General features: G+C 59.7%; 46 protein-coding genes and 1 tRNA gene (1 of these 47 cut by a window edge). 20 read left to right on the top strand and 27 right to left on the bottom strand.

Annotation, left to right across the window (positions count from 1 at the left end; translation table 11 throughout):
* On the bottom strand, nt 1-9 hold the start of the coding sequence (locus HMPREF2681_RS05635; RefSeq protein ID WP_016421982.1) for a hypothetical protein. 1395 nt of this gene lie to the left of the window's left edge; the window shows 9 of its 1404 coding nt (coding positions 1-9); it begins with the start codon at nt 7-9; the stop codon falls past the left edge of the window.
* Between the two features lies 1 nt (nt 10).
* On the bottom strand, nt 11-949 hold the full coding sequence (locus HMPREF2681_RS05630; RefSeq protein ID WP_161798518.1) for a Ppx/GppA family phosphatase: 939 nt from the start codon (nt 947-949) through the stop codon (nt 11-13).
* A gap of 34 nt (nt 950-983) precedes the next feature.
* Between HMPREF2681_RS05630 and HMPREF2681_RS05625 the strand changes: the two genes are divergently transcribed.
* Nucleotides 984-1916, top strand: coding sequence for a DUF3109 family protein (locus HMPREF2681_RS05625; protein ID WP_016421980.1), 933 nt, complete (start codon nt 984-986; stop codon nt 1914-1916).
* A 51-nt stretch (nt 1917-1967) separates the two neighbouring features.
* On the opposite strand, the gene HMPREF2681_RS05620 is transcribed toward HMPREF2681_RS05625, so the two are convergent.
* The 5 genes from HMPREF2681_RS05620 to mshA all read right to left on the bottom strand — a co-directional run bounded on the left by HMPREF2681_RS05620 (nt 1968) and on the right by mshA (nt 6729).
* Nucleotides 1968-2663, bottom strand: coding sequence for a response regulator transcription factor (locus HMPREF2681_RS05620; RefSeq protein WP_016421979.1), 696 nt, complete (start codon nt 2661-2663; stop codon nt 1968-1970).
* Between the two features lie 3 nt (nt 2664-2666).
* Nucleotides 2667-3974, bottom strand: coding sequence for a sensor histidine kinase (locus HMPREF2681_RS05615; protein ID WP_016421978.1), 1308 nt, complete (start codon nt 3972-3974; stop codon nt 2667-2669).
* A gap of 130 nt (nt 3975-4104) precedes the next feature.
* Nucleotides 4105-4851 carry a phosphoglyceromutase gene (locus tag HMPREF2681_RS05610; RefSeq protein ID WP_016421977.1) on the bottom strand — a complete coding sequence of 249 codons (747 nt, stop codon included), beginning with the start codon at nt 4849-4851 and terminating at the stop codon, nt 4105-4107.
* Nucleotides 4852-4921: 70 nt separating this feature from the next.
* The gene (locus tag HMPREF2681_RS05605; protein ID WP_049172367.1) at nt 4922-5407 is read right to left on the bottom strand and encodes a type III secretion system chaperone family protein; all 486 of its coding nucleotides are present in this window, start codon (nt 5405-5407) and stop codon (nt 4922-4924) included.
* A gap of 59 nt (nt 5408-5466) precedes the next feature.
* Complete coding sequence (mshA, locus tag HMPREF2681_RS05600; RefSeq protein WP_172620248.1) at nt 5467-6729, bottom strand: D-inositol-3-phosphate glycosyltransferase; 1263 nt, start codon at nt 6727-6729, stop codon at nt 5467-5469.
* A 259-nt stretch (nt 6730-6988) separates the two neighbouring features.
* On the opposite strand from mshA, the gene HMPREF2681_RS05595 reads away from it, so the two are divergent.
* Nucleotides 6989-8824, top strand: a complete 1836-nt coding sequence (locus HMPREF2681_RS05595; RefSeq protein ID WP_080969550.1) for a long-chain-fatty-acid--CoA ligase — start codon at nt 6989-6991, stop codon at nt 8822-8824.
* A gap of 321 nt (nt 8825-9145) precedes the next feature.
* Here HMPREF2681_RS05595 and HMPREF2681_RS05590 read toward each other — a convergent pair whose 3' ends face one another.
* A complete protein-coding gene (locus HMPREF2681_RS05590; RefSeq protein WP_070546389.1) occupies nt 9146-10321 on the bottom strand; it encodes a UDP-N-acetylmuramate dehydrogenase in 1176 nt (391 codons plus the stop codon).
* A gap of 85 nt (nt 10322-10406) precedes the next feature.
* On the opposite strand from HMPREF2681_RS05590, the gene HMPREF2681_RS05585 reads away from it, so the two are divergent.
* The 3 genes from HMPREF2681_RS05585 (at nt 10407) to purU (ending at nt 12700) form a co-directional block, all read left to right on the top strand.
* Nucleotides 10407-10904: a DUF2505 domain-containing protein gene (locus HMPREF2681_RS05585; protein WP_016421972.1), complete on the top strand. Its 498-nt coding sequence runs from the start codon at nt 10407-10409 to the stop codon at nt 10902-10904.
* A gap of 102 nt (nt 10905-11006) precedes the next feature.
* Nucleotides 11007-11777 carry an LmeA family phospholipid-binding protein gene (locus HMPREF2681_RS05580; protein WP_016421971.1) on the top strand — a complete coding sequence of 257 codons (771 nt, stop codon included), beginning with the start codon at nt 11007-11009 and terminating at the stop codon, nt 11775-11777.
* 17 nt (nt 11778-11794) lie between these two features.
* On the top strand, nt 11795-12700 hold the full coding sequence (gene purU, locus HMPREF2681_RS05575) for a formyltetrahydrofolate deformylase (RefSeq protein ID WP_016421970.1): 906 nt from the start codon (nt 11795-11797) through the stop codon (nt 12698-12700).
* A 182-nt stretch (nt 12701-12882) separates the two neighbouring features.
* Here the strand turns inward: purU and HMPREF2681_RS05570 are convergent, their stop codons facing one another.
* From HMPREF2681_RS05570 to HMPREF2681_RS05530, 9 genes are all read right to left on the bottom strand, one after another.
* Nucleotides 12883-13239: a DUF2516 family protein gene (locus HMPREF2681_RS05570; protein WP_016421969.1), complete on the bottom strand. Its 357-nt coding sequence runs from the start codon at nt 13237-13239 to the stop codon at nt 12883-12885.
* A 79-nt stretch (nt 13240-13318) separates the two neighbouring features.
* Nucleotides 13319-14668: a DUF445 domain-containing protein gene (locus HMPREF2681_RS05565; protein ID WP_070546358.1), complete on the bottom strand. Its 1350-nt coding sequence runs from the start codon at nt 14666-14668 to the stop codon at nt 13319-13321.
* Nucleotides 14669-14858: 190 nt separating this feature from the next.
* The gene (locus HMPREF2681_RS05560; RefSeq protein WP_016421967.1) at nt 14859-15257 is read right to left on the bottom strand and encodes a hypothetical protein; all 399 of its coding nucleotides are present in this window, start codon (nt 15255-15257) and stop codon (nt 14859-14861) included.
* Nucleotides 15258-15297: 40 nt separating this feature from the next.
* Nucleotides 15298-16047, bottom strand: a complete 750-nt coding sequence (locus HMPREF2681_RS05555; RefSeq protein ID WP_016421966.1) for a succinate dehydrogenase/fumarate reductase iron-sulfur subunit — start codon at nt 16045-16047, stop codon at nt 15298-15300.
* Nucleotides 16047-18065: a fumarate reductase/succinate dehydrogenase flavoprotein subunit gene (locus HMPREF2681_RS05550; RefSeq protein ID WP_016421965.1), complete on the bottom strand. Its 2019-nt coding sequence runs from the start codon at nt 18063-18065 to the stop codon at nt 16047-16049. Before HMPREF2681_RS05550 ends, HMPREF2681_RS05555 begins: the two co-directional genes overlap by 1 nt.
* 19 nt (nt 18066-18084) lie before the next feature.
* A complete protein-coding gene (locus HMPREF2681_RS05545) occupies nt 18085-18825 on the bottom strand; it encodes a succinate dehydrogenase cytochrome b subunit (RefSeq protein ID WP_016421964.1) in 741 nt (246 codons plus the stop codon).
* A gap of 411 nt (nt 18826-19236) precedes the next feature.
* Complete coding sequence (locus tag HMPREF2681_RS05540) at nt 19237-21852, bottom strand: glycoside hydrolase family 65 protein (RefSeq protein ID WP_070546356.1); 2616 nt, start codon at nt 21850-21852, stop codon at nt 19237-19239.
* Nucleotides 21853-21867: 15 nt separating this feature from the next.
* On the bottom strand, nt 21868-22641 hold the full coding sequence (locus tag HMPREF2681_RS05535) for an HAD family hydrolase (RefSeq protein ID WP_038627507.1): 774 nt from the start codon (nt 22639-22641) through the stop codon (nt 21868-21870).
* 302 nt (nt 22642-22943) lie between these two features.
* On the bottom strand, nt 22944-25154 hold the full coding sequence (locus HMPREF2681_RS05530; protein WP_070546355.1) for a malate synthase G: 2211 nt from the start codon (nt 25152-25154) through the stop codon (nt 22944-22946).
* A 1016-nt stretch (nt 25155-26170) separates the two neighbouring features.
* Between HMPREF2681_RS05530 and aceA the strand changes: the two genes are divergently transcribed.
* Nucleotides 26171-27463 (top strand): isocitrate lyase, encoded by a 1293-nt coding sequence (aceA, locus tag HMPREF2681_RS05525; RefSeq protein WP_016421960.1) that lies wholly within the window; start codon nt 26171-26173, stop codon nt 27461-27463.
* A gap of 214 nt (nt 27464-27677) precedes the next feature.
* A complete protein-coding gene (gene ramB / locus HMPREF2681_RS05520) occupies nt 27678-29102 on the top strand; it encodes an acetate metabolism transcriptional regulator RamB (RefSeq protein WP_038629316.1) in 1425 nt (474 codons plus the stop codon).
* Nucleotides 29103-29337: 235 nt separating this feature from the next.
* Here the strand turns inward: ramB and lpdA are convergent, their stop codons facing one another.
* Nucleotides 29338-30753, bottom strand: a complete 1416-nt coding sequence (lpdA, locus tag HMPREF2681_RS05515; protein ID WP_070546388.1) for a dihydrolipoyl dehydrogenase — start codon at nt 30751-30753, stop codon at nt 29338-29340.
* A gap of 82 nt (nt 30754-30835) precedes the next feature.
* Here lpdA and HMPREF2681_RS05510 point away from each other — a divergent pair, with 82 nt between their 5' ends.
* The 7 genes from HMPREF2681_RS05510 (at nt 30836) to HMPREF2681_RS05480 (ending at nt 38961) form a co-directional block, all read left to right on the top strand.
* Nucleotides 30836-33010, top strand: a complete 2175-nt coding sequence (locus HMPREF2681_RS05510; RefSeq protein WP_083301597.1) for a prolyl oligopeptidase family serine peptidase — start codon at nt 30836-30838, stop codon at nt 33008-33010.
* A gap of 10 nt (nt 33011-33020) precedes the next feature.
* Nucleotides 33021-34481, top strand: a complete 1461-nt coding sequence (locus HMPREF2681_RS05505) for a M1 family metallopeptidase (protein ID WP_070546353.1) — start codon at nt 33021-33023, stop codon at nt 34479-34481.
* A gap of 18 nt (nt 34482-34499) precedes the next feature.
* On the top strand, nt 34500-35885 hold the full coding sequence (locus HMPREF2681_RS05500; RefSeq protein WP_070546351.1) for a polysaccharide biosynthesis protein: 1386 nt from the start codon (nt 34500-34502) through the stop codon (nt 35883-35885).
* A gap of 74 nt (nt 35886-35959) precedes the next feature.
* Nucleotides 35960-36781, top strand: a complete 822-nt coding sequence (locus tag HMPREF2681_RS05495; RefSeq protein ID WP_016421954.1) for a glycosyltransferase — start codon at nt 35960-35962, stop codon at nt 36779-36781.
* A gap of 23 nt (nt 36782-36804) precedes the next feature.
* Nucleotides 36805-37497, top strand: coding sequence for a glycosyltransferase family 2 protein (locus HMPREF2681_RS05490; RefSeq protein ID WP_016421953.1), 693 nt, complete (start codon nt 36805-36807; stop codon nt 37495-37497).
* Complete coding sequence (locus tag HMPREF2681_RS05485) at nt 37494-37916, top strand: DUF2304 domain-containing protein (RefSeq protein WP_016421952.1); 423 nt, start codon at nt 37494-37496, stop codon at nt 37914-37916. The genes HMPREF2681_RS05490 and HMPREF2681_RS05485 overlap by 4 nt, the downstream gene beginning before the upstream one ends.
* A 49-nt stretch (nt 37917-37965) precedes the next feature.
* Nucleotides 37966-38961 carry a DsbA family protein gene (locus HMPREF2681_RS05480; protein WP_016421951.1) on the top strand — a complete coding sequence of 332 codons (996 nt, stop codon included), beginning with the start codon at nt 37966-37968 and terminating at the stop codon, nt 38959-38961.
* Between the two features lie 61 nt (nt 38962-39022).
* On the opposite strand, the gene HMPREF2681_RS05475 is transcribed toward HMPREF2681_RS05480, so the two are convergent.
* Nucleotides 39023-39988, bottom strand: a complete 966-nt coding sequence (locus HMPREF2681_RS05475; protein WP_038629306.1) for a GDP-mannose 4,6-dehydratase — start codon at nt 39986-39988, stop codon at nt 39023-39025.
* A gap of 129 nt (nt 39989-40117) precedes the next feature.
* Nucleotides 40118-41407 carry an MFS transporter gene (locus tag HMPREF2681_RS05470; protein ID WP_016421949.1) on the bottom strand — a complete coding sequence of 430 codons (1290 nt, stop codon included), beginning with the start codon at nt 41405-41407 and terminating at the stop codon, nt 40118-40120.
* A 751-nt stretch (nt 41408-42158) separates the two neighbouring features.
* Between HMPREF2681_RS05470 and HMPREF2681_RS05465 the strand changes: the two genes are divergently transcribed.
* Together HMPREF2681_RS05465 and HMPREF2681_RS05460 are read left to right on the top strand one after the other, a co-directional pair.
* Nucleotides 42159-43502, top strand: coding sequence for an MFS transporter (locus HMPREF2681_RS05465; protein ID WP_016421948.1), 1344 nt, complete (start codon nt 42159-42161; stop codon nt 43500-43502).
* 215 nt (nt 43503-43717) lie between these two features.
* The gene (locus HMPREF2681_RS05460; protein ID WP_016421947.1) at nt 43718-45769 is read left to right on the top strand and encodes an acyl-CoA dehydrogenase family protein; all 2052 of its coding nucleotides are present in this window, start codon (nt 43718-43720) and stop codon (nt 45767-45769) included.
* A gap of 69 nt (nt 45770-45838) precedes the next feature.
* Here HMPREF2681_RS05460 and HMPREF2681_RS05455 read toward each other — a convergent pair whose 3' ends face one another.
* Both HMPREF2681_RS05455 and HMPREF2681_RS05450 read right to left on the bottom strand, forming a co-directional pair.
* Entirely contained in the window at nt 45839-46810 is a 972-nt protein-coding gene (locus HMPREF2681_RS05455) for an N-acetylmuramoyl-L-alanine amidase (protein ID WP_016421946.1), read from the bottom strand.
* Between the two features lie 161 nt (nt 46811-46971).
* A complete protein-coding gene (locus HMPREF2681_RS05450) occupies nt 46972-47571 on the bottom strand; it encodes a TetR/AcrR family transcriptional regulator (RefSeq protein ID WP_048732292.1) in 600 nt (199 codons plus the stop codon).
* Nucleotides 47572-47646: 75 nt separating this feature from the next.
* On the opposite strand from HMPREF2681_RS05450, the gene HMPREF2681_RS05445 reads away from it, so the two are divergent.
* On the top strand, nt 47647-48615 hold the full coding sequence (locus HMPREF2681_RS05445; RefSeq protein ID WP_016421944.1) for an ABC transporter permease: 969 nt from the start codon (nt 47647-47649) through the stop codon (nt 48613-48615).
* A gap of 38 nt (nt 48616-48653) precedes the next feature.
* Here HMPREF2681_RS05445 and HMPREF2681_RS05440 read toward each other — a convergent pair.
* Nucleotides 48654-48726, bottom strand: a tRNA-Thr gene (locus HMPREF2681_RS05440).
* A 134-nt stretch (nt 48727-48860) separates the two neighbouring features.
* The gene (locus HMPREF2681_RS05435; RefSeq protein ID WP_070546349.1) at nt 48861-50234 is read right to left on the bottom strand and encodes a DNA polymerase III subunit delta'; all 1374 of its coding nucleotides are present in this window, start codon (nt 50232-50234) and stop codon (nt 48861-48863) included.
* An 82-nt stretch (nt 50235-50316) separates the two neighbouring features.
* On the opposite strand from HMPREF2681_RS05435, the gene HMPREF2681_RS05430 reads away from it, so the two are divergent.
* Nucleotides 50317-51843: an adenylate/guanylate cyclase domain-containing protein gene (locus HMPREF2681_RS05430; RefSeq protein ID WP_070546347.1), complete on the top strand. Its 1527-nt coding sequence runs from the start codon at nt 50317-50319 to the stop codon at nt 51841-51843.
* A 49-nt stretch (nt 51844-51892) separates the two neighbouring features.
* On the opposite strand, the gene HMPREF2681_RS05425 is transcribed toward HMPREF2681_RS05430, so the two are convergent.
* Nucleotides 51893-52096, bottom strand: coding sequence for a helix-turn-helix domain-containing protein (locus tag HMPREF2681_RS05425; RefSeq protein ID WP_005511351.1), 204 nt, complete (start codon nt 52094-52096; stop codon nt 51893-51895).
* Nucleotides 52097-52687, bottom strand: a complete 591-nt coding sequence (locus HMPREF2681_RS05420; RefSeq protein WP_016421941.1) for a hypothetical protein — start codon at nt 52685-52687, stop codon at nt 52097-52099.
* A gap of 208 nt (nt 52688-52895) precedes the next feature.
* Between HMPREF2681_RS05420 and HMPREF2681_RS05415 the strand changes: the two genes are divergently transcribed.
* Nucleotides 52896-54209: a DUF418 domain-containing protein gene (locus HMPREF2681_RS05415; protein WP_371259422.1), complete on the top strand. Its 1314-nt coding sequence runs from the start codon at nt 52896-52898 to the stop codon at nt 54207-54209.
* Nucleotides 54210-54255: 46 nt separating this feature from the next.
* On the opposite strand, the gene topA is transcribed toward HMPREF2681_RS05415, so the two are convergent.
* The gene (topA, locus tag HMPREF2681_RS05410; RefSeq protein ID WP_070546343.1) at nt 54256-57216 is read right to left on the bottom strand and encodes a type I DNA topoisomerase; all 2961 of its coding nucleotides are present in this window, start codon (nt 57214-57216) and stop codon (nt 54256-54258) included.
* 270 nt (nt 57217-57486) lie between these two features.
* Between topA and HMPREF2681_RS11120 the strand changes: the two genes are divergently transcribed.
* A complete protein-coding gene (locus tag HMPREF2681_RS11120) occupies nt 57487-57636 on the top strand; it encodes a hypothetical protein (RefSeq protein WP_168162081.1) in 150 nt (49 codons plus the stop codon).
* The last annotated feature ends 35 nt before the right edge of the window (nt 57637-57671 follow it).

Raw genomic sequence — 57671 nt, 5'->3', positions numbered from 1 at the left:
CTCGCTCATCTCAACCCTTTCCGTATAGGTCACTGTCCAGTCGTCGGAAGATAATGCCCTCACGCAGCGCCCAAGGACAAATCTCGACCTTCTCTAATCCCAATGCTCGCATACTAGCCTCTGCAACGAGAGCACCTGCGACAATTTGGTGAGAACGATTCGCACTAACACCCTCAAGTTCAGCACGGTCAGCCGCCGTCATGCGGGAAATAAACGCAATCAACTGGCGCAAACCAGCGGCAGTCAGAGTGCGCTTAACCCGGGGACCAGCAGCGGAAGGCGCCGCACCGGTCAGGCGAGCGAGAGTGCGGAAAGTCTTCGAGGTGGCGACAGCCAAGTCCGGCTCACCAAGCGTACGCAGATGACGAGCTGGCTCAGCGAGCTCAGCATCAATGTAATCGCGCAGCAGGTCAATCTTCTTGCGCTCCGGCGGATCGGTCTCGAACCACTCGTGGGTCAACCGTCCCGCACCGAGCAGCAGCGAGTACGCGGCCTCCGGATCTTCATCAGTACCCGACGTCAGCTCAAGAGAACCGCCACCGATATCCAGGTTGATTAGACGACCAGCAGACCAGCCGTACCAGCGCCGTACTGCCAAAAAGGTCAGACGAGCCTCATCCTCACCGGAGAGAATCTGCAGCTTAATGCCAGTTTCTTTCTCAACGTGGGCGAGAACCTCGTCCGCATTCGTGGCATCGCGAACAGCTGAAGTGGCGAAGCTAATCATCTCTTCGCACTTCATCTGCTCAACCAATTCCTTGGATTCAGCGACGTAGCCCGTCAGCTTGTCAATGCCCTTCTTGGACAGGTTGTTGTCCTTATCCAGGTACTCGACCAGCTTCATCGTCGACTTGGAATCGCTCATCGGAGTCGGATGTCCGCCCCGGCGGGCGTCCACCATCACCAAGTGGACGGTATTACTACCTACATCTAATACACCTAATCTCACTCTTAGTAGGTTAGACGGTCTACGGTGTATTGGTGTGAATCAACCCCACCCCCGCCCCGGTCGTGGACCGCAACCGTCTCCCGCTGAAGTCGCCTATGACTTTCCCCGCGAGTGGTTCGAGTTCGCCCACCCGGAGGACCCAGAACATATCATCACCTGCGACCTAACCTGGTTGATGAGCTCCTATCAATGCGCTTTCGGCACCTCCGCTTGCCAGGGCATCGACTCCGCGAACGCGGATGTCGGATGCTGTGGCCATGGCGCCTTTATCACCGACGAAGAAGACCGCGAGAGGGTTATTGACGTCGTAAAGCGAATGGAAGGCGACTCCGCAGAGCCCCAGTGGTGGCAGAACCGCCCCGAACAAACTCTGAAGTGGCTTGAAACCTACGAAACCGACCCCTCCGAACCGTTGGAACCGTGGTTAGTGTGGGACGAGCTTGACGACGAAAACGGAGAGCCTGAGCCTGCTCTGAAAACGAAGGTCGTGAAGAATGCCTGCATTTTTGCCAACCGTGACGGATGGCGCAATGGTGCGGGCTGTGCCATCCACCAATGGGCGATGGCCAACGACATTGACCCCGTAAAGGTCAAGCCGGATGTGTGTTGGCAGGTGCCGCTGCGCCGACTGGAGGACTGGGAGGAACGCCCGGACGGCCAGGAGATTCTGCGCACGACCATTACCGAATACGATCGTCGTGCCTGGGGCGATGGCGGCGAGGACTTTGAATGGTTCTGCACGGGCGCGCCGGCCACACATACCGGTGGCGAGCCGGTGTGGCGCACGCACAAGTCCGAGCTAATAGAGCTCATCGGCGAAGAGTGCTACGAAATTCTGGCGGAGCACTGCCGTGCCCGAGAAATAGCGGGCGCGGCCAAGGCTTTCGGGCCGAGTGGCTACCCACTGCTGGCGATTCACCCGGCCACACGCGCAGCGGCCGAGGGGCTGGCGCCGGACGAGGTTTAAGTCGGGGTTTCTCAGACCGACGGCGGAGATTGTCGGCAGCAGTCTGCTGAGCTAGTCCTCGAACTTGTAACCCAAGCCGCGAACGGTGACCAGGAACTCCGGCGAGGAAGGATTGCGCTCGATCTTGGAGCGCAGGCGCTTGATGTGTACGTCCAGCGTCTTGGTGTCGCCGACGTAGTCGGAGCCCCAGACGCGGTCGATGAGCTGGCCACGGGTTAGCACACGACCACGGTTGCGCAGCAAGTACTCCAGCAGGTCGAATTCCTTGAGCGGCATTGCGACATCATCGCCGTCAACGGTGACTACATGGCGCTCGACGTCCAGCACGACCGGGCCGCCGCGCAAGACCTCCTCGTAGATATCCTCGACATCGTCGGAGTCGTCGTGGCGACCGCGGCGCAGCACAGCCCGGATACGGGCAATAAGTTCCCGAGAGGAATACGGCTTGGTCACATAGTCATCCGCACCAATTTCGAGGCCGACGACCTTGTCAATCTCAGTGTCACGGGCGGTCACCATAATCACTGGGACAGAGGACTTTAAGCGGATGTTTTTGCAGACCTCGGTGCCACTCATACCTGGCAGCATGAGGTCCAGCAGCACAATGTCCGGTTCTGCCTTGGAGAATTCTGCAAGTGCTTCCTGGCCGTCAGCGGCCATCCGCACCTCGAATCCTTCGCGCTGCAGCAGAAACGCAAGCGGCTCCGCCAAAGCCGTCTCGTCTTCGACAATAAGTACCTCAGTCACGGATTACTTCATTCCTTCCTTGGAATCCTTGTTCTGGGAATCCTTATCCTTGCCACGGGTTTTGCCCGTACCGCGCTGCGCGTTTTTCTTAGCCGCAATTTTACCCGCAGGCTGGGTGTGGCCGATTGGCAAACGTGCAGATACATCGCCATCATTCGACGCGGAACCGTTCTTTTCCATCAGCGGGAGCTCAATGGTGAAGGTCGATCCTGTGCCCAGCCGACTCCACAGCTTCACGGTTCCCTTGTGATTCGCTGCGACGTGCTTAACAATTGCCAAGCCCAGACCGGTACCGCCTGTCGCCCGCGAGCGTGCCTTATCCGCACGGAAGAAGCGCTCGAAGATACGCTTCTGATTCGCCTGGGAAATGCCGATACCGCGGTCAGTGACGCGGATAGCGACGGTGTCGTTATCCTCCTTGACCGCAGTCACAGATACAGGCGTGGCCTCTGGCGAGTAGTTGATCGCATTTGAAATCAGGTTGGACACCGCGGTGATCAGCAGGCTGCGTTCACCTTCAACCACCAAATCCGGCTCACAGTCAACGGTGATTTCAATACCCGCCTGCTCCGAGAGCATCTGGTTACGACGCACAGCTCCTTGGACAATCTCTTCAACCTTCACGGGAGACATGTCCGGCAGCGGCTCTGCCCCCTGCAGCTTCGACAGCGAGATGAGTTCCGTAATCATGGTCGACATCCGCTTGGACTCCTGCGTCAGGCTCTCACTAAAGTGACGCACGGCAACCGGGTCGTCGGTAGCTTCATTCAGCGCCTCGACCAAGAGGCTGATGGCCCCCACCGGAGTCTTGAGCTCGTGGGAAACGTTAGCCACAAAGTCACGTCGCGCGGCCTCCATACGGGCCTGTTCGGAGACATCCGCCGCATAAATCACCACAAAACGGTCGTCCACCAGTGACAACGGAGTTAGCTGACAGCGGACAATTGTGTCCGGCGCCCCCGCCCGGCGCGACGGCAGCACCAGCGTTAGCTCCTGGTCCTCCTGCGAGTCAAAGACCTTGAGCGCAGCTTCCCAGCCCACGTCATTGAGGCGGCGCTCATAGACCAGCCCTAACTTGTGCGCCATGGAGTTCGACAAAATCAAATCACGTGAGATGTCAACGACCACCACACCCGTCGGAGACTTCTGAATGGCCAGGTGCATGACCTGCGCCATGGTGGTTATTGAACTTTCCTCGTCGCTCTTCTGACGCCGAGCGGCGTTATAGGCACCCGAGACAACTCCACCAAGAATCAGCACAGCTGCCATAACCGCAGCACCTAATAGAGCGGCGATAATGATTTTTGACACGGGTCTTACCCTAAGCTCTTTTCACAATCCGCGCGCGCTGAAAATCAGTGCGCTAGCTAGCTCTAAATAGACCAAGGAGCACAGCCCCACTTGGCTGCGCCCCTTATCGGCCTATCAAACACCTACATTTTTACTTGTTGCCCTGAGCAGCAACAGCAGCAGCACCTGCAGCTGCAGCTTCCGGATCCAGGTAGGTGCCACCCGGGTTCAAAACCTTGCCCTCAGCATCAAAGTCGTAAACCAGCGGGATACCGGTCGGGATGTTCAGAGCGGCAATGTCCTCGTCCGAGATGTTGTCCAGGTGCTTGACCAGTGCACGCAGGGAGTTACCGTGAGCTGCCACCATGACAGTCTCACCGGCCTTCAGACGCGGCAGGATTTCCTCTTCAAAGTAAGGAATGAAACGCTTCACGACGTCCAGGAGGCACTCCGTGCGCGGAACCTCATCCAGGTTGGCGTAACGCGGGTCATTAGCCTGCGAGAACTCGCTGTCATCCGACAGCTCCGGCGGCGGAGTGTCGTAGGAGCGACGCCAGGACATGAACTGGTCCTCGCCGTACTTCTCCTTGGTCTCTGCCTTGTTCAGACCCTGCAGAGCACCGTAGTGGCGCTCGTTCAGACGCCAGTCACGGATAACCGGAATCCACAACAGGTCAGCGGTATCCAGGGCAATGTGTGCGGTGTTAATTGCGCGACGCAGCAGCGACGTGTAGAGAACCTGCGGCTTCAGGCCTGCCTCTACGAGCATCTCACCGGCACGTACTGCCTCAGCGCGGCCCTTGTCGGTCAGTGCAACGTCGACCCAGCCCGTGAACTGGTTGGATGCGTTCCACTCACTCTGGCCATGACGGACAAGAATCAGTTTTCCATTGCTCATACCCCTAATTGTGCCCCAAAACGGGAAAGCCCGCCGTTCGTTGCCCCGCTATGTGGGTTGCTACCCCCGGCTACTCAACCATGTGGCGGAACTGCTCCAGATTGGCCAGGTTTTCCCCACGGTCAACCCGCCACTCCCACTCGCGCTTAATTGCCGATGCAAAGCCGCGTTCGAGGATCTGGTTGAAGTCCCCATCGGCCGTCTCGAGCAGCTGACCGAGGAGGCGGTCGAGGTCATCGTCGGAAAGCTCAGCGGGCAGTTGACCGACCAGGTAGATGTCGCCGGCGGCGTCGATGGTGTAACCGATGCCGAACAGACGACGGTTGCGCTGTAGCAACCACTTGTAAACGGCCTCGTGGTTTTCTTCGACCGCGCGACAGACGAAGGCTTCAACACGCAGGGAGTCCGGTGCCGGGATGAGGCCGACGACAGTCTTGAGCTTCTTCTTACCAGGCAGGACCACCACGGCGGCATTGTCTGCAATACCATGCTCGACACCGAGGCGTTCCAGCTGCTCACCGAGGGATTTCAGCTGTACTTGGATGTCCGTGCTCATCGTGAATCATCTCCCTGCTTTTGTGGCTACGGCTCTGGCGGTACTGAAGCTAACGAAACCTACCGGGAGCCGCCCGCATCCCGGATAGAGCCGGGACAATTTTCCTTTTGGAGTTCGGTTCGATGATAGACATCGGCCAACCGATCCACGGTCTTTTGCCAGGAAAACTCCAGGGAGTGCTCGCGTGCCTGGGTGGCCAATTTAATGCGTAGCTCGTCGTCCTCCACCAGGCGACCGAGGGCATCGGCCCAGGCTGCGGGCTCGTGACCGTCGACAAGCAAACCGCTGACCCCATCGTCGACAGCGATGGAGAGTCCGCCGACATTCGCCGCGACAACGGGAGTACCGGTGGCCTGAGCCTCCATCGCCACCAACCCGAAAGTTTCGTTGTAACTGGGCACGGCGACAATATCTGCGGCCTGGTAGAGCTTCGCCAGGTCCTGCGGCGGGCGCGGGGGCATGAACCGGACCAGGTGGTCGATCCCCTCTTCCGCGGCGAGATTGGTGAATTCGTCGGGCGCATGCAGCCCAGAACCGGAAAGTCCACCGCAGATAATCACTCGGACATTAGTGGCGGGATGGCGACGCATGAGCTCACCGACACCCCGCAGCAATACCTGCGGGCCTTTCAGCCGCTGCAGCCTACCGACGAACAAAATGACCTTAGTGTGCAACGGGATGCCCAGCTCACGACGGGACCGCTCGGTGGCACGATCACTGCCCGGCGAAAAGAGCTCCACGTCCACCCCGGGCGGCACGACATTGATGCGCCACGGGTCGGCATCGTGGAGATCCGCGAGCTGCTTAGCCTCGGCATCGGTGTTGACGATGAGCCGGCACGCATTGTCCACAATCTGCTGCTCACAGATACGCCGAGACTCCGGCTCCGGCGTATCTCCCTCCGCCAGATGGAGATTCTTCACTGCCGCCAGCGTGTGCGCCGTGTGCACAAACGGAATGTCAAGCAAATCCGACAGCAGCCACCCCACCTGGCCAGAGAGCCAGTAGTGCGAATGGATCAGGTCGTATTCAATCCCCTGTTTGCGGGCGAATTCAATGACCCCACCGGCAAAGGCCGGCATCTGCGTAGCCAGGTCTGACTTCTCTAACCCCTCATATGGGCCAGCCACAATGTTGATGACGCGGAAGTTCTCACTGACCTGAATCACCGGCCCATCGCTGGAACGCGTGGCGCGGGTGAAAACATCCACCTTCACACCGCGTCGCGCCAGCTCCTCGCAGGTGCGCAGCACGTAGACATTCATGCCACCAGCGTCACCGATGCCCGGTTGCTCCAGCGGAGAGGTATGCATGGAGATCATCGCGATGCGGTTCGGCCACGCCGGGGTGTTAGAGGTGGCCGCGTCTGCGCCCGCCGTTGCCGCCGGAAATGTTTCGCTCATACTGCCCAGAGTGCCTATGCCAGGGGCAACCCCGCAAATGAGTACCTCAAATACGTGTATAGGAATTCCGGCATCGCAGTGCGACGTACGGCACAATAGAGGTCGATACCTACTACGTCGTAGGTTATTATCACCTCACGACATAGTCAGGCGATAAACAAAAACCTAGGAGGATCCCATGGCCGATACATCCAGCTCACACGCTGCAAATGACTCTGCCCCAGCTCACGGTTCCACACCCAACGCTGCGGCCTCCAAGGCCTGGCTGAACCTGTATCCGGAGTGGACCCCACCCCACATCGACTACAACTTCGACACCCTCCTAGACGTCTACCGCCACACTCTGAGCAACCACCCGCGCCGCAAGGCATTGACCTTCTTCGGTCGCTCCACCTCCTACGCCGAGCTGGATGCCAAGGTTCGCAGCGTTGCCGCCGGCCTGCGCGCACTTGGCGTACGCAAAGGCGATCGCGTGGCACTGCTCATGCCGAACTGCCCGCAGCACGTCATCGCCTACTGGGCAGTTCTGCACCTCGGCGCTGTTGCCGTAGAGCACAACCCCCTCTACACCGCCCACGAACTGCGCCACCCATTCAACGACCACGGCGCCCGCTTTGCCATCTGCTGGGACAAGATCGTCCCCGTACTTGAGGACCTCCGCAACAACACCCCGCTCGAGACCATCATCGCGGTCAATATGCTGCAGGACCTGCCGTTTGTCATGCGCACCGCCCTGTCGATCCCGCTGCCGAAACTCCGCGCCGCCCGCGCTAAGCTGCACTCCTCCGCACCGCAGGTCATGGGTTTTGACGCTTTGCTTCACGACGCCGTCGGCGGAGACGGCCACGACCTCCAGGCCGATGAATCCATCACTGCCGATGACACTGCAGTGATGATGTACACCTCTGGCACCACGGGCTCGCCAAAGGGCGCGCAGTTGAGTCACCAGGGGTTGGTAGCCAACATTCTGCAGGGCAAGGCCTGGGTGCCGGGCCTTGGCAAGGAGCGGGAGATCTCCCTCGGTGTTCTGCCGATGTTCCATGCCTACGGCCTGACCATTGTCACCAACTTGTCCATGCTGATTGGCGCTGAACTGGTGCTGGTGCCGGCACCGGAGATTCCGCTGATTATGAAGGTGATGAAGAACAATCGCCCGACATGGGTGCCTGGTGTGCCGACTCTCTACGAGAAGATTGTCGAAGCCGCCGAGCGCGATAATGTCGACCTCTCCGGCGTGAAGTTCGCCTTCTGCGGTGCTGCTACCCTGCCGGTTTCCCTTGTGCAGAAGTGGGAGAAACTCACTGGCGGGCGCCTTGTCGAAGGCTACGGCCTCACCGAAACGTCACCGATTATCGTCGGCAACCCGATGGACGGCAACCGCCGCCCGGGCTACGTTGGCCTGCCATTCCCCGACACCGAGGTTGCCATCGTTGACCCCGAAAATCCCACCAAACTCCGCGCTGACGGCGAGGAGGGCGAGGTCATCGTCCGAGGCCCACAGGTTTTCGCCGGTTATCTCAACCTCCCGGAGGCAACGGAGAAGTCCTTCACCGATGGGCCTGCTGAGCTTCCCGCTGGCGACCGTTGGTACCGCACCGGCGATGTCGGAGTCATGGAGTCGGACGGCTTCATCAAGCTGGTTGCCCGCATCAAGGAGGTCATCATCACCGGTGGCTTCAATGTCTACCCGGCCGAGGTCGAGGAAGTACTGCTCTCCCACCCGGACATCACCGATGCCACGGTCGTCGGCCTGCCGAAGAGTGACGGCTCCGAGATGGTCGTGGCCGCCATCACCCTTGCTGACTACGCCCGACTGGATTCCGACGCCTACCGCGACCACTGCTACGACAACCTGACCCGGTACAAGGTGCCGCGCGCATTCTTCCACCTGGAGGAACTACCTCGCGACCAGATGGGCAAGGTCCGCCGCCGCGATGTCCGCGACGTGCTGCTCACGCAGCTGGAGCAGAAGGGCCAGAGCGTCGATTCGCTTTCCCACCGCAAGCACCATTAGTTCACGGTGGTTTTGTAGTTGGGATAGGGGCCTGAGTAGAGCGGGCTCCTATCCCTTTAAGGCGGACCCCGGCTCCCCCCCCCAGACTTAGTGACTAGGTTTATGACAAAAAACTGAGGGTGAATAATATTCACGTGTCATAAACCTAGTCACTTTCTCTATCCCCGCCATTGGGAGAAGGCCCGGGAGCGCAAACTGAGGACTACCCGGCGGTTCTATCAGCCCCAGCGCCCCGGTCAGCCCCATCACCCCCGTTAGTCCCATCAGGCACGCCAGCCTCTCCAGTCCGCCCCCACTGGCCATCAGCCACCCGCCGCGGGCCTAATCGATGCTCACGCCGACCCACACCGGCTCGGGCACCAGGGTCACGCCGAAGGCCTTTTCCACGCCAGCGCGCACATCGCGCGCCAAAGCCACCAAGTCGGCGGCGGTCGTAGGCGTACCGTCGCCGGACTCCCCGCGGTTGGTCAGGGCAAGAGTGTGCTTAGTCGACAGTCGTGCGGGCGCACCGTCACCGGGGTAGCCCTTCGGGAACCCGGCGCGCTCGATAAGCCACGCCGCCGAGAGCTTCACGGCTCCCTCGTGGCCGGGGCCAGCGGGGAATGCGGGCATATTCGCGGCCTCATCGGCCCCACGCAGCGCGGCAACCTTTGCACGCACGGCCTCCACCGAGTTCTCCGGAATGATCGGGTTGGTAAAGAAAGAACCCGCCGACCAGGTATCGCGGTCAGCATCTTCGAGCACCATGCCCTTGCCCCGGCGCAGCTCAAGCACCTTTTCGCGCACCAACTCAGCCGGCCTGCGAATCTCGCCAGCCGCAGCCTCGGCCTCGTCGACGCCCAGGCGCCGCGCCAGTTCGCCATAGCGAAGTGGCGCGGACATGCCATCCACACTGAGCTCGAACCGCACGGCCAGCACCACTGCCCGTGCGGTGAACTTCAGGTTCGAGTAGCGGTAGGAAAGGTCGAGAGACTCCGGTTCCACCCACTCGACCGAGCCGGTTGCGCGATCGTAAAGCTGCACCGAGTCCAGGACCTGCGACACCTCAGCACCGTAGGCGCCAACGTTCTGCACCGGAGTGGCTCCGGCCGATCCCGGAATACCCGACAGGCATTCAAGGCCGCCAAAACCTGCGTCGACACTCATCTCCACGACCTCGTCCCAGACCGCACCGGCCTCGGCCTCCACGATTGCCGACACGGACTCCAGCCCGTGTCCGCGAGTGCTCATGGTCACGTTGTCGGCCTCGATCACCACAGCCACCAGCGGCTCGAGTTCATCGGCCACCACCAGGTTGGATCCGCCTCCCACGATGAGGAGGGGCACGTTAGCGTCGTCAAGCGTGCGTACAACATCGACCACAGCGTCCGTCGTGCTACACCGGACGACGGCACGCGGTACCCCGCCGAGGCGGAGCGTCGTCAAATCCGCGAAAGCGGTATGCGTGCTGAGCTCCACCCCCTCTAGCCCCGCAAGCCCATCGATGGCTTCTTCCATGTCGGAGGTCAGGTGAATTGGGTTCGGCGATTGGTCGAGATTTTCCACGCCCCTAGCGTAGTGCAAATTACGTATCATCAAGCGCATGACTACGACTAACACGCACACCGTCAACTTCGACCAGCCGATTGAGAAGGTTTACGAGGCCCTCACCGACGCCGGTTTCTGGGAGAAAGTCGCAAACCGTTTCTCGGCAGCTGACGGCAAGGTGGAAAAGTTCGAGACCACCGACGCTGGCACCACCGTCGTGATTCGCCAGACCGTCTCTGCTGACAAGATTCCGGCGCAGGCGCAGAAGTTCGTTAAGTCCGGGGTCGGCATGACGCGCACGTTCGTCATCAGCCCGCTTAACGACGACGGCGCGACCTCCACCGTGACCACAGAAGCTTCGGGCGTACCGACGTCCTTCAGTGCGTCCCAGAAGCTCACCGCCCAGGGTGAAGGTTCAGTGCTGACCACCAACTCCGAGTTCGCCATCAACGTGCCGCTGCTCGGTGGCAAGCTCGAGGAGAAGGCAGCTCCGTACCTGGAACGCGTCCTCAACGCTGAGACCGCTGTGCTGGCGGACTACGTCACTAAGTAGGTTGCGCACTGGAGGGGGCACTCCGGGGCGACACCGAGGGGACGGATACCGGGCGAAGATAAGTGGTAGCGACGGAGCCGTCGTTAAGCAAGACTGGGAACCATGAGTTCTGCTAAACGCTCGTCGAGCGTCAAAGTCCTGCCCACCGTCCTCGGTGTCATCATCGTGGTGGCGCTCATTGCGATTGCCGGCGAAATCGGCGTCCGGATGTTCGTGAGCAAGGAGATTTCCGACGGCTACCGCACCTCCGCCGAAGAGCGTGGTGCGACGGTCACTGAGGACCCCAAGGTTTCTTTCGGCACCCGCCCGATGCTGCTCGCCTTGGCCACGAAGTCCGTGCCCTCGATGGATCTGTCCACTCCGAACACACTGGAGGTCAAGAACCCGGAGGCGCTGGGTGGCGCACCGGAGATCAACGGTGACCCGGCAGCGGAAGTGCACCTGGAAAACGTGGATCTGAGCAATCGTGCGGATCCGACCGCAGAGTCGCTGCGAGTAGACGTCACAATCCCACCTCAACTGCTGCAGGCGCTAATTAACCGGGAAAGCGGTGTACGCGCTTCCACAATCACGCCGTTGCCGGACGAAGGCCTGTTCAACATTGAATTCGCCTCCGGATTTGCGACCTCCAAATTCCGCCCGATTGCCAACGGCGGCCATATCGAAATCAACTTGGAGGGCGGCTCAATCCTCGGCTTAAACCTCGATGGCCTGGCCGGCTGGCTGGGAGAAGCGAGCGGTACGCTGTTGAGCTACGACATCGGCCACGGTATGCAGGTGGAGGAAGCCCACGTCACCGGGGAGGGCCTGGCGTTGACGCTGACGGGCGCAAATCTGCCTTTGTCGACCGTGAGCGAACTTACCTTTAGCTAGCAGGTAAGATACCGAGAATGACTCGCTCTCTCATCACCGCAAACAGCGGTACTCCCACCGAGCGCCAGTACATCTTCTCGCTCGGCTGTCCAGACCGTACCGGTATCGTTTCCACCCTGTCGACCTTCCTGTCCGACATTGGTGCGTGGATTACCGAGGCGGACTTCTTCTCCGACCCGGAGACCGGATGGTTTTTCACTCGCCAGGCGGTCCGCGCCGACGCTCTCGACCTGACGGTAGAAGAGCTGCGCGAGAAGTTCGCTGAGCTCGTCGGTGATTGGGGCCCTGAGGTCCGCTGGAAGGTCACCGACAACGCTGTCCCGAAGCGCGCTGTCATCCTGGTGACCAAGGAAGGCCACTGCCTGCAGGATCTGCTCGGCCGCGTCGCACAGTCCGACTATCCGATGGAAATCGCTGCAGTAATTGGTAACCACCGCGATCTGGAGCCACTGGTCGCAGCGTATGACATTCCCTTCCACCACGTGCCCTTCCCCAAGGATGCCGTCGGAAAGCGTAAGGCATTCGATGAGGTCGCCGAGATCGTCGACGCCGAAAACCCGGATGCCATCGTGCTCGCACGTTTCATGCAGATTCTGCCGCCGGATCTGTGCGAAAAGTGGGAAGGCCGCGCGATCAATATCCACCACAGCTTCCTGCCGTCGTTCATGGGCGCGCGCCCGTACCTGCAGGCTTATCGACGTGGTGTGAAGCTCATCGGTGCCACCTGCCACTACGCCACTGAGGACCTCGACGACGGCCCGATTATTGAGCAGGACGTCATGCGTGTCTCCCACAAGTACACCGCTGCGGACATGCAGCGTGAGGGTCGCGATGCGGAGAAGCAGGTCCTCGCCCGCGGTTTGCGCTGGCACCTGGAGGATCGTGTGCAGGTCTACGGCAACCGCACCGTGGTGTTCCAGTAGGTTTTCGGGGCGTTCCAGTAGGTTTTCGGGGAGCCAGACCTATCCCTATCCCCTCCCCCAGAAAGAAAGTGTCTGGGTTTATGACAAAATCACCGGGTTTTTCACCCAGAAACTGTCATAAACCCAGACACTTTCTCAGTTGTGCGGGCTAACACCCGCCCTGGACTAACACCCGCCCGGGACTAATAACCGCCCTGTGCGTTCGACAAAATGTCCTTGATCTGTGGGCGAACATCCAACCAGTAAATCCCCGTGATGACTAGTCCGGCAATCAGCGGGATGCCCAGCATTGCCCAGCCCAGCCACGGCAGGAGTAGGAAGATAGCCGAACCGACCAGCATGCCGGCCCAGACGTTGCGGCTCTTGCGGTCTGCAGCGTCAAAGGCATCCGCGCGGGTGGTGATGACAAGCACCGCACCGATTAGCGCCAAGATGCCGATGACAAACGGAATGGCGAACTGAAACAGGACGTCCACATAGACGGAAATTGCCATCAGCGGCGAATCCGCAAGACTGGGCAAAGATGGTAACAGGCGCACCGGGGGAACAACTCCTTTAACAGGGATGCATTGCTTTTTACATGCTAACGCACACGGTCTGATGTGCTGGGTTGTGCTGCTAAATAGCCCCAAACACCAAGGTCGACAGGGTGTAAATAGCCAAACCGGCCAGTGATCCGACAACAGTGCCGTTAACGCGAATGAACTGCAGATCGCGACCGACCATCAGTTCAATCTTGTCGGAAGCCTCATCGGCGTCCCAACGCTCGACGGTCTCGGAAATGATCGAGGTAATCTCGCCCGCGTAGTTCTCAGCGATGAAGACGACAGCCGCTTCCAGACGGCGGTCCATTCGTTTGCGCAACTCAGGATCGGACTGGATCCGCTCGCCGTAGCGGGCGGCCGTTTCCGAGACCTTCCGACGGAGCAGGGAGTCCGGGTCGCGGGCAGCGTCGACAAGCTTTGCGGATGTCGATGCCCAAATCTTTGCCGGTGCCTGTGTGACAGCGGCGGACGAAATAATGTCAGTCTTAATTTCTTCGACCTTGGCGATGGTCTTCTCGTCGTTCTGCAAATCAACGGCGAGCTGCGTGAGGAAGCGGTGGAGCGCCAGGCGCGCGTCGTGCTTAGGGTCATGCTGCACCTGCCAGGTCCAATCAACCAGCTCGCGATAGACCTTGTCGCCGATGAGATCGTTGACAAAGCTCGGTGCCCAGGAGGGGGCGCGCTCTCCGACGAGGCGGTCGATAAGATTCTGCGAGCCCAGCGACTTCCGGTGCAGCCACTCAGCCATCTGCTGGACAACAGGCTCGGTGCGCCCTTCTTCGATCAGCTGCTCGAGAACCTTACCCGCTGGTGGCCCCCACTCCGGGGCTGCAACTTCGTCGATGACTGCTGACTTCAGCACTGCGGCGGCATCGTCAGGATTAATCGCCTCCAGCACATTTCCGGTGAACTTACCGACCTCTGCGGACACTTTGTCGGCGTTTCCCGGCGCTACCAGCCATTCGCCGATACGCTCAGGAATCTCGGCCTTACGCACCTTGTCCACAATCAAAGCGGGGTTCAGGAAGTTATCACCGACGAACTGCGCCAGGGACTCACCGACCTGGTCCTTCTTGCGACGGACGATAGCGGTGTGTGGGATAGGAATGCCGAGCGGGTGGCGGAACAGAGCTACGACTGCGAACCAGTCGGCGAGGGCACCGACCATGCCAGCCTCAGAAGCAGCGCGAACGTAGCCCACCCACGCGGGCACAACTTCGCCTGCGGATAAGTGTGAAGACTCAATACCGCGGCATGTGAAATACACAGCGGTTGCGATGACCAGCAGCATCGTAGCGAAGGCCTTAGCCTTACGCAGTTGCGCACGTTTTTCCGCCTCAACCTCTGGTGATGGCCCGGGAACTTCGAGACGGTCCGAGACCGTATCTACAGCTGCCGGGAGCTTAGCGGGGTTGTTATCCATGTGTATAGATTAGGCGCCGAAAACGCGAAAATGCCACCGCGCCGCAGTCCGCTGTTGGTGAGAGAGGTACTTCTCAATACTTCCCTACCCCAGCGCACTGTGCACAGTGGCATCAACTGTGGAGGTGCTAGTTCAAAAGGCTAGCGTTGCATCCGCCTAGAGGCGAGCCCCTTTAAACTGGGGCAAGCCTTTAGTGGTGAGTGCCGAATTCCTTTCGGTAAGCCTTGTAGTCACGACGACCGATGGAGATGCAGGCCAGACCCGCAATAACCATAACCAGTCCGACTACCAGGCCAGCCCACATGAACACGCTGCCGTCGAAGTTCCAACCACCGGTGTAGTCGGTGTAGTTGGCGGCATCCTTAGCCAGGAAACCGTTGCTGTGAGAGGCAGCAGTCTGGTCGGCAAAAACGGTCGTTGCGAGACCGAAAATGAAGGTGCCCCAAGCCGCCAGAGAGGCGAGCATGAGTCCCATGCCAATCCAGGTAATGCTCTTGTGAAGCGAGGAGTATTCGGCATTCATGCTCTGAGGCACGTAACCGTCGACGAAGTGCTCTTCGCCCTGGTAACGCTTGACTGCATTCGCCATAATCTATGTCCCTTCTGGAAAACTCTAATCGAGAAAGAGTTTAGTCGTCCTTACCGCGGAAGAACGAACGAGCTCGTTCCTTGGTAACGGCGGCAACCGCAGTCAGCGGGATACCGGCCGGGCAGACATCAGCACATTCACCATAGAGGGAGCACGGACCGAAGGTGCCTTCGACCTCGTCAACCATCTTGCGAGCACGCTTGCCACGCTCTTCCTTACCCAGCGGGACCAGGGAGAGGTGAACCAGCTTTGCGCCGGTGAACAGGTGTGCAGCACCGTTCGGGCAAGCTGCCACACAAGCACCACAGCCGATGCAGGCTGCGTGGTCAAGTGCGAACTCAGCGGTCTCGTGGTTCAGGTGCAGAGTATCTGCATCCGGAGCGGTACCAGCGTTGATGGAGACGTAGCCACCCTGCTCGAGGACACGGTCCAGAGCGGAGCGGTCAACGACCATGTCCTTGATGACCGGGTATGCGGCGGAGCGCATCGGCTCGATCTTCAGGGTGTCACCATCGCTGAACTGGTGCAGACGCTGCTGACAGGTCGGGGTGTTCTGGCCCGGGCCGTGCGGACGACCGTTGACGTTCAGACCACAGGTACCACAGATACCCTCACGGCAGTCAGATGCGAACGCGAACGGCTCCTTGCCGGACTCGACGTACTTGGAGTTGACGTGGTCAAGCAGCTCCAGGATCGACATCTCTGCGACGGCGTCGTCAACGTCAACGGATTCAAAGTGTCCCTCGACGTTCGGACCTGCTTGGCGCCAGATTTCAAGGTGCAGTTTCATTACTTGTAGTTCCTTGTCATGAGCGGGACGGCTTCGAAGGTGAGCGGCTCGGCGTGGCGAATGAATTCGTGACCGGACTGATCCCATGCAGGACCATTGTTGCCTCGCTCCCATGCGGAAACGAAGCACCAGTTAGCGTCATCGCGCTCTGCCTCGCCATCTTCGGAGATGTGGTCATCGCGGTAGTGAGCACCGCAGGACTCATCGCGGTCGAGGGCGTCGACACACATGAGCTCACCGAGGTCGATGTAGTCAGCAACGCGGTTAGCGTACTCGAGCTGCTGGTTCATCTCGTTCGGCTCACCCGGGATGAAAAGGTCAGACCAGAATGCCTTACGCAGTTCGCGGATCTCCTCGATACCGCGAGCCAGGTCTTCCTTGTTACGAGCCACACCACAGTCGCGGTAGAGAATCTCACCGAGCTGACGGTGGAAGTACTCAGCGCCGTGCTTACCCTGGATGCTCATCAGCTTGTCCAGGCGAGCCTGAGCGCGGTCCAGTGCTTCCTTGGCCTCCGGGGCATCCTCAGCCAGGCGGTCGGTACCGAGCAGCGGGCCAAGGTAGTTCGGAATGGTGAACGGCAGGGTGAACCAACCGTCGACCGAACCGGACAGCAGGGAGTTTGCACCAAGACGGTTTGCACCGTGGTAGGTCCAGGATGCCTCGCCACCGGTGAACAGACCCGGGATGGAGGTCATCTGGTTGAAGTCAGACCACAGACCACCCATGGTGAAGTGGCAGGTCGGAGCAATACGCATCGGAACCTTGTACGGGTCCTCACCGATTGCCTCTTCGTACATCTGAATCAGGTTCGAGTAGCGTTCCTTGATGACCGGCTGGCCCAGGCGCTCAATTGCGTCACGCAGATCCAGGTAGACGGAGTTCTTCAGCGGACCAACACCGTAGCCGGCGTTAATCTGCTGAGAGTTGGCACGGGAAGCGACGTCACGCGGGACGAGGTTACCGAATGCCGGGTAGCGACGCTCCAGGAAGTAGTCGCGCTCGTCCTCCGGGATGTCGTTGGCCGGGCGCTCGTCGCCCTTCTTCTTCGGGGTCCAAATACGTGCGTCGTTACGCAGGGACTCGGACATCAGAATGGTCTTCGACTGCCAGTGCGCGTTAACCGGAAGACCGGTCGGGTGGAACTGGATGAAGGACGGGGATGCGAAGTAAGCACCCTGGTCGTATGCACGCATGATGGCCGAAGCGTTGGAGTTCTTGGCCAGCGTGGACATGTGGTAGACGTTGCCGTAACCGCCGGTAGCCAGAATAACTGCGTGAGCAGTGTGAACGGTCAGCTCACCATTGATGAGGTTACGCATGATGGCACCCTGGCAACGGCCGTCGGCGACGATGATGTCAACCAGCTCGTTGTGGGTGAAGATCTCGACGTTGCCGAGACCAATCTGACGCTGCAGAGCCGAGGTAGTCGACAGCTGCAGCTGCTGACCCGTCTGACCACGGGTGTAGTACGTACGGGAGACCTGCACACCACCGAAAGAACGGGTTGCCAGGGTACCGCCGTACTCGCGAGCGAACGGAGCACCAATTGCATTCAGGTGGTCGATGACGCGGACGGACTCGACAGCCAGACGCCAGCAGTCGTTCTCGCGGCAGCGGTAGTCGCCGCCCTTAACGGTGTCCTTGACGTGGCGGTAAGCGCCGTCGTTGTCGACCTTCTTACCGCGAGCGGAGTTGACACCACCCTGTGCAGCAATGGAGTGCGCACGGCGCGGAGCGTCGTGGTAGGTGAAAACCTGCACGTCGTAGCCGAGCTCACCGAGGGCAGCAGCGGCAGCGCCGCCAGCCAGGCCGGTACCGACGACCATGACGCGGAACTTACGACGGTTCAGCGGCGAAACCAGGTTGGCGTGATCCTTCTGGTACTGCCAGTGGTCCTTCATGGAGACCTTGTCACCCGGGGAGTTATCGGACAGAACCTTGCCGATCTTGACCCCGTCGACAGCGCTTTCCGGCGCGCGGAAGTCCGCAGCGACGGTTGCTTCAGTGTTAGTCATAGTAAATTTCCTCCTCGACCTACGAGACCAGACCGGTCAGGACGGCGACTGGGATGAAGATGTTGCCGACAACAACCAGCAGCGGCAGCAGGCCGGACAGGAACAGCAGAACCTTGCGCCAGCGCTTACCGGTGATACCGAGGTCGGAAGTAGCGGTCCACAGACCGTGGGACAGGTGCAGCAGCAGAGCGAGCTGAGCAATGATGTACCAAACAACAACACCCGGACGCGAGAAGGACGCAACCACGTTCTGGTATGCCTCACCGTGCTCGAAAGAAGACGGAGAAACGCCAGCACCGATGGTCAGGTCCAGCAGGTGGAAGATGATGAAGGCCAGCAGCACGATGCCGGTGATCACCATCGAACGTGCAGTAAAGGTGTTCCAGCTGGACACCATGCCCTGACGGCGGAACTTGCCGCGGGACTGCTTTGCACGTGCAGCCAGGGTGAGGCCACCGAAAATGTGCAGGACAATAGCTACCAGCAGGACAATGCGGAAAATCCACAGAATGCCCTCGTTCGGAACTGCCGGAGCACCGACAGTGCGTAGGAAGGTCGCGTATGCGTTGAAGTCTTCCTCGCCAGCGAAAATCTTCAGGTTACCCAGCATGTGGACAATAACGAAGAGGCCAAACAGCACGCCAGTGACGGCCATGGTCAGCTTCAGAGCCCATGAAGGGTATTTAGGCTGCTCGCGCAGCGGTTCTACATTAATTTTGCCGTGCGCGATTGCGTCACGGTTTGAACTTTTAACAGTCATGGCACCTCCAGTGTCATATTCACTCTAAAGTCACACAGCGCCTGGTAAACATTTTTCCCCCTTTTGGGTGGGGATTTTCACAGGTTACCTAGGTCTTTTCTCCGCCTTTTCTCAGGTTATCGCATTTTAGCCACTTCTGAGGTCGTCGCTGCATAAACCCTCTCCCCCACCATAAAAACGCGCCTACCCCGACTTTTGCCGATTTTTCACCCGCCCAAACCGACTAATAACGCAACATAAATAGCACGAAAATAGAAAACCGCCCACTTTTCTCAGGTGGACGGATTTAATACTCAATAATTATGTTGCGAAATTCTTTATTTTTACCCCTGCCGAATTCCCCAAAGGCCCAAACAGCCACCCCCAACAGGCAATCCCCCCATTGGCACCGGTACGGCCGAAGCCGTCCGACTAATCCTCGCCCTGATCCGGGTTCGCCATCACCACGGTCAACGGCTCCGGGCCAATGATCACCTCATGGCCTGCGACCATAATCGGCCCAACCTGGTGGTCTCCCTCCTCCAGGACGACTTCCACCGTGCGGCCGCGCACCGTCACTCGGATACGACAACCACGAATAGTGACTCGGTACGTCAGACCACTCCAGTCCTCCGGCAGACGCGGGTCAATACTGTAGCGGCCGTCATGATCGCGGAAACCACCGAAGCCATAGACCAGGGACTGCCACACACCACCGGCAGATGCCACGTGGACACCATCGGCAGCGTTGCCATGCAAGTTCGCCAGGTCCACATAGAGTCCGCGGAGGAAGAAATCCATTGCCTGCTCCTGCAAGCCCAACTCGGCCGCAACAATGGACTGCACAACGGCGGACAGCGAGGAATCACCAGTGGTGAGCGGATCGTAATACATGTAGTCTGCGCGCTTTTGTTCCGTCGTAAAGCGATTGCCCATGAGGAACAGTGCGAGGACGACGTCCGCCTGCTTAATGACCTGGTGACGGTAAATCGTCAGCGGGTGGTAATGCAGCAGCAACGGACGCAGGGGTCCGACCTCGGGATCGTCGAGATTCCAGCGCTTACGCAGTAGGAATTGGTCATCCTGAGGGTGAATGCCGAGCTTCTCATCGAACGGGATGTACATCGCCTCAGCAGCCTGCTCCCATTCTTCAACCTCGCGCTCGGTGAGGTCGAAGCGGTTGGTCAGTTCGCGATAGGCAGCAGGGCGATCGCGCTTCATCTGCTTGACGACGTCCGCAGCAACCCGCAGGTTATACTGCGCCATCACGTTGGTGTACAGGTTGTTGTTCACCACCGTGTTGTACTCATCTGGACCGGTGACGCTGTGAATTTGGAACTCTCGCTGCTCGGCATCGAAGAATCCCAACGACATCCAAAACCTGGCCGTGCCGAGCAACAGATCCGTGCCCTCCTTGAGCAGGAACTCCTCATCGCCGGAGGCATAGACGTACTTCATCATCGCGTACACGATGTCCGCATCGATGTGGTACTGCGCCGTGCCGGCCTCAAAGTAGGCCGAGGACTCCTGACCATTGATAGTGCGCCACGGGAAGAGGGCACCGTCGTGCGCCAGTTCGTCGGCACGCGCCCACGCGGCTTCGAGCATGTCCCAGCGGAAACGCATGGCATTGCGCGAGAATTGCGGCGACGTATAGGTAAGGAATGGGGTCACGTAGATTTCCGTGTCCCATAAGTAGTGGCCGCCGTAGCCGGTGCCGGTCATTCCCTTGGCCGGGACGCCTTGGAATTCGGCGCGGGCGGCGGCCTGGATAATCTGCCAAATGTTCCAGCGCACTGCCTGCTGAATCTCCGGCTGATTGTAAATGACCACGTCAGAGCGCTCCCAGAAGCGTTCGAGCCACTCCTCCTGGTTCTCCATCAGCCCCAGCATGCCGATGCGACCGACGCGGTTCAGGGTGCGTTCACAGCGGAATGCCAGCTCTTCAGCACGCACCTTACGGGAGGAGTGGTACGCGACCAGCTTCTCCAGGCGTATGACAGTGCCGACTGGCGCATCCAGGTTGAACAGGGAGCTGGCCACATCCGGCTCGGTCGACTGCGAAATCTCTACGAACGGCTCCGTGCCGTCGGGAGTGCGGACAGTAAAGGTGTGGTCCATGGAGGTAGCCACGGTCATACCGGAGTTCGCGCAGCGGTAGCCCAGCGTCGAGCGCTGCCCGTGCGCCGATTCCGACTGAAATGCCGGAATGAGAACGCGGTCTTCCAGCGCCTCGGCGCGACGGGGATCCAGTTCAGTGCCCTGCGCCTTGGCGGCATCGTGGTATTCGTCCTCGCCGTCCTGGCGGTTGAGGATCTGCGAGTTAATCATCACCGCAGCATCCGCATCCAGCAGTTCGACTTCCAGACTCATCGCGGCGACATGCTTTTCCTGGAAAGACACCATGCGCTCAGAGGTGACGCGAACGCGCTTGCCACCCGGGGTGCGCCAAATGAACCGACGACGCAGCACACCCTCGCGGAAATCCAGGCTACGTTCGTAGTCGCTGACCTCAGCATTGCCGAGACGCAGGGGCTCATCGTCAATGTAGAGACGCATTGCCTTGGCGTCCGGAGCGTTGGCAATCGTCTGCCCCTGGCGGGCTAGGCCGTAGGCGTCCTCGGCGTGCCTAATCGGCCATGTCTCATGCAGACCGTTGATATAAGTGCCGTGTTCACTGGAGTCACGGCCCTCCGGCGGGTTGCCACGCATGCCGATGTACCCGTTCGACAGCGCAAACAGCGTCTCGCCCAAACCGAGCGGAAGGCCGTTCGGCTTCGTCTCAATCAGACGCCACTCATCGACCGGAGTGATGTCTCGGTCCATGAGTCCCTCGGCATTCACCAGGTGGTGGTGCTTATCCGCACGACCCGCCGGGAAGTTACGACGCTGCTTACGACGAACTGGGGACACCGTCTCCTCCTGTTTTTCAGCCTCGGCGGTCTCCGCGTCGTGACCCTGCACCTGCGGAATCACACGCTCGGTCTCGTCGGCTGCTGCTGTGGTTGAATCGTTGGCCATGATGCCTTCCGGTTTTCTCTCAGCCATTTGTCTCGAGCCAGCCTAGACGAGTTCCGCCAAATCACTGACCACAATGTCGGCACCCGCTCGGCGCAGCGCTTCTGCGCCAGCACCGCGGTCAACACCAATGACCAGACCAAATGCGCCGGCTGCACCCGCTTGCACACCGCTGATGGCATCCTCGACCACCACAGCATCGCGCGGTGCCACCCCCAGATTCTCAGCCGCGTACACGAAAGTATCGGCGGCTGGCTTACCCGGCAGGTTGTTCTCGTGCGCCACCACGCCGTCAACAATCTCCACGAACCGCTCACGCAGCCCAGCGGCCGTCAGCACCGGCACCGCGTTCTTCGACGAGCTAACCACCGCCAACTGCGGTTTTTCGCTTGCCGACGAGTCCCCCGCGCCCTGCAACTCGTCGAGCAGCGCAACCGACCCCGGGTAGGCCTCAATTCCCTTCTCGACTCGCGCCAGGAAGTCGTCATTCTTGCGCTTCCCGAGCCCCACAATCGTCTCGTCTTTCGCTGTGTCCTCATCGCTACCGTGTGGCAGCGAGATGCCGCGAGATTCCAGAATTGCTGCAATACCCTCATCCCGGCGGCGGCCATCGAGGTAGGTGAAGTAGTCTTCCTCTGTGTAGGCCGAGACACCCTTGTGCTCAAAGTAGTCGCTAAACATGTCCGCCCACGCCTGCTCGTGCACATCGGCGGTAGGGGTAATTACCCCGTCGAGGTCAAAGAGGATTGCGCCCGCGCTATGGAGGAATTCTTTGGCCTTGGCAAGGTTGGTAGCACTGTCGGTCGTGGAATTAGTCATGGGGGTCGCAGCTCCTTGGACGTTACAGACTGCATATTCGCAATTAACTTCTCAATCAACGCTAGCAACGTTGCCCCTACCCCGCTTGTGAACCCGGGTATCTCGGCGGAGGGCATCGCATGTTTCCACCATGGGGCACCCAACGCGTGCGTTCCCAGCACAAGCCCACCCCGCACCGACAAATAAAACTGCCGACGCGCACGCGGAATTGGCATCAGAGGTTTGCCAATACCACCTACACACCGGCAGTTTGGGTAGCTATTTTGTTATTTCAGGCTCGGCAGCCGCAGCCTGACCCAGAATTAATCCTGGTCGATGCCCTCGCGCTTCTTGAACTCCAGGCGACGGCGGTGCAGGATCGGCTCGGTGTAACCGGACGGCTGGTTGACACCGTCGAGGATGAGCTCCTTGGCAGCCTGGAAACCGATGGACTTGTCGAAGTCCGGGGCCATCGGCAGGTACGCCTCATCGCCCTCGTTCTGGCGGTCAACGACCTCGGCCATACGCTGAAGCGAATCGATGATCTGCTCCTCGGTGACAACACCGTGCAGCAGCCAGTTAGCCAGAGTCTGGGAGGAAATACGCAGGGTAGCGCGGTCCTCCATCAGGTCAACATCGTTGATGTCCGGCACCTTGGAGCAGCCAACACCCTGCTCAACCCAGCGGATAACGTAACCCAGGATGGACTGGCAGTTGTTGTCCAGCTCGTTAGCCTTGTCCTCATCGGACCAGTCAGCGCCCGGCTCACCAGCCTTAGCTGCCGCTACCGGGATGGTGAGCAGATCACCGAAGGTGTCGCGGCGACCGTCGGTAAGCAGCTTGTCCTGAACGCCGAAGACGTCAACCTCGTGGTAGTGGGTAGCGTGCAGCACACCACCGGTCGGGGACGGAACCCACGCGGTGGAAGCACCCTGCTTCGGCTGACCAATCTTCTGCTCCAGCAGCTCAGCCATCTGCTCGGTCATAGCCCACATGCCCTTACCGATCTGAGCCTTGCCCTGCAGGCCGTGTGCCAGGCCGGAGTCGACGTTGTTGTCCTCGTAAGCCAGCATCCACGGAGCGGTCTTCTGAACAGCCTTGCGGAACATCGGACCAGCCTGGATGGAGGTGTGGATCTCATCACCAGTGCGGTCCATGAAGCCGGTGTTAATGAAGACGACACGCTCGGAAACAGCCTTGATGGCGGCGTCCAGGTTGACGGAGGTACGACGCTCCTCGTCCATCAGGCCGACCTTCAGGGTGTTGTGCGGGAGACCCAGCAGCTTCTCAACGTCTGCGAACAGCTCGTTGGTGAATGCAGCCTCATCCGGGCCGTGCTGCTTCGGCTTCACGATGTAGATCGAACCGGTACGGGAGTTCTTACGTGCGTTGTCCTGGTCCAGGCCCGGGATTGCACACACAGCGGTGACGACGGCATCCATGATGCCCTCGAAAATCTCCTCGCCGTCGCGGGCGAGGATGGCCGGGTTCTGCATCAGGTGGCCGACGTTACGGACCAGGTTCAGGGAACGACCGTGCAGGGTGACCTCGGAACCGTCAAGAGCGGTGTAGGTGCGGTCGTCGTTGATGGTACGGGACAGCTTCTTGCCGCCACGGGTGAACTCGACTGCGAGGTCACCGACGTTCAGGCCCAGCCAGTTGGTGTAACCCAGGGTCTTGTCAGCAGCGTCAACTGCGGCGACAGAGTCCTCGAGGTCCATGATGTTGGTGACAGCGGCTTCCAGGATGATGTCCTTGACGCCAGCCTTGTCAGTCTTGCCAACCGGGGACTCCGGGTCAATCAGCAGCTGGATGTGCAGACCGTTGTGCTTGAAGTAAATGGACTCCGGCGCGTCCTTGTCACCGGTGTAGCCGACCAGGGTCTCCGGCTCGCGCAGACCGGAGGTAGCGCCGCCTTCCAGGGTTGCCTGCAGGTGACCGTCGACGATGTCGTAAGAGGTGACGTCCGCGTGGGAACCGTCGACCAGCGGCAGAGCCTTGTCCAGGAAGTTACGACCCCATGCGATAACGCGGTCACCGCGGACCTTGTTGTAGCCCGGGGTGTCCTTCTCCGCACCGCCATCTTCAGGAATAGCGTTGGTGCCGTACAGCGCGTCGTAAAGCGAGCCCCAGCGTGCGTTCGCAGCGTTGATGGCGAAACGGGCGTTGAGGACCGGCACAACCAGCTGCGGGCCAGCGGTGGAAGTGATCTCGGTGTCGACGTTAGCGGTGGTGACCTGGAAGTCACCCGGGTTGTCAACGAGGTAGCCAATTTCCTTCAGGAATGCGACGTACTCATCCTGATTCTGCTCGCCCGGGTGTTCCTTGTACCAAGCGTCGAGCTTTTCCTGCAGCTCATCGCGCTTGGCCAGCAGCTCGCGGTTGCGCGGAGTGTACTTAGCGACAATGTCACCGAAGCCGTTCCAGAACGCGTCCTTGTCCTCAATGCCGGCGGCGGGGAGTGCGGTGTCATTAACGAAGTCGTAAAGAACCTTCGCGACCTGCATTCCACCTGCCGAAATACGCTGTGCCATTGCTCTCCTCAAAACTATTGATTGCAATTTGCCCATCCAGCCATGGCCACGTCAGCGGCCCACACTGGATGCGTTGTTCCCCTACTGTATGTGATTCGGCGCACTTATGAACCGTCTTTTTCCATAACCGCCAACCGCCAGCCCGGTATAGCGCCGCTCACATTTGCCATTTCATTCGCTTTACGACGAGCACCCTGCGAACAGACCCCACCCCTCCCCAATGACCATTCGGGCATTCAATCCTGACGCCACAACCAGCCCTCCCCCACCCGCATTGACTGCAGCATCCCCGGCACTCTTTCCTCCAGCCACAGAACACCACACACAATGGGAAAGTGTCACGCCTCACAGACATTTACTATTGCGACCTGCGTATCAACGGCCAGCGACCAATCACGTCGCTACAGCCTCCGCCTTCAAACCAGACCATAAAAGCGAGATGACAACCGAGACCCTGGCCACTACCCAGGGATGCTCCGGCGGGGTACTGACGGTGTAACGGCAGTGTATTTAGAAGCCCGTTTCCACCTTTACGGCCGTAATTTCGGGGGTAGCGAAACACCCCCTAAACCCCAAACACTGTTAACGGCCAGCTTTGATAAATACCAAAATATAAATCACCCCAAAGCGGGGGGAACATTATTCGCGAGCCCGCCATAGGGAAATAACAGTACAAATGTACCGGCCGGTCACAGGCGAAAATTGTTAAAGCCAAGCTACACATCACAATGTTTGCAATCTTCACAAGTGTTATCCGTATTACATACTTGAATTCACATCGGAAGCTGCTTGACGAACGTAGCGCTATGCCCCAAAATGTGAGACATGGCACGCGGAAGCGGACATTGTTTTTGTTCGCGTGTTTGCGTGCAGGGGTACAGCACTCTGCTAGCGCCCCCTGCATTCACGTGACACCGCGGTCACTATCGGGTCAGCCTGTAGATCGGTTCTGTCGGAATTGTTCTTAAGTCAGCACCCGGAGTTCAAAAAGCAAGCAAAAGGAAGTGACTCCGTTTATGTCTAACGTTGGTAAGGCACGTACCGCCGCCGAAATCCAGAAGGATTGGGACGAGAACCCGCGCTGGGAAGGTATCACCCGCGACTACACCGCTGAGCAGGTTGCTGAGCTCCAGGGCTCCGTCGTCGAGGAGAACACCCTCGCTCGCCGCGGCGCTGAGATCCTGTGGGAAGGCGTCAACGTTAAGGACGACTCCTACATCAACGCTCTGGGCGCACTGACCGGTAACATGGCCGTTCAGCAGGCTCGCGCTGGCCTGAAGGCTGTCTACCTCTCCGGTTGGCAGGTTGCTGGTGACGCTAACCTCTCCGGCCACACCTACCCGGACCAGTCCCTGTACCCGGCCAACTCCGTGCCGAACGTCGTTCGCCGCATCAACAACGCTCTGCTCCGCGCAGACGAGATCGCTCGTATCGAGGGCGACGACTCCGTCGACAACTGGCTGCTGCCAATCGTCGCTGACGGTGAGGCTGGCTTCGGTGGCGCTCTGAACGTCTACGAGCTGCAGAAGGCTATGATCAACGCTGGTGCCGCTGGTACCCACTGGGAGGACCAGCTCGCTTCTGAGAAGAAGTGTGGCCACCTGGGCGGCAAGGTCCTGATCCCGACCCAGCAGCACATCCGCACCCTGACCTCTGCTCGCCTGGCTGCTGACGTCTCCAACACCCCGACCGTCATCATCGCCCGCACCGACGCTGAGGCCGCTACCCTCATCACCTCCGATGTTGATGAGCGCGACCAGAAGTTCATCACCGGTGACCGCACCTCCGAGGGCTTCTACCACGTCCAGAACGGCCTGGAGCCGTGCATCGAGCGTGCAAAGTCCTACGCTCCGTACGCTGACATGATCTGGATGGAGACCGGTACTCCGGACCTCGAGCTGGCTAAGAAGTTCGCTGAGGGCGTCAAGGCTGAGTACCCGGACCAGCTCCTGGCTTACAACTGCTCCCCGTCCTTCAACTGGTCCGCTCACCTCGAGAAGGACGAGATCGCCAAGTTCCAGAACGAGCTGGGCAAGATGGGCTTCAAGTTCCAGTTCATCACCCTGGCTGGCTTCCACGCCCTGAACTACGGCATGTTCGACCTGGCTTACGGCTACGCTCGCGAGCAGATGTCCGCATTCGTCGACCTGCAGAACCGCGAGTTCGAGGCTGCCGAGAAGCGCGGCTTCACCGCTGTCAAGCACCAGCGCGAGGTTGGCGCTGGCTACTTCGACCGCATCGCCACCACCGTCGACCCGAACTCCTCCACCACCGCCCTGAAGGGCTCCACCGAGGAGGGTCAGTTCTAAGTCACTCGACTTAGGGCTTAGGTCAAGGACCTAACTTCAACACCCAGCGAGGGTTGCACTTACAGCCCTCGCTGGGTGTTTTTGTGTGTTCATCGACGTGTCGACTCCGGGCCGTCGTGAAGCGTGCCTGAGAACCTCAGCACCTACACACGTAAGCAAAGGTTGCAACGGTTTTCTACACAAGTTCAGCAAAGCCCGCGATATGCTGGGCAGTATGTCGAAAACCTATGTCGGATCCCGCCTCCGCCAGCTACGCCGCGAGCGCGACCTCAGCCAGGCTGCGCTCGCACAGGCGTTGGGCCTCTCGGCTAGTTACGTCAACCAGATTGAGCACGACGTCCGCCCGCTGACTGTGCCCGTGCTGCTCCGCATCACGGACACATTCGGCGTTGACGCGACTTTCTTCTCCCGAGATGACGACTCCCGCCTCCTCGCTGAGGTCCAGGACGTGGTAATGGACAAGGAGATCGCTAAGTCTCCCATGGATCTGCAGGAGATCTCGGAAATGGTTCGCGACCACCCTGATATCGCCCGCATCATGGTGGACATTCACCGCCGCTACCGCAACGTCACGGACAAACTCTCTCTGGCCACCGAGGAGCGCAACTTCGGCAACAGCACCGACACCGCCTCCGGTTCACAGGCGCTGACCATGCCTCATGAGGAGGTCCGCGACTACTTCTACGCCCGCCAGAACTACATCGCTTCGGTCGACACCGCCGCTGAGGAGCTGGCCCGCGAGCTGCGCATCACCGACGAGACCACCGATGTGGTCTCTGTGCTGGCCGACAGGCTGTCCAACGACCATGGGATTCGGATTGCGCTGGAATCGTCGTTAGGCGATGTGCAGCACAGCCTTGATCGGCGGACGAAGACGCTCTACCTCGCGCGGCACCTCTCGCCGGGACAGCGGGCCTTCCGCATGGCCACGGAGCTGGGGTTTTTGGAGCAGGGCGAGACCATTTCCGAGGCCGTCGCGTCCGGGCATTTCATGTCGGAGGAGTCGCGGAAGCTGGCGCAGCGCGGAGTCGCGACGTATTACGCGGCGGCGCTGATTCTGCCGTATGAGTCGTTCCATGCGATGGCTGAGTCGAAGCGCTACGACATCGAGCTGTTGTCGCGCACTTACGGTGTCGGCTACGAGACCATCTGCCACCGATTGTCCACGATGCAACGCCCCAGCTTGCGCGGCATCCCGTGGACATTCGTGCGCGTCGACCGCGCGGGCAACATGTCCAAACGTCAATCCGCCACGGGCTTCCACTTCACGCATTCGGGCGGTACCTGCCCGCTGTGGAACGTCTACGAGACTTTCTCCTACCCCGGCAAAGTCATGCGGCAGGTCGCGCTCATGCCGGATGGTCGGCCGTACATGTGGATCTCGCGGACCGTGGAGCATCACGCGGCACGTTTCGGCAAGCCAGGTAAGGTTTTTGCCATCGGTTTGGGCTGCGAGGCCCGTCACGCTGAGCGCACCGTGTACGCCGATGGTCTCGATCTCGCGGACCTCGACGCCGCCACTCCAATCGGTGCCGGCTGCAGGGTCTGCTCCCGCGAGGCCTGTCCGCAGCGCGCGTTCCCGCCGATCCATCGCGATATCGACATCAACATGCACCGCTCCACCGTCTCGCCGTACTAGTTCGCTTTACGACGGGCGCAGGGCCGGCCTGTTTGCGGGGGGCTTGGTTCGCGCAGGATGCCCCAAAAAAGGAAGACCCCAAAAAGAAAGTGCTTAAGTTTATGACACTTTCGCACCGATTTTCACGGTCAAACTGTCATAAACTTAAGCACTAACTCGTATCTGCCTGAGCCGGGACCAGCCCGGTGAGAGCCAGGACCAGCGAAAACTGGCCCCAGGCCAAAGCCACAACCTCTTACAGGTTGATCATCTTGCCCATAACGCCCTCAGCTGCTTCCTTCATAGCCTCGGACATGGTCGGGTGAATGTGGACGGCGCGGCCGATTTCCTCAGTGGTCAGCTCGTACTTCTCAGCCAGGACCAGCTGCGGCATGAGCTCGGAAACGTTGGCGCCCACCATGTGGCCACCCAGCAGCTCGCCGTATTCGGCATCTGCAATGAGCTTCACGAAACCAGCCGGCTCCGCCAGACCCTGGGCCTTACCGTTTGCAGAGAACGGGAAGGTGGAGACCTTAATCTCGCGGCCGTTCTCCTCTGCCCACTTCTTGGCCTGCGCCTCGGTCTTACCGAAGGAACCAACCTGCGGGTTACAGAAGGTTGCGCGCGGCATCATGTTGTAGTCCGGGATGGTCTCGGTCTCGTGACCCACCATGTGCTCAGCTGCGATAACGCCCTGTGCCTCAGCGACGTGTGCCAGCTGCAGCTTCATGGTGACGTCGCCGATGGCGTAGATGTTGTCGACGTTGGTGCGCATGTACTCGTCGATGACAATCTCGCCGCGCTCGCCCAGCTCAACACCGGCCTTGTCCAGGCCGATGCCCTCGGTGCGCGGTGCGAAGCCGATGGAGACCATAACGCGGTCGACGGTCAGAGTCTGCTCGTCGCCACCATCCTTGGCCTCGACCTTGACCTCAACCGAGTCACCATTGTCCACGATGGAGGTGGTCTTGTGCCCGGTCATGAGCTTGACGCCCAGCTTCTTGTATTCCTTGGCAATAACCTTGGAGACGTCTGCGTCCTCGTTCGGCAGAACGTTGTCCATGAACTCGACGATGGTGACATCCACGCCGTAGTTAGCCAAGACGTATGCGAACTCCATACCGATGGCGCCAGCACCGACGATAACCATGGAGTCCGGCAGCTCGTCGGAGAGAATCTGCTCTTCGTAGGAAACGATGTTGCCGCCGACCTCAACGCCCGGCAGGGAACGGACGACAGAGCCGGTTGCAATAATCGCCTTGTCGAAGGTAATTTCCTTGCCCTTGTCATCGCCATCAGTGATGGCCATGGAGGTCGGGCCGGTGAATTCACCGAAACCGTTGATTTCGGTGATCTTGTTCTTCTTCATCAGGAAATGAACGCCCTTGACGATGCCCGCGGACACCTTGCGCGAACGCGCGTGTGCGGCACCGAAGTCAAAGGAGACATCGCCGGAGATACCGAAGGTCTTAGCCTCATGGTTGAAAATGTGCGCCACCTCGGCGTTCTTCAACAGAGACTTGGATGGAATACAGCCAACGTTGAGGCAGACACCGCCCCAGTATTGCTTCTCCACCACAGCGGTCTTCAGACCCAGCTGGGATGCACGGATTGCTGCGACGTATCCGCCAGGACCGCCGCCGAGTACTACAAGATCAAAATGTTCAGCCACGTGCACAAGTCTACGCACGACTTGTCTTTACTTCACGCGCGAGTCCCGGTTTTACCTACTGCGGTCGGCTACGGTGGTGGGCATGGGCACCGACACGGACACCGACTTGGGCAACGATTTCTCCTTCCTCTCCACTGATCTTGTCCCCGATTGGCTGGACGATATCGACGGCTCCCAGGCGCTGGCGTGGGCTCGCGCGCAGTCGAAGGCCACCGTCGCAGGTGTCGATTCGCTTGCCGACGACACCAGCGACCGCACCAACCTGGAACAACGCATCCTGGCTGCGCTCAACACCGATGCCCGGATCGCATACCCGGTGCGGCGCGGCGAGTACCTCTATAACTTCTGGCGGGATGCCGAGCATCCGCGGGGCCTGTGGCGGCGCACCTCGTTGCAGAGCTATCTGGCTGGCCAGGAAGATCCGCAGGCGACCGAGTGGGAAACTCTCATCGACCTCGATGCGCTGGCGAAAGCCGAGGGAGAAAACTGGGTCTGGAAGGGCACGGTGTGCCGTTATCCGGAGTATGACCGCGCGTTGATTCTGCTCTCTCGCGGCGGCGCCGATGCCACTATGGTGCGGGAGTTTGACCTCGTCAACTGCACTTTTGTGGAGGATGAGCCGTTCTACCTCCCGGAGGCGAAGTCCGATGTCTGTTGGTTGGGTCGTGACGAAATTCTCGTTGGCAGTGACTTTGGTCCGGGGTCACTGACGGATTCGGGCTACCCGCGGCAGGTGCGTCGGTGGCGGCGCGGCATGCCGTCGTCAAGCGCGGATGTGATTTTCTCAGGCCACAGTGATGATGTGGCCGTGGGCGGCTGGTTCGACGCGACGGAGGGTTTTGAGCGGCTGTTTGTCGAGCGTGCGCATGATTTTTATAATTCGCAGCGGTTCGTGGCAGCGGAGCGTCCGGGCAAGTTGGCGGCGCAGCAGAATGGGGACTTTTCCCTGCAGATCCTGGAGGTACCGCAGGACTGTCGCACGAGTGTCCATAGGCAGTGGCTGGTGCTGATGCCGCGCACGGAGTTCAATGGCATTCCGGCTGGTGGCGTGGCCGTTGTGGAGCTCGAAAAGTGGCTGGCGGGCTCGCGTGAGGTGGAGGTGATTTTCACCCCTGATGCGCACACCTCGTTCCAGCAGCTGGCGTGGACGAAGAACTTCCTGGTGTTGACGCTGTTGGAGGATGTGGCGACGAAGTTGGTCGTGTTGCGGGAGGGCTCGTGGGAGCCGGTGGAGGCTTTCGGCGAGTTACCTGCGCAAGCTACTGTGAGCGTGATTGATACAGCCTCTGAACGCGACGATGAGATCTGGTTGGTTTCGACCTCGGCAACGCAGCCGGCAACCCTCTGGTACGGGCAGGTCGGCAGCCCGCTCACGGAAGTGCGGCGTGCTCCGGCGCTCTTCGACAGTGAGGGGATGGAGACGCGGCAGCACTGGGCGACTTCGGCCGATGGCACACGGATTCCGTATCGCATCACCGGCCGCTTCAGCGCGGGCGCTGGTGCAAGTGCTGACACAGGCGCTAGTGCAGAGACAACCACAGCCACGCCCACTCCGAACCCAGCCCCTACCCTCGTGCACGCCTACGGCGGTTTCGAGGTCTCACTGGTCCCGCAGTACTCGGCGATTCGTGGCCTGACCTGGCTCGAGCGGGGCGGATACTTCGTGGAGGCCAACCTGCGTGGCGGTGGCGAATTCGGCCCGACCTGGCACTCCTCGGTGGTCAAGACTGAGCGGATGAGGGTCTATGAGGATCATCAGGCCGTGCTGCGCGACCTGGTTGAACGCGGCTACTGCACGCGCGAGCAGCTGGGCGTGCGCGGTGGTTCCAACGGCGGGCTGCTGACCGCTGTCTGCCTAACCTCCTACCCGGAGTTGGTGGGCGCAGTGGTGTCCCAGGTGCCACTGGCGGACATGATGCGCTATCACAAGCTGTCCGCGGGAGCCTCCTGGATGGCCGAATATGGAAACCCGGACGACCCCACCGAGCGGGCTGCGATTGCGCAGTATTCGCCGGTCCAGCGCGTCGTCAAGCGAGAGCAGCGCGCCTACCCACCAGCGTTGATTACGACGTCTACCAGGGACGACCGCGTCCACCCAGCGCATGCGCGGAGCCTGGCGTGGCTGCTGGAGGAAGCGGGACAGCCGGTGGACTATCACGAAAACACAGAGGGCGGGCACGCGGGCGCGGCGGATAATTCGCAGGTCGCGTTCGTCGAGGCACTCATATCTACGTGGCTGTGGAACAAGCTCAAGTAAGGTAACAGCCGTGAGTAGCGCTGATTTCACTAATCCTTATACCGGTATTGCGTTCAACCTGGGTTTCCGGGTGAACAAATACGAGCTGGACCTCGATTATCGGGTCGGGCCGAATCGTCTGAAGGCGACGGCGACTCTGCATATCGAAATCAATGCTTGGACCTCACACATCACGCTCGACTTTGCGGATGCGCTGGGGGTCGATTCGGTGGATGCGATTTCCGATTCGCAGGCACACTCAATCGATGTAAAGCGCTGGCGCCATTCGGGACGCAAGCTGCGCGTCACCTTTGACCGCGAGTTGGCTCCCGACGAGACGCTGCGGCTGATTGTGACTTACTCGGGCACGCCACGTCCGGTGCGCTCGAAGTGGGGCGAAATTGGCTGGGAGGAACTCGAAAACGGTGCACTCGTGGCATCGCAGCCGGTGGGCGCGGCGTCGTGGTACCCCTGCGATGACGATCCCGAGGTCAAGGCATTTTACGAGTTCACGATGGTCACCGACGCTCCCTACGAGGTCGTCGCACCAGGGCTTGCCGACGCTCCGGTGAACGTGGGCGGATCGCGCCGCCGCTGGCGGTTTGTCACCGAGGAGCCCATGGCCTCCTACTTGGCCACCATCAATGTCGGCCAGTTTAAGAAGGTCGAGCTGCCGTGCCAGACCTCGACCGTAGTGGCCTGGGTGCCCTCTGAGTTGGTGGCAAATGCCCGCCACGACTTCCGCGACCAGGGACGCATGCTCGATGAATTCGCCAAGCTCTTTGGCCCTTACCCCTTCCGTGCCTACCAGGTGGTCATTTGTGAAGACGACCTGGAGATCCCCATCGAGGCACAGGGTCTGTCCATCTTCGGAGCCAACCACGCCGACGGCAAGGACACGTGGAATCGACTGATTGCCCACGAGTTATCGCACCAGTGGTTTGGCAACAGTGTCGGCATTTCGCAGTGGCGCGATATCTGGCTCAACGAAGGGTTTGCCTGCTACTCCGAGTGGGTGTGGTCCGAGGTCAGCGGTGGTGCCAGCGCGGATGTGCACGCCCGCAAGCACTACCTGGATCTGCTTGAGGAAGAGCAGGACATCGTCATCGCCAACCCAGGGCCAAAGCTGATGTTCGACGACCGTCTGTACAAGCGCGGCGCGCTGACTGTGCACGCTCTGCGTCTGCTGCTGGGCGACGAGGTGTTCTTCGACCTGGTGCACAAGTGGACCACCACCAACCGCCACAGTGTGGTCGATGCAGTGGACTTCCGCGCACTGGCCAACCGTGTATGCCGCGAGCGTGGCATCACCACCTCGCACCTGGATGTCATCTTTGACTCCTGGCTGTCACGCAGCTCCTTGCCGGACTTCCCCACTGATCCGACGCGCTCCCCTGCTGACCAGGGCATCGACGATAATGGTGCTCCAATCGTGGATGAGGAACTGGCCGCTCAGTTTGAAAAGCTCGGCTACTCGAAGGCCAAGGACTAGAGAGCTAGAGGCACGTCAATGTCCGGTTTCAAATGGTTGTCGCTGGCCACGATTGTCGCGGCGATAGGCAGCTTCGCGGTGCTGATTATCTCGGCCCGCGCACTTCCCAATGCGGTAAACCTGCAGTTCGTGGCGTTCTGGGGGCTTTTCTTCGCGCTCACGGGTGTTCTCGGCGGGCTGATGCAGGAGACCACGCGCGCAATCGGTGCTGCGGAATCGCGGGAGCGGAAGCGGGAGCGGCCCCGTGAACAGACCCCAGAGCAGAAGCCGGAGCAGGAACAGGAGCAGACAGCTACCGAAACGGGTCAAACTCTCGGCGCTCGTCCCATCACGGTTTCGCTGGGCGTCGCCGCAGTTACTTTCATCACCATGGCAGTGACGGGTCCGCTGTGGGCCCCACTGGTCGTGCAGGATGACGCCGGCACTGCAATTCTGCTCATGGCCTCTGGCCTTGCTCTGTACTCGATGCAGGCCACCACCTCGGGTCTGCTCAGCGGCCGCCAGCTGTGGGGCCCCTACGCCGCCCTAATCATGATCGACATTCTCGTGCGCGTAGCACTGGCACTCGTCGCCTGGTACTTCGGCTGGGGTCTGCTGGCCTGGCTGATTATTACGGTGTTCGGGACAGTCAGTTGGCTTATTCTCGCGCTGTTTTCCTCGGCAACCCGCTCGGTCATGTTCGCGCGTGCCGACGTCCCGGTGCGCCGCTTCATCACTCTCATGGTCACGGCCATGGGCGCATCTGGCGCATCTGCTGTGCTGGTCACAGGTTTTCCGACAATCGTCAAGATTGCCGGCGAAGCGGTCACCACTGGCGCCGGGATAGCCGAGTCACTTACCCCGCCGCATGCCAACAACTTCACCGCAGCAGTGACCATTGCGGGAATCGCCTACGCCGTAACGCTGACCCGCGCTCCGCTGCTCATGCCCTTGGAGAAGTTCCAAAACGCCATCATTGTGAGCTTTGTCCGGCATCGCTCCGAGGGCGTGCTGGCAGCGCTGGCCAAGCCGTTGGGGGCGCTGGCTGCTTTCGGCACCTTCGGGGCGGGCCTGGCATGGCTCATCGGCCCGTGGATCATGACTCTCATCCTGGACGATAGCTATCACGTGTCCGGGCCGGTGCTCGCGGCGCTGACGCTCGGTGCGACGTTGACCGCCATGTTGATGATTACCGGCTCGGTCACCTTGGCAGTGGAGAAGCACCATATGTATCTGATCGGTTGGTTGGCTGCGACCACGATCGCCGTTGCCATTCTTTTCCTCCCTGGGCACCTGTCGGTACGCACGGTCGCCGCTATCGCCGTAGGCTCTGCAGTAGGTGTTGCCATTCACCTGCTTGCGCTGCGCACACTTTCCCCACGTGCTGCCAGGTCAGCCGTATCGGAGGCTTTTGCGGTGGAATAACACCACCCGCATCCGATGCCGTCCCAAAAAGCACCGTCCATATCTCCCTGCAACTCCCAAGGTTCGAGACTCACATGTCCACCATCACTGACCTCACGGTTCTCATGACCGTCTACCACCGCGTCGTCCCCGACCAGCTCGATACTGCGCTGCAGTCGCTGTGGAACCAGACGCGTCCGGCCGCGCACGTCATTGTGGTCATCGATGGCCCGATTGGGCAGGAACTCGACCGGGTCGTCGTCAAGCATGAGCAGGCGCATTCGGAGATGACCGTGCTGCGTTGTGCGGAAAATGGCGGCTCGGGAGTGGCTTCGCAGGCGGGTCTTCAGCTGGTGGAGACCCCATGGGTGGCGCGGCTGGATGCGGACGATATTGCGCGTGCGGACCGATTTGAAAAGCAGTGGGACACGCTGACCGCTGACCCGGAGTTGGATGTATTGGGCAGTGCAATGGCGGAGTTCGAGGGCACGCCGAACAATGTGGTGCGCGTGCGGACTCTGCCGCAGACGCACGCCGAAATTGCGCGTTATATCAAGATCAATTCGCCTGTAAATAACCCCTCCTCGATGCTGCGCACGGCGAAGGTGCGTGAGGTCGGCGGGTATCGCGACATCCGTCTGATGGAGGACTACGACCTCTGGGTGCGCCTCATGGCCGCTGGCGCGAAGTTTAAGAATCTGCCCGAGCCGCTGGTGTACTTCCGCGCCGACGGCATGTTCGAGCGGCGAACCTCGCGCGGCATCATCCGCGGTGAACGTCAGCTCCAGCGCACGCTGGTAGCTGAGGGGCTGATTTCCAGGCCGCGGGCGGTGTTTAACTTGGCGGTGCGGACACTTTTCCGACTTTTGCCAACTCAGCTCATGTCACGCGCGTATCGACGATTGTTTGTGCGGTAGGCTTCGGAGCGATGACTGACAACATGGATTTCTCGGACACCTGGCTGATTGTGCCGTGCTACAACGAGGGCCAGGTTATTCGTGAGGTTCTCGAGCACGCTCGCGAGACCTTCCCCAACATTGTCGCGGTCAACGACGGCTCTTCGGATAACTCCAGCCTGGAGATCCACAGGGCTGGCGCTCACCTGGTCAACCACCCTGTCAATTTGGGTCAAGGGGCGGCTATCCAGACCGGCGTGGAATACGCTCGCGCGCAGGCTGGCTCGAAGTACTTTGTCACCTTCGACGCCGATGGCCAGCACCAGGTCAAGGACGTAGTCGCCATGGTGCAGCGACTGCGCAGCGAACCAATCGACATCATTGTGGGGACCCGTTTCGGCCGCCCTCGCGCCGAAGATGACCAGGTGCCGCTGATTAAGCGAATTGTCCTCAAGACGGTGGTCATGTTGTCACCACGCACGCGCCGGCTCGGTCTTACCGACGCCCACAACGGCCTGCGCGCCTTCAACCGCACGGTGGCAGAGCAACTGAACCTGCGCATGAACGGTATGAGCCATGCCTCCGAATTTGTCGAGGTCATGGACAACAGAGGTTGGCGTACCGCTGAGCAGCCGGTGGATATCCTCTACACGGAATACTCCATGTCCAAAGGGCAATCCTTGTTCAACGGTGTCAATATCCTTGCCGACTCCCTGATTTCGAAGAGGCTGCCATGACCGCATCCATCGTTCAAATTATTTTGCTGCTGGCGATGGTGGGCCTGGTCGCTTACTTCGTCGCTAACCGTCGTAAAGCGCGCGCCAAGGCGGGCGTGAAACTGGGATTCGTCGTTTTCGTCATCGCGTGTCTGTGGGCAATCGTGCGTCCCGACGATCTGACCGTGGTGGCCAACTGGATTGGTGTGACCCGGGGCACCGATTTGCTGCTCTACGTACTGGTGTTGGCGTTCGTGTTTACCACGGTGTCGTCCTACATTCGCTTCCGCGAACAGGAGCTACGCTACGCACGACTGGCTCGTGCAGTGGCCTTGAAGACCGCTGTGCGTCCGGAAGAAGAAATTGTGATTTCGGGCAGCCAGAGCAGCAGCCAAAAAGACAGCGCGACAAACGTCGAGAACAACGCTCCGTCCGACTAGTCGGCACGCTAAGCGCATGTGAATCTGAGGCTGTGGTTCCATAGAAGCCATGAGCGAAGAAAATAAGGACAACATCGCCGCTGACCATAGCGGCGATTCGCAGCAGCCATCGGCCGATGAAGCACGTCAGGAGACACTGCAGGAACCCCAGCAGGCTTCTCAGCCGGTACCCACTGAGCAGGACTTGGAGTCCTGGTCTGCCGACAGTGATGGAAAAACCAAGTCGTGGTACTCGATTCCGAACGCCGCATGGGCGCTAGCTGTCGTCGCATTGATCGTTGTCGGCGCAGCGGGCTTCTTCGCTGGCTCGCGTTCGGCTAACTTCAACGGCGTGAGCACCGTCAACATGGCGGGCGTTGCACCAGGCAAGGGGGAAATTGCGCCTGTACCTGGCCCGAATGGCTCTTTCGACGCCAGCATCTACGGCCCAAAGGCGGGAGCGCAGCTAAAGTCCCCGGAGGATATGGACAATGTCCACCGCCGCAATGAAAATGATCCTTTTGCTCTCGGTGCAGTGGATGCGCCGGTCGTAATCTCAATCTACTCGGACTTCGAATGCCCGTTCTGCGCGAAGTTCGCAAACGAAACCGAGTCTGCCCTCGTGGAAAAGTACGTCAATGAGGGACTGGTCCGCCTGGAGTGGAACGATATGGCCATCAATGGTGAGAAGGCCATCAAGGACGCTGAGGCCGGCCGTGCCGCGGCAGCTCAGGGCAAGTTCTGGGAGTTCTCCCGTGCGCTGTTTAAGAAGGCCGGCGAAAAGGGCCAGGGCCACCCGGAGTTCACTGAAAAGGAACTGATTGCCGTCGCTCGTGAGGCCGGTGTGCCGGACATGAAGCGCTTTGAAAAGGAGCTTAAGGACGGCAAGTGGACCGAGGCGGTCGAGAATGCCACCCAGTTCGGTTCCATGCTGGGCATTTCCGGTACTCCGGGCTTCCTCGTTGGTACTCAGTTCGTCTCGGGCGCACAGCCTCTCGACGTGTTCGAGGACAATATCGAGCTGGCTCTCATCCACGCCAAGCGCGCGGAGGAAGCTGGCAAGTAACCTGGCTGACTCACGGCTAACCTACGCGGACGACTGCGCGAAGCCGCCCGCGTAAGCTGCGCTAGCCCTGATTCCGGAAGTACTCCACAGTACGAGCAACACCTTCCTGAATACTCATAGCTGGCTCCCAGCCGAGTACCTCACGCGCCCGCGTGGGATCCAACGCCGACCGCGCCACATCACCAGTGCGCGGCGGTGCAAACTCTGGATTATCCTCGGCATCCGCAGCCTGCGCCACCAACGAGTGCAGCTGCCGATCCGAGGTTTCTACGCCGGTGCCAATATTAAAGCGCATTCCACCACCGACCTCGCCGGATGCGCGGTAGAAAGCATCCACCACATCGTCGACATAGACATAGTCGCGGGTATTTCCTCCGTCACCGAATACCTTGGTTGGCTCTCCCGCCAGCAGTCGCTGGGCGAAAATAGCAACCACACCGGCCTCGCCGTGCGGATCCTGCCGCGGGCCGTACACATTCGCCGGCGCGATGTGCGAGCATTCGAGCCCGTAAAGATTGCGGAACATATTCAAGTACAGTTCGCCCGTTGCCTTTGAGGCGGCATAGGGGCTCATCGGATTGACCGGCACGTTTTCCGTCACCGGAAGCTCCTCCGGCGTGCCGTAGATGGAACCGCCCGAAGATGTAAACACAACCTTGCGGACACCGTGCTTTCGGGCCGCATCGGCAAGTTTGATTGTGCCAATGATGTTCAGCGTCGCATCTCGCACCGGGTCGGCCACGGAAATCCGAACATCAATCTGCGCTGCGAGGTGGAAAATAACCTCCGGGCCGCTTTGCTCGAGCAGCTCGTCCCAGTCCACCTCCAGCACATCGGCGGTTATGAACTCAAAGTCGTCGTTAAGCGATGCCTGCTGGAGGTTTTCCAGCTTTCCGTGGGAGAGATCGTCCAGCGCCGTGACCGCGTATCCTTCGGCCAGCAACCGGTCAACCAGCGTCGAACCGATAAATCCCGCACCGCCCGTCACCAGCGCGCGCGGTTTCGCGCTTGCCGACGATTCTGTCATCGCGGTGGCCGGTGATTCGTTCTTGTGCTTCTCCATAGGAAGAACTATAGGCGCTTAGTAAGGAAAACCGCTTATACGTGTGCCAACCTCACATTGACGGGGTTGATTAGTCTTCCGAGGAATGCGAGATTACTCAGCGCGCTGTGGCAGGTTGACAGTGGAATTGAAGAAAATAACCAAGCCCATCAAGATGGCGATGACCATACCGCCACCGAGCATGACCGGGTAGGTCATCCAGGAGATGGACTCGGAGAGCTTGGTCAGAATTGCCGGGAATGCGAAGCCGATGTAGGTCAGACAGTAGAAGATACCGGTCAGACCAGCCATATCGCGCGGGCCAGCGATGCGCTGTACCTCGTTGAGGCCGGTAAACATGGACAGACCGTAGCCGGCACCCAACACCAGCGCTGCAATGAACGCCGTCACTGCGGTGGGGTTGGTGGACATCCAGGCCGCCAAGCCCATACCGATAACCACAATGCCAATTGCGATTAGCGAACCGCGGGCGTTGTGCTCGGTCACAAAGCGGGGACCAATCTGCTGAATACCAAAACCGCAGAGCAGCGCAAACAGTGTGACCATCGCGGAGTAGAACACTGGCTGGGAGACGTGGTCCTGAAGCAGAGACGGAATGATTGCGTAGGCAACACCGGCTGCACCGAAGACCCACGGCGCTCCCATCGCGGCGACGAGCAGGAAGCGACGGTTAGTTACCGATGGGGTACGTAGAGACTCCCAGAGGGTCTCGCGCGGAGCATTACTGCCGCCCAGGTGCGGCGACTGGCGGGTCTCCGGCACGGCCAACAGACCGAAGATTGTCGGGATAGAAATCAGGATGTGGATGATATAAGCCAGCTGCCCCGGCAGCGGTGCGAACTGCGCCAGCGTGCCGGCAATTCCCGCACCCAGACCAAAGCCCAAGGTCAGCGCCATGGACTGACGCTTCGCACCCGAGGTTGACTTGGCCTTGGGGTCAAAGCGCGGATCAGAGAGCTCTTTTACCCACGAGCCGCCCACGGCCATGACAATGCCGACTGCCAAGCCAGAGATAAAGCGACCAGTGAGAATAAGCGGGGCGGTAGTCTCGCCCAACGCAATAAGAGTCGACCCCAGAATCGAGAGAACCGGCGCGGCGAGCATCACCGGCTTACGGCCGATACGGTCCGAGATTGGGCCGGAAATCAGCAGTGCCGGCGCGATACCGAGGGCGTAGACCAGCAATAGAAGGTCAATAAACACCGGCGCCAGGTCGGCATTTTCGCGGTACATCACCATCAGCGGCGTGAATTCGTTGCCACCCCACGCGACGGCGAAAACTGCAATTGCGGCAAGCAACCACAGCGGCGTGCCCTTATTGGATTTGGCCCTGCCGTGAGGTACCTCATTTTCATTGCCGTTAGTTCCTGCGTGAGAAGACATGTCGTTTACTTTACGACGGTCCCCAGCGCCTTACGCGCAATGGTGGAAATTGAGTTACGGGGGCTAACCACAAAAGATGTGTCGGGGTGGTTTCGGCGCTTGGCGCTACCACCGCCCCAAAATGCCCCTGAAACCTGGGGCCCACACCCCCGTCTCGGGGTGACTTGTTGCCAACCTTGTTTCCCTGCCCCATCCGGGGGCAGTGCCCTTTTCGACACTACATCGTTATTGTTCCGTTACTTCTTCTGTATCTTGAGCCACTTTTGCCACACCATTCACACAACTTCTGAATATATAATTACAAATTAGTTCAATGTGGGGGTAGTCGAACAGCCATAAAACGCAGATTTCCCCTATTTAAGACAATCTCGCACATAGACGGCCGCCAGGTCGCGCAAATCGATCCAGAAACAACCCGTCGTTAAGTAGTGCCCAACCCACCCCCTTTGCACACCCCCGAATCCGCCTTTTTCAGGCATGCGTATAAATAAATCGGTCACAAACAAAGGAAATCTACCGCCATTCACCGACCCCCATTACCCCCGTTGTTCACTTTTTGTCACCGCTCGCTGAAGTTCAAACGCTGGTCGCTACCGGTCTGGCTGTGTAAGAATTCGACACCGTCAAACAATCTGTCCATTCCCCAAACGCTGGCTGAGAAAAACCTGGGGCGATTTCTGCGCGACCGCTGAGATCACCAAGGTCCTCGATGGCCGTGCGGACGGGTATGTAAAGAAAGTCTTGTTTTTTTATGACTACTTCGATCATCGCGAATGATCCCAAGCAGCGCCGTCAGGTGCTCACGGGAACTCTCGTGGGTACGACCATCGAGTTTTATGACTTCCTGATTTACGCTCAGGCCGCAGCTATCGTGCTTGCTCCGCACTTCATCGAGCCTGCTGCACAGTCGAATCCACAGGTGGCCCAGGTCCTCGCTTGGGCAACCCTGGGTATTTCCTTCCTCTTCCGCCCGCTTGGCGCGATCGTCGCTGGCCATATCGGTGACCGTTACGGCCGCAAGATGATTCTGGTCTTCACCCTCATCGGCATGGGTGCGGCTACTTTCTGCATCGGCCTGCTACCGACCTATGAATCAATCGGCATCGCCGCACCTATCCTGCTGGTTCTCCTCCGTGTTTTCCAGGGTATTTCCGCTGGCGGTGAATGGGGCGGTGCAGCCCTGATGTCCGTGGAGTACGCACCGAAGGAAAAGCGCGGTCTCTACGGCGCATTCCCGCAGGCCGGTGTTCCGCTGGGTCTGACCCTCGCGACCGGCACCATGCTGATTGTTATGGCAATCGTCGGCGAGGAAGCCTACATGGACTGGGGCTGGCGTGTGCCGTTCCTGCTGTCCTTCATCTTGGTTCTGATCGGTTACATGATTCGCCGTTCCGTTGACGAGTCCCCGGTCTTCCAGGCTATGCAGACTGAGTCTGCCGAGCGTTCCGCTCCGCTGCCGGAGCTCTTCCGCAACCACTGGGGCAAGGTCATCCAGGGTGCTCTGATCTTCGCTGCTCAGCAGGCTACCGGTTACCTCGTGATCGCATTCTTCGGCGCTTACGCACAGAAGACACTGGGCTACCCCGCAACCGTCGCATGGACCGGTACTCTCGTCGCTGGTATTTGCTGGACCATCTTCATGTTCATCGCCGGTGCTTGGTCCGACCGCATCGGCCGCGCTAAGACCTTCATCATCGGCTACGTCGTGATTATGATTTGGGAGGCCGTCATGTGGAGCATCCTGGACCAGGGTCCGTTCCTGTACATCATGACCGTCGCAGTTCTCACCCTGCCACTGGCCCTGACCTTCGGCCCGCAGCCAGCCATGTACTCCGAGATGTTCCCGGCTGAGGTCCGCTACTCGGGCGCTTCCATCGCTTACGCCATCGGCGCCGTCCTCGGTGGCGCATTCGCTCCGATGATTGCCCAGATGATCATGGACGCCACCGGCAACCCGTTCTACATCTCCGTCTACCTGATGGCCATGGCTATCCCGGCACTGATTGCCCTGTTCCTGCTGCCGAAGGGTCTCGAAGACCGAGACCTGATCGAGCACCCGGAAACTAACCTCGACGAAGTTAAGTCGCGCGTCTAGTTCCCACAGCTAAGGGATCTGCCCCACCGAGGGTCTGATTACGCAAGCCGTCGTCAAGCATTGCACAACGCAGCATTTGCTTGACGACGGCTTTTGCGTTTCCACCTTCTTTTTCTCCCGATAACCCGCTTTCTCTTTCCTCGGTCCCGATTTCCTCATGAGTTTCTCAGTCGAAAGCGACTGACAAGCCCCAGATATCCCATTAACGTTGGGTTATGGCACAGAATTCTTCCAGCTCCACGCGAATCCCCCGCCGGCGCTCGACCGACGCTCCGAAGACACTCCCCTCCCGTCCGGAACCGGAAGTGGCACGCGCACTGCAAAAGGTCCTGGACGGCTATTTCCCCGAGGCGCGCGCGGATGTCCGCGCCCTTTTAGAAGACCCCACCCTGCGGCCCACCTCTGGGCTGACCGTGGAGGAGGCCAGGCAGCACACCACCGAGGCGTTGTCCAAGGTGCTTAAGACCGGCATGCCCTATGGTGCTTTCCGCACTGACCAGGGAGGCACAGGAGATACCGGCGGGACACTCTCCGGGATTGAAATGCTCGGCCACACCGACTTGTCGTTGATGGTGAAGTCCGGAGTGCAGTGGGGCCTTTTCGGCGGCGCTGTCAGCAATCTGGGGACTGAGCGTCACAGCGAGTTGGTGCGTGACCTCATTGAGCTGCGGGCTCTCGGCTGCTTTGCGATGACCGAACGCGGCCACGGCTCGGACGTGCAATCACTCGAAACCACGGCACATTACGACCCCGAGACGGAAGAATTCATCCTCAATTCGCCGACAGCTTCCTCTGAGAAATGGTTTTTGGGCAACGCCGCGCGCGATGGGCGCTGGGCTGCGGTTTTTTGCCAGCTCTACACACCAGGACAAGAAGAATCCCATGGTGTGCACTGCATTGTTGCCCGGATCCGCAATGATGACGGTTCGCCTGTCGACGGGGTTGCGATTGGCGACCACGGCACCAAAGGTGGCCTCTTGGGCGTGGACAACGGCACTCTCATGTTCGACCATTACCGCGTGCCGCGGGAGAACCTGCTTAACCGTTTCGCAGATGTCTCGGCCGCTGGCGAGTACAGCAGCGATATTGGCAGCCCCAATGCACGGTTTTTCACGATGCTCGGTGCCCTCGTGCGCGGCCGCGTGACAGTCGGTGCGGCCGCTGGTGCGGCAACCCGCACCGCACTGACCATCGGCACCAAGTACGCACACTTGCGGCGCCAATTTGCTCCCGACGATTCGCTGCCGGAAAAGAAACTCATTGAGCACCGCCAGCACCGAATCCGACTACTCCCCCGCATTGCGCGTTCGTACGGTCTGCAATTTGCCACCAACCTGCTGATCAAGCGGATTCACGACCTCGAAGCGGAAGGGCTGGACCGTGCGAATCTAACCCCGGAGCAGGCTCGCGATCTACGTGAAGCGGAGGCACATGCCGCCGCATTGAAGGTCGCCAACACCGCGCATGCCACCGATGCCATCCAGGAGATGCGTGAGGCCACCGGTGGAGCTGGCTACATGGCGGAGAACCTGTTGACCATTCTCAAAGAGGACTCTGACGTATTCACTACCTTTGAGGGCGACAACGTGGTGATGTTGCAGCTGGTCACCAAGGAACTTTTGGGTGGTTTTGCCCGGGAGGTACAGAGTTTTTCCAACCTGGAAATGGTGCGCTTCGGCCTCGACAATTTCAGTGGCATTTTGCGCCGTCGCACCGGTGCGGACGCCGTCGTTCAGAACCTCTTGGATGCGCTGACTGACGCTGATGAGTCCTCGCTCTTTGACCCCGCCAGCCAGATGCAATTGCTCATCGAGCGCGAGAATCGACTTCTCAAGTCCCTTGCTCGCAGGCTGCGCCCGGCGCGGAAACTGCCTGTGGAAAAGGCCGCGAAGCTGGTGGACAAGGTCCAGGACCACATGATTTCCTGCGCGTGGGCGCATATCGATCGCATGATTTTGGAAGCGTTCTTTGAAGCTGAATCCACACTCACAGATGAGCGCTCTCAAGAGGTGCTCGAGCAGGTTCGCGATGTGTTCTTCCTGTCGGTGGTCTGCGATAACGCCGGCTGGTTCTTGGAGCAGTCACTGCTCACCGGTACTCGCACCAAGGGCGCGCGGGCGGGCTTGGCCGATCTTGTTGATTCCCTTGGCCCCTGGTCTGAGGTGCTTGTCGACGCCTTCGGTGTCCCCAGCACCATGCTGGATATCCCCATGATGGAGCCTTACGACGCGATGACACCGAAAGCTAAGGCAAACCCGGCTAGTTAGCGTGTTGGCCGGTTGGCTGCTGTGGCGGTGACTGGTGTGAGGTAGCTACGGCCTGGATGCGCAGGTTGGCTACTGCGCCAAGAAACCTTCCAACCCAGCCACAGTGGCCTCTGCCAAGCGCTGACGGCCTTCGTTGGAGGTCAAGAGGGCAATGTCGCTGCTATCACGCATGTTGCCGTATTCGACCAGTGCCTTTGGTTTCGTCGATAGGTTGAGTCCGGTGAGGTCAGCGCGCGGATTCAGCCCCTGGCTACCGAGGTAGTTGGATGGAGCAAAACCGGCTGCGACAAAAGCATCGCGCAGCGCGGTTGCCAGCGCGGTAGATCCCTGCTCGTCATTATTGGCGAGCGGCTGCGAAATCGCAGACACATGGAATCCGCGGTTGCCCTCTCCAGCACCATCTGCGTGAAGGCTCACCACGGCATCGGCGTTGGAGGCATTTTCCTTCTCTGCACGGGCATCGATGCAATCTGCACGACCGGTGTCATCGACGCGGCTGAGCAGCACCTGAGCACCGCGCTGTTCGAGCAGCTGCTTAATTTCCTGCGCCATCAGCCAATTGAACTCATGCTCCGGGAAGCCGTCATTGGAAGCGGTACCGGAGGTATTACATGGCTTCTGGCCACCGCGGCCGTCAGTGACCATCATGTCCGCTGGTGGTGGGGTGCCGGCGTGTCCCGGGTCGAGGTAGATGACCTTGCCGGCTACAGCGCTGGAGCCGTCGGCACGCGAAGTAGCGCGATTAGCTTGCTGTTGTTGTGCATCGCCAGAAGCGACTGCGTCGGGGTTAGCAGAATCAGACATTGCAGACTCCTCATTCGGCGGAGTGGGGTTCGGCATCTGCATAGCCTCTTCTTCAGCTGCCAACGACGTTTGCGTTTCTGTCGACGCAGCTTGCTGAGCGCTTCCTGCTTTGGAAGCCTCCGTGTCGATGGTGCAAGCTACAAGACCGGCTGGCAAAATTGCCGCAGCCACCAAAGCCACAGCTAGTCGTCTTGCTGATCGCTGCACTGCTAGTCCCTGGTGTCCGGGCTGCCGCATAGTGCGTTCTCCTAGTTTCCGCGTACCTGCTATGTGCTGAGTAACAGTAGCAAACACTCGATTGAGAGTCGCCGGCTCCGAGATTTCCTCCCCCTTCGTTTCGGGGAATCACCGCACGTCGGGACGTGTGCAGGATTTTTCAGGACTTATCACCGAGGGGTTTAGTGATTCCCCTTCGCCTGTGCTGCCAAACCCGTAAGCATTAAGTCCACAAGCTTTTCTTGCACACCGGGAAAGTACTGCTCGACCGCTGCAGAGTTAGGAAGGGGACGCGACACCACAGCGAGCCCAAGGTGGAAATCAAGCGGTGCAACGTCCTCCGGGCATAGCCCAGCTGCTTTTGCCTTATCCAGCAGTCGCGTATAGCTCTGACGCAACTCCGTCATTCGCTTTTCGATAATGCCATCAATCTTTTTCGCCTCGCTCCCCAAACTGGTATTGAGATCGCTGAATAATGCCTGGGCAAGTGCCGCAACACTTAATTTCGCGATCGCGTGGACTGCTTCGTGCCAAGCGCCGTCCGGATCGTCGTCAAACTGAGCTACGGCTGCCTCAGTAACCCTGTCGATATCAGCTGCAACACGAGCACTGACTGCGCCGAGAAGCTCAATCCTGCTGGGAAAGTGCCTGCTTGCCGTAGCTAAACCGACACCGGCCTCCCTGGCAATCGCACGCATGGATACACCGGCTCCTTGCTCTATCAAGAGTTTTCGCGCTGCTTCCACGATGGCATCACTGTTCATCACTGCATCTTGTCTCACACTCGCATCCTAACAAACGGAACACTATGCTCCACTTTGTAAGTGAAACACTCTGCTCCAGTTAGGAGATAGGCCATGTCAACAGCTACGACTGAGACGAAAAAAGCCTCACCCGCCCCCAAAGCAGTAGCCGTGATCTTCGGTATTCCGCTCGTCATCGGGCTCATGCTCTTCGCGTTCCTGGCACCGACATTTGCCTCCGGCCCGAACGATGTCCCCATTGCGCTGACTGCCCCCGCCCCAATATCCGAACAAATCACCCAAGCCATCGAACACAAAGCTGGCGACGATGCTCCTGATATCCAGGTGATGGACACCCCTGACGCCGTACGCGAGTCAATCCTCAATCGCGAAACTGTTGGCGGCATCGTCATCTCCCCGACGGGCGCTACCGCCTACACCGCTTCAGGCAACGGCGCACCTTACTCGCAGCTTATCGACGGCATTGCGACGACCCTCGAGTCTCAAAACATCCCTGTAGAGCGGGAGGATTTGGCTCCAACCACACAGGATGACCCACAAGCTTCCGGTGTCGCGCTCCTCGGCTTGCCGCTGGCTTTCGGCGGTATCATCTCGGCAGTTATAGCCACCTTCCTCTTCCGAGGTAAGAAGTGGACGAAATTGGGTGTCCTCGCTGGCATCGCAGTCTTCGGAGCCCTCGTGGCAACGTGGATGCTCCACTCTGTCTACGGCACGCTTTCGGGCAGCTTCGGCATGGAATGGCTGGCTATTTCTCTGGGAATCCTGGCTACCTCAATGCTTACCGCCGGGCTTGCGGCCATTATTGGCACTCCCGGTGTGGGCATCGGCGCCATTTTGACGATTTTCTTGGCGAACCCGCTCTCTGGACTGTCCACCGGCCCCTGGCTGCTTCCGGCCGGTTGGTCCACCCTTGGCCAGTGGATGCCCATTGGGGCGACTGGCTACCTAGTCAGGTCACTGTCATTTTTCGATGGCAACGGTGCTGGGGCAGCGTGGTGGGTTCTCATCGTCTGGGTTGCCGCTGGATTCGCTCTCCTCATGTTTGACCGATCCAAAAAATAAAAAACGGGACCCTTTTTAAAGGATCCCGTTTCAAACCGAGCCGCCTGCGAGAATCGAACTCGCGACCTTCTCATTACGAGTGAGACGCTCTACCGACTGAGCTAAGGCGGCACGCACATTGCGCCGAGCTTTCAAGCAAGCAGAAATAACCCTGCACAAAATGTACAAGCGGTAATACTACTGTACTGCCCCCATCGCTACCAAAATGGGGCCTGCAGTCCGCTGCATTAGGCGCGGCTACCGGCTTACCTACGACCAACCTGCCCCGCGATCTGCAATTTAGCCATCAATTCATCCATCAAGACCGTCAACTTCACTGCAGTCACGAGCATGCCGCGCACCTCGGTGACAGCATCGATGGAGGCCAATATCGCCTCCGGCGGAAGGCGTCGGGCTAGCTCCGTGGCTGTCCGACGACGGTCTGGATTTATGAGGTAGACCGCGCCATCGCCAAACTCAGAACCAGCACCAAAGCCCGAATCCCCCGAAGCAGTCTCACCACCACGTTCCGCCCCAAACGCCAGCACCAGGGCGTCACGGTAAAGCCCCATAATGTCGGTCAACGACAGGTCGATCAGATCTGACTCCGCGCGCCTGCGCCGCCGCTTCTGATTTTCCTCCAGCTCCTTGATAACCCCCTTAGAGCCGCGCAGTGCCGCCTGCGCACCCTTGCCGGACGCACCTACGCCCAGTGAGCGCTCGAGGTTCTCCAGCTCCTCAGCCTCTAGTGGCTCCATCCGCCGCTTCACCTCGCCAGCCACTTCGTTGGCTAACTCTCGCGCCGCCAAATACGACTTCGCCGGGTCGAACACGGCCTCTACGAAATCCAGGGCCTTGCCCCGCCAGGCACGCGAGCCCTCATCGGAGACAAAGCCACGCGCACGCCCAATGTGACCGTTGGACACCGTCGCGGCCCAGACCGCTTGCTCGTCGGTAAGCTCTGGCCGCTCGGCGCGCAGGAGGTTTGTGACGTCGTCGATATGCGGCGTCGGCACATAGACGTGGCGGCAGCGCGAACGGAGCGTAACGGAGAAATCCTCCGCGTTCGTCGTTGGTGCGCACATGATGATGACGGTGCGCAGCGGCGGTTCTTCCACCACCTTGAGCAGCGCATTTGAGGCGGATTCGTTGAGGCGGTCGGCGTCTTCGATGATTAGCACGCGACAATCCGCCGTTGTGGGCATCTTGTAGGCCCAGGGCCGCAGCTCGTCCCTCACCGTCGCCACGGAAATGATGGTGCCCTCCGGGCGCACAATCTTGATATCGCCATGTGTTCCCGCCAGCGCCGTCCGGCAGCCCTCGCACTCGCCGCATCCGGGGTTGTCATGCCGCGTGCACAGCAGCGCCGCCGCAAACGCCGTCGCCGTCACCGACCGCCCCGACCCCGCAGGTCCCGTGAACAGCCAGGCGTGCGTCATGTCCGAGTCGCGTGGCACATCGCTTAACGACGACCCCGCGTCCCCACCTTCCGGCGAAACCTCCACCCCATCGCCTGCCAGCGGTTGACCGTTGGCAAAGCGATAATGCGCAGCGCGCACAGCAGCCTGCAGCCGCTGGCGAACCCCACCGGTTTCGGGCATACGAGAAAACACGCTGCGCTCTGTCATCGGCTCTGTCATGGCCACAACTCTAGCGCGCCCCACGAGACTCTTGTGAGGTAACTACTCCCTGCAATCCGGGGTTGCCACTAAGGTAGTAATCATGCAACGGCTCTGGCGAAATCTGAAATGGCTAAGCGGGACAATGTGGCCTGCTTATGCCTCATTTATCTTCGTCTGCAACCTTGTCGGAGCCATGATTGTCGGCTTGTTCCTCGGCATGCTGTTGCCACTGAACCAAGAAACTCACCTGCCGCGGTTGGCTAATGGGGTCATCTATGCCCTGGCTGGTTACCTGGTTCTGGCAATTATTGCGGGAATCGGCACTACTTGGATCCTGTTCAAGCCGCTGTTGAAATGGCAGCGTCATCCAGAGCTGCACGATCCGCGGCGGGTGCGCTATCTGGTCATGCGCGTGCCTGTCTATCAGGCACTCTTGGGTACCGTCATCTGGTCTCTGGGCGTGATTGTCTTCAGTGGAGTCGCGTTCGCCTATGACAGCAAGATTGGCCTGATGGTGCTGCTCACCTCGGTGCTCGGTGGCGCCATGGTGGCACTGTTGACCTATCTAATTGCGGAGCGCATGGTGCGTCCGGTTGCTGTGGAGGCGCTGGCGCGTAGGGCCCCGGATTCTTCGCTGGAGCCACCGATTGGCCACCGCCTGCGCCAGACGTGGGTGTTGACCAGCGGTGTTCCAGTGGTAGCAATCCTGCTTGTGCTGATAGGTCAGCGCCGTGGTCTATTCACAGATGACGCGGCAGATTTGCTGCCCACCATCACCGCGCTGGCAATTCTGGCTCTGATTACCGGCTATTTCGGCACGATGTTGGCCACTATGTCCATCGTCGACCCGATTCGTGATCTCACGGGTGCGATTAACAAGGTCCGCCAGGGCCAGGTGGATACGCGCGTGCCTATTTACGACGGCTCCGAGATGGGCGTTCTCCAGGCGGGTTTCAATGAAATGATGCGTGGCCTGCAGGAGCGTCAGCGGGTCCGTGACCTCTTCGGCCGCTATGTCGGGTCTGAGGTCGCCCGTAAGGCTCTGGAAGAAAAGCCGACTTTGGGCGGCGAGAATCGCCTCGTCGCGGTGCTGTTTGTGGACGTGATTGGTTCGACCAACTTCGCGGAGAAGAACTCGCCAGAAGTCGTTGTCCGTGAGCTCAATGCCTTCTTCGACCACGTTGTTGACTGTGTGCACCGCAATAAGGGCATTATCAACAAGTTCCAGGGTGACGCGGCTCTGGCTGTCTTCGGCGCTCCCCTGCCCCTCGATGACACTGCTGGGCACGCCCTCACAGCCGCCCGTGAACTGCGCGAGGAACTGCTCGACCTCCAGCTCACCGCGGGTATCGGCGTCTCCGCCGGGCACGTCGTTGCCGGCCACATCGGTGCCCGCGACCGTTTTGAATACACGGTTATTGGTGACGCGGTTAACCAGGCTGTCCGTCTGACCGAGCTGGCCAAGGACACCCCGGGCCGCGTGCTCGCCACAGCTTCCACCATTCGCCTGGCCAACGAGGACGAGCAGGCTCGCTGGACCACCCTGAAGTCCGTGGAGCTGCGCGGCCGTACGCACATGACGCAGCTTGCGCGCCCGGTGCGCCCGACGCTTGCCGACGAAGCTTAGGGCTCGTTGGGCGCCCAGTACCCCTAGACTTCTCAGACGGCGAACACACTTACTCCACCGAGAATAAATCTCCTGGCTGGCAGTCCAAAGCTTCGCACAACATAGTGAGCGTCGTGAATCGCACGGCCTTCGCCCTGTTGTTTTTCAGCACTGAGAGGTTGACCGGAGTGACCCCGACCTGTTCGGAAAGGGCTGCCAACGTCATTCCGCGGCTTTCAAGCAGCTCATCTAAGTGGCACACAACCTTCGCCATTTAAATGAGTCCTTCCTGATCTTCCTGCATTCGCGCAGCTCGGAACAACATAACTCCGAGAGTGGAGATGACTATCATAAGCACAAACCATATTCCCAGGTGCTCATTGAAATCGGCATGATCACGCTGGTACCACGCGCTCAGATTCAGGCCACTTGCGACCCAGTTTTCACCCATATGCTGTAGGAAACTACTTGCCGGATACATCGCTACCAGCCAGGAGATAGCCATAACTCGTCGCGCAGTCTTAACTGTAAAAAACTCGCCCTTCAGGTACGAGAGTGAGAACAACACGCAGAGCACGGCAATCGCGGCGACGATAGCGCATCGAACAACAGTCGCAGCAATAAACAAGGAGAGGACTCCACCACTCATAACCTCGATAGGAACCCCTTTGCCACTTCCCAGCACTTCGGGCAAAAGCAGGGTCAGATCACTGGGGAACTGCTGATGAAGAACCGGATGGCGGAGCTGGAGCAAAATGTAAACCAGTGCAAACACTCCGGCAAAAAGGCTCACGATTACATCCCGGCGCTCCTTAGTTTGATTGACATACGGGTCATTTGGCTTCTTGGTCTGTGGAGATACCATAGCTAACTTCCTTACTGCACCGTAATTGGCGCGGTTAGTGAGATTATTCTGCGGGGCGCTTGGAGCTGCAGCCAAACCCCAACACATCGTTATTCGATGTATCGATTTTCGATACTATATCGCTTTTCGATATGTCGCAAGGCTCCTGCAACAATCGCCGTCCGCCGCCAACCTGCGTACCCTCCCGCAAATCCTTTACGTTGGAGGAATGACTGACAGCCGCTCCAGCTCTAGCACCAACCCCAGACCTCGCATGCTCGTCCCCGACGCTGCGCGCGGATTCGCTCTTCTCGGCATCGCTATCGCAAACATTGCCACTGCCTGGCTGGTTGCAAGCCCCGAGCTGCCCGGAGCATTCTTCGGCGGCGTCATAAACGACAGCATCGCCGACAAGGCCACCGTGCTTTTTACCGCTGTGACCGCACACAATCGCGGGCTGCCGATGTTCGCAACGCTGCTCGGTTTCGGTGTCGGACTCATTGTCCGCAGTTTGGCCAGGAGGAACTTTCCACGGTCGCGGGCGCGAGTGGTCGTCGTAAAGCGTTATGCGTTCCTGGGGCTGTTCGGCATCGCGCACATGCTGTTTCTGTTCTTTGGCGACATCATGTTTCTCTACGGCATCTGCGGCATCATCCTGGGGCTGCTTATGGGGCTTAGCAACAAAGTGCTGACTATCCTCGCATGGATTGCGCTGACAGTTAATGCGGTATTGAGCCTGCTGTTTTTGGTTTTCACAATTGCGATGCCCGACGTCGGGTTGGACGGTTCCGACATGACCGAGCTCGTCAACGGCGGTGCGATTGAAACAAGTTACCTGGATATGCTCGCCGCGAATCTCGAGGCCCTGACAATGAGCATCACTACTCTGCCGCTGCAGCTGTTCCTCTACCTGCCGGTGATGATGATTGGCTTCGTGTGGGCTCGCAAGGGCGTGCTTGACGACGTTGACGCGCACCGCCCCCTGCTTATTCGGTGGCTCGTGGTGGCTGTGGTCGTGGCTTTCGGTATCGGCATCCCTATGGGGTTGGCAGCGATTGGTGTTCTTCCAGCCGGACAGCACATGGCCTTCGTGGTAATTAACAGCTTTGCTGGAGTCTTCACCGGCCCGGGAATTCTGGCCGGGCTGGCGTTAGCACTGCAGCCGCTCCAACGACGCCTGAACGAGGGCGCCGCTGTACCTGGTTGGCTGGTGCCGATTGTGGCGCTCGGCAAGCGTTCGATGACAGGCTACCTGATGCAGTCGGTCATCTTCTTTGTGCTGGTGTACCCATTTATGCTGGACATCCCGCGCGACATGGGCGCGTTCGTGCAAACTCTCATTGCTGTGGGCGTCTGGTTGGTGACATTGTTCGCCGCGTGGGCGATGGAGCGTCGCGGCATGCAGGGTCCGTTTGAGAAGGTGCATCGCCGGCTGTCGTACGGGCCGACGATGCGGGCGGAGTTGGCCGGGGTCGGTGGCCCCAAGCCAACTCCGCAGGAGGCGCCGGGCGCACCAGCTCCGCAGGGGGCGCCGGGCGCTTAAGTGCTCTGCACCCATTTCGCCCCTGCCGCGGCTAACGGTCAATGCGCTACTTGCCCTTACGCGTTGCCTTCACCACTCGCTTGGTGGTGCGCTTGACTGCCTTCCTGGTGGTCTTCTTCGCAGCCTTCTTCGTGGTCTTGCGAGTCGACTTCTTCGCAGCCTTCTTAGTGCCACCATCGGCGGCTTCCTTCGCGCGGCGCTCAGACAGCAGCTCGCAGGCGCGGGCATCGGTCAGAGTCTCAGGCGTATCCCCCTTGCGCAGCGAAGCATTGGTGACACCATCGGTGACGTACGGACCGAATCGGCCATCCTTCACCGACATCGGGCGACCGGAGACATCGTTGTCGCCCAGCTGCTTCAGCGGCGGCTTCGCAGCAGCGCGACCGCGGCGCTTCGGCTCAGCGTAGATACGACGCGCCTCGTCCAATGTCACGGTGAAAATCTGCTCTTCGTTAGCCAGTGAACGCGAGTCCGTGCCCTTCTTCAGGTACGGACCGTAACGGCCATTCTGAGCAGTAATAACCTCGTTATCGACCGGGTCGACACCGACCTCGCGCGGCAGGCTCATCAGCTTCAGAGCCTCTTCCAGCGTGACAGTCGACGGCTCCATGGAGGAAAACAGCGAGGCCGTCTTCGGCTTCAGAGTTTCCTCGATGATTTCCGCGGTGCGCTTTTCCTTCTGCTTGGCAGCGGTCTTGGTTTCCCAGTTCTTCTTTCGCTTGCCCTCGGCAGCGCGCTGAGCGTCCTCTTCGGCGCGCTCAGCTGCGATGATCTCCTCAGCCTTGGCTACGACACCTTCGCGCTCTTCATCGGTAACCAGCTCGGTGACGTAGGGGCCGTAGCGGCCATCACGAGCAACAATCATGCGACCATTGGCCGGGTTAATGCCCAGCTCACGTCCGCCCTGCGGCATCGCCAGCAGCTTCTCGGCAGCGGCCAGATCCAGCTCGTCCGGAGTCATGGCCTCCGGGATGTTGGCGCGCTGCACCTCGTCGGCACCGTTTTCACCGGCCCCCGGGCGCGTACGCTCCAGGTACGGCCCATAGCGGCCAACGCGAACGATGATCGGGTTGCCCTCGGCATCGTCGAAAAGGTGGAGCGAATTGACCTTCCGAGCATCAATCGATTCCAAGTTCACATCGATGATGCTCTTCAGACCACCGTGGGTCGCAATAGCGTCGGCTCCCTTGTGGCGGTGATCCTTGTCATCGCCGAAGTAGAAACCGGTCAGCCAGGTCGTGCGATCCTTATTGCCCGCAGCAATGCCGTCGAGCTCATCCTCCAGCTCGGAGGTGAAGTCGTAGTTGACCAGATCGGAGAACGCTTCCTCCATCAGCCCCACCACGGCAAAGGCCACCCACGAGGGCACCAGAGCGTTGCCGCGAGGGTAGACGTAGCCGCGATCCTGAATGGTCTTGATAATCGACGCGTAGGTCGACGGACGCCCAATTCCCAAGTCCTCCATCTTCTTCACCAAGCTGGCCTCGGTGAAGCGCGCAGGCGGGTTGGTGGAGTGGCTGTCGGCACTGAAGTCCGTGGCCGTCAGGCCCTGGCCTTCAGTCAACTGTGGCAGACGCTTCTCAGCGTTGTCGGCGACCTTGCGGCCGTCGGAAAGCGCGGAGACCTCAACGTATGCCTTGAGGAAGCCCGGGAAGCGAATCGTGCGTCCAGTGGAGGCGAACTCGACGGCGTGCGTGTCGGTGGCGCCAGCGATGGTGACCTTCATGGACGTGCCGCGTGCGTCGGCCATCTGCGAGGCGACCGTGCGCTGCCAGATCAGTTCGTAGAGCTTGAACTCCTCGGCATCCAGCGATCCCGCCAGCTGCCCCGGCGTTGCGAACGTCTCTCCCGCCGGACGAATTGCCTCGTGCGCTTCCTGCGAGTTCTTCACCTTGCGCGAGTACTGGCGCGGCGCATCGGCGACATACTCCGAGCCGTAGAGCTCCAGCGCTTGCTTACGCGCGGCATCGATACCGGCCTTGGACAGCGTCGTGGAGTCGGTACGCATGTAGGTAATGTGACCGTTTTCGTACAAACGCTGCGCCACACGCATCGTGCGCTCAGAGGTGTAATGCAGCTTTCGACCCGCCTCCTGCTGCAGCGTGGAGGTCATAAATGGCGGGTACGGGCGGCGCGTGTACGGCTTCTCCTCCACCGACGCGACCTTGAGCTCAGAGCCCACGAGGTCCGCCGCCAGGGTTTCGGCGAGCTGCTTATCGACGACCCGGATGCCATCGGACTTCTTCAGCTGGCCACGGTCATCGAAGTCTCGGCCCTGCGCTACGCGCTGACCATCAACGCTGGTCAGGGTTGCGACGAATTCCTTCGGCTGGTTGGCGTCAGCAGAAGCCGAGCCGGTGTCCAAAGTTGCGGCGACATCCCAGTACTCGGCGGAGATAAACGCCATGCGTTCGCGCTCACGCTCGACGATGACGCGCGTTGCCACCGACTGCACACGGCCTGCCGACAGGCGCGGCATGACCTTCTTCCACAGCACCGGGGAGACCTCGTAGCCGTAGAGACGGTCGAGGATACGGCGACCCTCCTGGGCGTCAACCAAGTTCTGGTCCAGCTCACGGGTGTTGGCGGCGGCTTCCAGGATGGCCTGCTTGGTGATCTCATGGAACACCATGCGACGCACCGGCACCTTGGGTTTCAGAACCTCCAGCAAGTGCCAGGCAATAGCCTCGCCCTCACGGTCGGGGTCAGTTGCGAGATAGAGTTCGTCGACTTCCTTGAGCTTGGCCTTCAGGTCAGCGACTTTCTTCTTCTTATCAGCGCTGACGACATACAACGGAGCGAATCCGTTGTCGACATTCACACCCAGACGAGCCCAGGGCTCCTTCTTGTAACGAGCCGGAACGTCGGCTGCGCCACGGGGCAAGTCGCGAATGTGGCCCACCGACGCCTCCACGATGTAATCATCGCCGAGATACGGCTGAATCTTGCGAGCTTTCGTCGCCGACTCGACAATTACAAGGCGCTTGAGGCCGTCTGAATTCGCCATAGAAGTTTTTCTATCCTGCAACGTTGAATGTTTTTGACTGTTTAGATTCTTGTTTTCGTTTAAATCTTGGGGTTCTTGGCCGGACTCTGGCTGGGCTTCAGCTGTGAGAGGCCCGCAATCGGTTCCAACCGGTTCCGATCAGTGCAAATCAGTTCCCGGCCGCGTTCTCCCCGGAAGATTATCTGGAAAGAATATGAAGAATATAAGGAATACCGTACACACAATCTAGTTTGTCGCGTGGATTCCTCAAGTATCGGGCGGATTTTGGGTGTGACTGAAGGGGCTGCTGTGGGGGATCCCCGGTGGCCGGCAGTTGCCGACCCGACGACTGCTGTGCGGCTGGCCATGATCATCCCCGTGGCTGTCAGTGGCTGGTCACAACAGGCCGCAGCGGGCGCAGCCGCCGCAGCGGCCGCGTGATCGCGGGCTGCAAATGTGAAACTGTATGAGTTTAT

Source organism: Corynebacterium sp. HMSC064H12, assembly GCF_001809925.1.
GTDB classification, from domain to species: Bacteria; Actinomycetota; Actinomycetes; order Mycobacteriales; family Mycobacteriaceae; genus Corynebacterium; species Corynebacterium jeikeium_D.
This window is presented reverse-complemented; position numbering and strand designations above follow the sequence as displayed.

Coding starts and splice junctions, on each gene's coding strand:
- mshA (WP_172620248.1), bottom strand. CDS start 6,729: ATGATCTCCATGCATACCTCTCCGCTGGAGCAACCGGGCATCGGTGAC.
- HMPREF2681_RS05500 (WP_070546351.1), top strand. CDS start 34,500: ATGTCCGGTTTCAAATGGTTGTCGCTGGCCACGATTGTCGCGGCGATA.
- ramB (WP_038629316.1), top strand. CDS start 27,678: ATGTCGAAAACCTATGTCGGATCCCGCCTCCGCCAGCTACGCCGCGAG.
- HMPREF2681_RS05445 (WP_016421944.1), top strand. CDS start 47,647: ATGTCAACAGCTACGACTGAGACGAAAAAAGCCTCACCCGCCCCCAAA.
- HMPREF2681_RS05425 (WP_005511351.1), bottom strand. CDS start 52,096: ATGGCGAAGGTTGTGTGCCACTTAGATGAGCTGCTTGAAAGCCGCGGA.
- HMPREF2681_RS05455 (WP_016421946.1), bottom strand. CDS start 46,810: ATGCGGCAGCCCGGACACCAGGGACTAGCAGTGCAGCGATCAGCAAGA.
- aceA (WP_016421960.1), top strand. CDS start 26,171: ATGTCTAACGTTGGTAAGGCACGTACCGCCGCCGAAATCCAGAAGGAT.
- HMPREF2681_RS05595 (WP_080969550.1), top strand. CDS start 6,989: ATGGCCGATACATCCAGCTCACACGCTGCAAATGACTCTGCCCCAGCT.
- HMPREF2681_RS05530 (WP_070546355.1), bottom strand. CDS start 25,154: ATGGCACAGCGTATTTCGGCAGGTGGAATGCAGGTCGCGAAGGTTCTT.
- HMPREF2681_RS05565 (WP_070546358.1), bottom strand. CDS start 14,668: ATGGATAACAACCCCGCTAAGCTCCCGGCAGCTGTAGATACGGTCTCG.
- HMPREF2681_RS05460 (WP_016421947.1), top strand. CDS start 43,718: ATGGCACAGAATTCTTCCAGCTCCACGCGAATCCCCCGCCGGCGCTCG.
- HMPREF2681_RS05540 (WP_070546356.1), bottom strand. CDS start 21,852: ATGGCTGAGAGAAAACCGGAAGGCATCATGGCCAACGATTCAACCACA.
- HMPREF2681_RS05535 (WP_038627507.1), bottom strand. CDS start 22,641: ATGACTAATTCCACGACCGACAGTGCTACCAACCTTGCCAAGGCCAAA.
- HMPREF2681_RS05475 (WP_038629306.1), bottom strand. CDS start 39,988: ATGACAGAATCGTCGGCAAGCGCGAAACCGCGCGCGCTGGTGACGGGC.
- HMPREF2681_RS05485 (WP_016421952.1), top strand. CDS start 37,494: ATGACCGCATCCATCGTTCAAATTATTTTGCTGCTGGCGATGGTGGGC.
- HMPREF2681_RS05480 (WP_016421951.1), top strand. CDS start 37,966: ATGAGCGAAGAAAATAAGGACAACATCGCCGCTGACCATAGCGGCGAT.
- HMPREF2681_RS05495 (WP_016421954.1), top strand. CDS start 35,960: ATGTCCACCATCACTGACCTCACGGTTCTCATGACCGTCTACCACCGC.
- HMPREF2681_RS05560 (WP_016421967.1), bottom strand. CDS start 15,257: ATGGCGAATGCAGTCAAGCGTTACCAGGGCGAAGAGCACTTCGTCGAC.
- HMPREF2681_RS05585 (WP_016421972.1), top strand. CDS start 10,407: ATGACTACGACTAACACGCACACCGTCAACTTCGACCAGCCGATTGAG.
- HMPREF2681_RS05415 (WP_371259422.1), top strand. CDS start 52,896: ATGACTGACAGCCGCTCCAGCTCTAGCACCAACCCCAGACCTCGCATG.
- HMPREF2681_RS05430 (WP_070546347.1), top strand. CDS start 50,317: ATGCAACGGCTCTGGCGAAATCTGAAATGGCTAAGCGGGACAATGTGG.
- HMPREF2681_RS05610 (WP_016421977.1), bottom strand. CDS start 4,851: ATGAGCAATGGAAAACTGATTCTTGTCCGTCATGGCCAGAGTGAGTGG.
- HMPREF2681_RS05435 (WP_070546349.1), bottom strand. CDS start 50,234: ATGACAGAGCCGATGACAGAGCGCAGCGTGTTTTCTCGTATGCCCGAA.
- HMPREF2681_RS05510 (WP_083301597.1), top strand. CDS start 30,836: ATGGGCACCGACACGGACACCGACTTGGGCAACGATTTCTCCTTCCTC.
- HMPREF2681_RS05465 (WP_016421948.1), top strand. CDS start 42,159: ATGACTACTTCGATCATCGCGAATGATCCCAAGCAGCGCCGTCAGGTG.
- purU (WP_016421970.1), top strand. CDS start 11,795: ATGACTCGCTCTCTCATCACCGCAAACAGCGGTACTCCCACCGAGCGC.
- HMPREF2681_RS05550 (WP_016421965.1), bottom strand. CDS start 18,065: ATGACTAACACTGAAGCAACCGTCGCTGCGGACTTCCGCGCGCCGGAA.
- HMPREF2681_RS05605 (WP_049172367.1), bottom strand. CDS start 5,407: ATGAGCACGGACATCCAAGTACAGCTGAAATCCCTCGGTGAGCAGCTG.
- topA (WP_070546343.1), bottom strand. CDS start 57,216: ATGGCGAATTCAGACGGCCTCAAGCGCCTTGTAATTGTCGAGTCGGCG.
- HMPREF2681_RS05420 (WP_016421941.1), bottom strand. CDS start 52,687: ATGGTATCTCCACAGACCAAGAAGCCAAATGACCCGTATGTCAATCAA.
- HMPREF2681_RS05490 (WP_016421953.1), top strand. CDS start 36,805: ATGGATTTCTCGGACACCTGGCTGATTGTGCCGTGCTACAACGAGGGC.
- HMPREF2681_RS05555 (WP_016421966.1), bottom strand. CDS start 16,047: ATGAAACTGCACCTTGAAATCTGGCGCCAAGCAGGTCCGAACGTCGAG.
- HMPREF2681_RS05580 (WP_016421971.1), top strand. CDS start 11,007: ATGAGTTCTGCTAAACGCTCGTCGAGCGTCAAAGTCCTGCCCACCGTC.
- HMPREF2681_RS05590 (WP_070546389.1), bottom strand. CDS start 10,321: ATGGAAGAAGCCATCGATGGGCTTGCGGGGCTAGAGGGGGTGGAGCTC.
- HMPREF2681_RS05470 (WP_016421949.1), bottom strand. CDS start 41,407: ATGTCTTCTCACGCAGGAACTAACGGCAATGAAAATGAGGTACCTCAC.
- HMPREF2681_RS05545 (WP_016421964.1), bottom strand. CDS start 18,825: ATGACTGTTAAAAGTTCAAACCGTGACGCAATCGCGCACGGCAAAATT.